This is a genomic window from Actinacidiphila sp. bgisy167 (assembly GCF_965342175.1).
In the GTDB taxonomy this organism is placed as follows: Bacteria; Actinomycetota; Actinomycetes; order Streptomycetales; family Streptomycetaceae; genus Actinacidiphila.
In genome coordinates, this window is record NZ_CBDRBL010000039.1 from 1 (window position 1) to 54,291 (window position 54,291).

Sequence of the window (54,291 nt, forward strand, 5' to 3'; positions counted from 1 at the left end):
CCGATAAGCAGGATTCGGCCGAGGTGGGCAGTGGGAACTCACGTAACGGTGTCCATGCCAAGACTGTGCTGACCGAAATCGGCCCGGTTGACCCCCCGATCGGCAAGGCAGCTTTGGGCCGCAGATCCAAGAAGCGCCAGCGGCGCCTGACCGGTTAGACGAAATGATCCTGCCCTTTCCGCTCGCGGCCTGAATCGCCCCGGGGCAGGTGGAGGTTCGATTCCATGTAGGGGTTGAAGTCATGGCACGACCTTCCCGTTACCCGCTTGGCCTCGATTCGTCATCGGAATTGGGTCGCTGATCTGGTCAGCGGTTCGCCCGTGATGTCCTCGAGCCGTACGAGGTGGCCGTCACGTGACGTCGTGGGTGCGCCGGGTTCCACGGGCCCGGAGTGCTGCCGTTTTCTCCTTCCTGGTCCTCGTCGGGGGCTTGTCCGGCTGTCAGGTGACGACCGGGAGGGCGGCCGGTCGTTGCCCGACCCGGTGGCCCTCAGCCTCGAGTGAGGCCGGAGCCGCGGTCACGCCGAGGTCGGCCACCCGCCGTGGGCGTTCCGTGCGGTGTACGAGGCCGCCGCCGCGGCGGCACTGCGCCGGGTCGCGCACGCGGGGGAGGAGGGCCCGCCGGCGTATGTCCGGGAGGCGCTCGTGCTGGGCGCCGACCGGATCGATCACGGCATCCGCAGCATGGAGGACCCGGAGTTGGTTGCCCGGCTGGTCCGCGACCAGGTGCCGCTGACCGTCTGCCCGCTGTCCAACGTGCGGCTGCGCTGCGTGGACACCTCGCCGGCCACACCCGCTGCCCGCCATGCTCGACGCGGGGCTGCTCGTCACCCTGAACTCCGACGACCCCGCCTGCTTCGGCAGCTACGCCGGCGGCACCTGCGACGCCGTGGCCGCGGCGCTACCGTTCGGCGAGGACGCCCTGCGCGGGCTCGCCCGCAACTCCTTCCTGGCCGCCTTCCTCGACGACGAGGAGGAACTGCGCGCCCGCTGTCTCGCCGAGGTGGACGCCCACGTGTTCTGAGTGGGGCGCGCCGCGCGTCCGAGTACGCGCACTCATGCGGGCCGTGGCGCGCGGGTGGAGCATGGGGGCATGGGAAGGCATCCGATACGCACCGCCGCGGCCGTGACGCTGGTCGTGGCCACACCCGTCGCCACCTGGGGTCTCATGGGCCGGCAGGACGCCACCGGCTTCGAGCCCGCCGAATTGGACTACCTGGTGCGGCCCTTCGCCGTCCCGGAAGAGGCGGAGACCGCGATCGGCGCGGTCGCGGCCGCGCTGGCCGCCGGCGCGGCGCTGGTGCTGGGCCGGGCGTCGCGTCCCGGGCAGCCGGACCGCCCCGACGGCCGGTGGTGGGCGGTGACCGGGCCGCTGGTCGCGGCCGGAGCGCTGACCGGCGCGATCTGGCGAACGGTGACGGCCGGGGTCGTCGGGGCCAACGTCGGCGCGGGGCTCGCGATCATGTTCGGCGGGCCCGTGGTCGCCGGGCTGGTGCTGTGGTCGCTCGTCCGGGGCCTGCGGTCGGCCCGCGCGCGCCGCCGCGGCCCCCGCCCCCCGCGCGGGGGGACGGGCGCCGCGGGAAGGCGGTCCGCCGCGGGTCAGGGCACGTAGTACATCGGGTTGGGGAGCTTGAACGACCTGTCGGCGTGACCGCCGCTCAGGTCGCTGTACTGGTCGCCGAAGTTGGCGACGATGTCGTACCCCTCCGCCTCGATGTGCGCCCGGGTGCCCGCCTTGAAGTCGACGGTGGAGCAGGTGTACGTCGGCGCGGAGCACGGCAGGTAGTCGGTCGCGACCTTGTTCTTCAGGAAGAAGTGGGCCGGGTCGGCGACGGAGGTGTAGCCGGCGGTCTTCAGGTTGCGGACGCTCGCGGCGCGCTGGGACTCGGGGCGGCCGGTGACCCAGAAGACCGTCACATCCTGCTTGGCGGCCCAGTTGGCCAGCGCGGGCATGCCGAAGACCGGGGCCATGTCCTTGTTCTGGATGTACGCGTCGTTGGAGGCGGGCGTGTAGTTGAAGCCGACCTCCAGCTCGTAGTTGTACGTCAGCAGGGACGTGTCGTCGACGTCCAGGACGATCGCCGGCTTGCCGTGGCGGTGGTGGGCGGACGTGGCGAGGGCGCCCCGCAGGTAGTCCTGGGCCTTCTTCTCCACGCCGGCGACCTGCTTGGCGTAGTTGCTGTCGGCGGAGGCCTGGTGCTCGCCGGAGGCGTCGACGGTGTCGCCGTAGTACGCCTTGATGTCGTCGACCACGTGGGTCAGGTTGGGGATCTGCTTGTCGCTGCGGGGCGCGGAGGTGTCCGCGGTCGCCGCGCCGACCCCGTACAGGGTGGCGGCCGCCGCCACGGCCGCGACGGCGGCGGCGATGGTGCGGCGGCGCCCGCGGGTGAACGCGGACGGTTTGGCTGCGGGCATGGGGTGGCTCCTTACGATCCGGCCGGAGGGCACGCGCGGCCGGGGCCCACGCGTTCCGGGCCGCCCGGCTCAGCGGGGCTCGTTGACGCGGTGACGCTAGGTGCCCCTGATCGCGCTGGTCAAGGGACGTCTACGCGCGATGATGCCCGGATCGCCGCTCGAAGGCTGATCAGCCCAGGTCGCCACGTGCGGAAAGGACGGGCAAAGCTTTGGCATGCCGCCGCGCGCGGCGGCCCGGCCGCACCGCGTCCGGCCGGCGTCCGCGGCGTCGCCGGCTCGGCGCCGAGCCCGTCCGTGGGAGGGGGAGCCGGGCCGCGTCGTCCACGGCCGGTCGCCGGATGTGGCCGCGCCTTTTCGGGGCAGGCTCCCCGACGTCCGCGGCTCCGCGGCCCCGTCCGTGTCGTCGCAGGGGGAACACGCCGGTCCCGGAACCCCCGTACCCGTACGATCAATCGGAATCAGACCCAGCCGGGAGGAGCGTGGGTGAAAGACCAGCCCGTCCTCGATCCGCTCGCGGGGTTGCGCGGGCCGGACGACCCGGAGACCGATGTGTACCTGACCGGCACGGTCTTCCTGGACATCATCTTCACCGGTCTCGACAGCGCGCCCGTGCGCGGCACCGAGTCCTGGGCGCGCGGCATGGGATCGTCTCCCGGCGGCGTGGCCAACATGGCCACCGCCCTCGCCCGGCTGGGCCTGCGCACCTCGCTCGCGGCCGCCTTCGGCGACGACGTCTACGGGGACTACTGCTGGGACGCCCTCGCCGACGGTGAGGGCATCGAACTGGCGCTGTCCCGCAAGATCCCCGGCTGGCACTCGCCGGTCACGGTCTCCATGGCGTACGAGGGCGAACGCACCATGGTCAGCCACGGCCACGAGGCACCGCCGCCCGAGGAGCCCGCGCCGGCCTGCCCGCCGCCGAGCCGGGCGTGCGTGGCGTCCCTGGTGCCCGGCGCCCCGCGGCAGGAGTGGATCGGCACCGCCGCCGAGCGGGGCTGCCGTATCTTCGCCGACGTCGGCTGGGACGACAGCGGCCGCTGGGACCTCGCCGACCTCGCCGACCTGGCGCACTGCGAGGCGTTCCTGCCGAACGCCGCCGAGGCCATGCGCTACACCCGCACCGAGTGCCCCCGGGCCGCCGCCCGCAAGCTGGCCGACCTCGTGCCCATGGCGGTGGTCACCCTCGGCGCGGAGGGCGCGTACGCGGTGGACTCCGGCAGCGGGCAGACCGCCGAGGTCCCCGGCCTCGCGGTGGAGGCCCTGGACCCCACGGGCGCCGGGGACGTCTTCGTCGCGGGCTTCCTGACCGGTTCCCTGGCCGCCTGGCCGCTCGCCGACCGGCTGGCCTTCGCCTGCCTCACCGCCGCACTGTCAGTGCAGGAGTTCGGCGGTTCGCTCTCGGCGCCCGGCTGGATCGAGATCGCGGCCTGGTGGCAGCACGCCAAGGCCTACGACGACCAGGACCGCACGGCGCTGCGCCGCTACGCCTTCCTGGACGACCTGCTCCCCACGGGCACCCGCCGCTGGCCGCTGCGCCGCGCGGTGCCGACGATCGGCTTCCGGCCCCCGCCGCTGGGCTGAGGCGCCCGCGTGAGCGGGGTCAGGCGATCACGTCCACAGGGCAGCGGACCGCCTTCGCGCGCTCGATCCGGGCGTCTCCCGTGACCAGCGCGCACCCCAGGTGTTCGGCGAGCGCCGCGTAGGAGGCGTCGTACGCGGACAGGTTGTCGCGCAGTTCCCAGACGCGGTCGAGCAGGGCGTATCCCGGCATGCGGTGGATCGGCAGGGCGGACAGAAGGGTGATCGCCGTCTGCGCCGCCGTCTGCTCGAGCTTGCCTCCGAGTGACAGGCCGCGGATCGCGCGGGCCGCCTCGAACTCGATGAGGGCCGGCGCGTGGAGGGTCTCGCCGGCCAGCCGTCTGCGCGCGAGTTCGCCCAGCGGACCGGCGTGGGTGAGGGCCAGGACGACTGCGGAAGCGTCGACGACGATCACTGGTGGCGCCCCTCATCGAGGTGTTCCAGCAGGTCCTCGACGGTGTAGTCGGCGGTGGCCGACTTCCGGGCTCCGGCCAGTATGTCGTCGACCGTCGGCGTTCTCGCCTGTTCGATCAGCCTCTGGCGCAGGTACTCGTTCAGGGACTGGTGGGCCTCGATCGCGCGGTGCTTGAGGGTGCGGTGCACGTCGTCGGGGACGTCCTTGATCTGGATGTTCGCCATGACGGCATGGTGGCATGCGTTTCGCATGTTTGCGTGCGAAACGCATGCTGTTGCGGTGGCCGGCGGCGCGTCGGCGGCACAGGTCGGGGCCCCAGGGGCGGATACCCGGCTCCCGCCGCGCCGAGCCCCGTCCTCGGCCGCTCCACCCGGGGTCCCAGGCGGTGCAAAACCTCTCGGCACCCCCGCCCCACCGACGTACTCTTGAACCCCAAGCCCTATGGCATGTCGAACAGCAGAAGGCGGGATGAGCAGGCCGTCGAGCCTGGCCCATGACTCAGACACCGACAACGCAGCAACCGCAGGCGAGCGCCCACTTCGTCGTACCGGCGAAGCACCCCATGGTGACCGTCCTGGGGTCCGGTGACTCGCTCCTGCGCGTGATAGAGCGAGCGTTCCCGGCCGTCGACATCCATGTAAGAGGCAATGAGATCAGCGCGAGCGGCGCCTCCGCCGACGTCGCGCTGGTCCAGCGCCTTTTCGACGAGATGATGCTGGTCCTGCGCACAGGCCAGCCGATGACGGAGGACGCAGTGGAGCGGTCGATCGCCATGCTCCGCCAGGACAGCGGAAGCGACGGCCTGGAGGAGACCCCCTCGCAGGTGCTCACCCAGAACATCCTGTCCAGCCGTGGGCGCACGATCCGCCCCAAGACCCTCAACCAGAAGCGCTACGTCGACGCGATCGACAAGCACACGATCGTCTTCGGCATCGGTCCGGCCGGCACGGGCAAGACCTACCTGGCCATGGCCAAGGCCGTCCAGGCCCTGCAGTCCAAGCAGGTCAACCGGATCATCCTGACCCGCCCCGCCGTCGAGGCGGGCGAGCGGCTCGGCTTCCTGCCGGGCACGCTCTACGAGAAGATCGACCCTTATCTGCGCCCGCTGTACGACGCGCTGCACGACATGGTCGACCCCGACTCGATCCCCCGCCTCATGGCGAGCGGCACGATCGAGGTCGCCCCGCTGGCGTACATGCGCGGACGGACGCTCAACGACGCGTTCATCATCCTCGACGAGGCGCAGAACACCAGCGCCGAGCAGATGAAGATGTTCCTCACCCGGCTGGGCTTCGACTCCAAGATCGTCATCACCGGCGACGTCACGCAGGTCGACCTCCCCGGCGGGACGAAGAGCGGGCTGCGCCAGGTCGTGGACATCCTCGAAGGTGTCGAGGACGTCCATTTCTCGCGGCTGACGAGCACGGATGTGGTACGCCATAAGCTGGTGGGGCGCATCGTGGACGCCTACGAGCGCTACGACGACCTCAACGGCAACCGAAAGTAGCCACCGAAGCACTATGGCGATCGACGTCAACAACGAATCCGGCTGGGACTTCGACGAGGCGGCGGTGCTGGACATCAGCCGCTACGCCCTGCAGCACATGCGCATCCACCCGCTGTCCGAGCTCTCGGTGATCGCGGTCGACGCCGACGCCATGGAGCAGCTGCACATCCAGTGGATGGACGAGCCCGGCCCCACCGACGTCATGTCCTTCCCGATGGACGAACTGCGTCCCGGGAAGGAGGACGAGGAGCCCCCGCAGGGCCTGCTGGGGGACATCGTGCTCTGCCCCGAGGTGGCCAAGAAGCAGGGCGACGCGGCCGTGACCAAGCACTCCATGGACGAGGAGCTGCAGCTGCTCACCGTCCACGGGGTGCTGCACCTGCTCGGTTACGACCACGAGGAGGCCGACGAGAAGGCCGAGATGTTCGGCCTGCAGAAGGCCATCCTCGACGGCTGGCGCGCCGAGCGCGGCATCCAGGGCCCGTCGCCGGCCCCGACGACCACCCACTGATCGCGATGGTGGTCTTCGCCGTCTCTCTGGTCGTCGTCGCGTGGCTGGCCGCCTGCGCCGAGGCCGGCATCGCCCGTACCTCCCGCTTCCGGGCGGAGGCCGCGGTCCGCGCCGGCCGGCGCGGCGCGGACAAGCTGCTGGCGGTCTCCTCGGACCCGACCCGCTACCTCAACGTCGCGCTCCTGGTCCGGGTGGCCTGCGAGACGGCGGCGGCGGTGCTGGTGGCCGTCGTGTGCGTCCGCCACTTCGAGCGCACCTGGCAGGCGGTCCTGGTGGCGGTCGCCGTGATGATCGTGGTCTCGTACGTCGCCGTCGGCGTCTCGCCCCGCACCATCGGCCGCCAGCACCCGCTGAACACCGCCACCGCGGCGGCGTACGTGCTGCTGCCGCTGGCCCGGGTCATGGGCCCGGTCCCGGCGCTGCTGATCCTGCTGGGCAACGCGCTCACTCCCGGCAAGGGCTTCCGCCAGGGCCCGTTCGCCTCCGAGGCGGAACTGCGCGCGCTGGTGGACCTCGCCGAGAGCGAGTCCCTCATCGAGGACGAGGAGCGCCGCATGGTGCACTCCGTCTTCGAGCTGGGCGACACCCTGGTGCGCGAGGTGATGGTGCCGCGCACCGAGCTGGTCTCCATCGAGCGCTTCAAGACGATCCGCCAGGCGATGACCCTCGCCCTGCGCAGCGGTTTCTCGCGCATCCCGGTCACGGGCGAGAGCGAGGACGACATCGTGGGCATCGTGTACCTCAAGGACCTCGCCCGCCGGGTGCACATCAACCGGGACGCCGAGACCGACCCGGTGTCCTCGCTGATGCGGCCGGCCTTCTTCGTCCCCGACACCAAGAACGCCGGCGACCTGCTGCGCGAGATGCAGCGCGAGCGCAACCACGTCGCCGTCGTCATCGACGAGTACGGCGGCACGGCCGGCATCGTCACCATCGAGGACATCCTGGAGGAGATCGTCGGCGAGATCACCGACGAGTACGACCGCGAGCTGCCGCCCGTCGTGGAGCTCGGCGAGGGCCGCTACCGCGTCACCTCCCGCCTCGACCTCGGCGACCTGGGGGAGCTCTACGGAGTGGACCTCGACGACGAGGACGTCGAGACCGTCGGCGGCCTGCTCGCCAAGACCCTCGGCCGGGTGCCCATCCCCGGCGCCTCCGCCGTCGTCGCGCTGCCCGAGACCACCTCGGCCCCGGACGCGCCGACCGCGCTGCGGCTCACCGCCGAGGCCCCGTCGGGCCGCCGCAACCGCATCGGCGCGGTCCTCGTGGAGCCGGTCGGGGCCGTCGTGGACGAGGACGCGGGTTCGGAACCGGACGGGGCCGTGCGGGGCGGGTAGGGCCGGCGGGTTCCTGGCCGTTCGGCGGGACGAGGCGGCACGTACCCCCGGGTGGCGGTCGCCCGCCCCGCTGTCGCCGGGGCAGCGCGGATCAGCCCTCGTCGACGAGTGGGATGCCGGGGCGAACTACTCCAGTGCGGCTGCGAGGCGTCGCCTGCCGTTGACCCGGCGAGACGCCAGGAGCAGGTCGTACGGCACGGGGACCAGCGCTCCGGCCGTGGCGCGCGCCATGGGCCCCCGTGCGGCGCCCCGCAGCGGCGGAGCCCCCTGGCGGCGGGCCGGCCCGATCCACAGGAGCCGTCGGCCGTGTGCGACGCGCTGCCGCCACAGCACCACGGCCGCGGTGTCCCCCATGGCACGTGTGCGGTGGTGGCCCGGTAGCGCAGCGGTGATCCGCCGAGAAGCACCCCGGCGCCGCTGATCCGCAGAGCCACCTTGCGGGTCAGTGACGCGCGGCCATGACCAGGCCGCCGCATCCGAAGCGCAGGACCCCCGCGATCCGCACCACGGGCGCGATCCCGGTGGCCGGTACGACCAGGACCGCGGTGAACAGCCCGGCCCCCGCCAGGACTGCGACGGTCCGGCGGTCGAAGCCGAAGCGCGCCTCGTGGACGACCTCCTGGTTCCCCCTCATACGAGCATCATGGCCATGCCCAGTCCCGGGAGGAACCCCCTCGACGGCTACGCTGACCGCATGAGCGACGCGCTGCACCCGGAAGACCGCAAGATCATCACTCTCGCCCGATCGACCCGGGCCCGCAACGGCGTTCCGGAGGGCGCGGCGGTCCGCGACAAGACGGGCCGCACCTATGTGGCGGGCACCGTCGCGCTGGAGTCGCTGTCGCTCAGCGCGCTGCAGACGGCTGTCGCCATGGCCGTGGCCAGTGGCGCCACGTCGCTGGAGGCGGCGGCCGTGGTGTCCGAGGCGGACGCGGTGGCGGAGGCGGACCGCGCGGCCGTGCGCGACCTGGGCGGCGCCGGCACCCCCGTGCTGCTGGCCGGACCCGACGGCGCCGTCAGGGCGACGGTCACCGCGGGCTGAGCCGCGCCGGCCGCGGCGTGTGCGCCGTGCCGGGCCGGGTGGCAGCCGGGGGTGCCGCGGCGCGAACCCCGCCCGGAACACGCAGGTCAGCGCCGAGGCCACGGCGCGGTCCGCCGACCTCGTCCGCCGCGGGCCGCCCCGCACCGGGCACGAAGAGCCCCGGCCGCCGTTCAGGCGTCAGCCGGGCTCGGCGGATCAGGGACAATGGTCGCCATGAGCGTTCGCACCGAGACCACCGCCCCCGCCCACCGGGCCGGCTTCGCCTGTTTCGTGGGCCGCCCCAACGCGGGGAAGTCCACCCTGACCAACGCTCTGGTCGGCACGAAGGTGGCCATCACCTCCAACCGGCCGCAGACCACCCGGCACACGGTGCGGGGCATCGTGCACCGCCCCGACGCGCAGCTCGTCCTCGTCGACACCCCCGGTCTGCACAAGCCCCGCACCCTGCTCGGCGAGCGGCTCAACGACGTCGTCCGCACCACCTGGGCCGAGGTCGACGTGATCGGCTTCTGCCTGCCCGCCGACCAGAAGCTCGGGCCCGGCGACCGCTACATCGCCAAGGAACTGGCCGAGGTCCGCAAGACCCCCAAGGTGGCCATCGTCACCAAGACCGACCTCGTGGACTCCAAGCAGCTCGCCGAGCAGCTGGTGGCCGTCGACCGGCTCGGCGCCGAACTGGGCATCGAGTGGGCCGAGATCATCCCCGTCTCCGCCGTCGGCGGCAAGCAGGTCTCCCTCCTGGCCGACCTCATCGTCCCGCTGCTGCCTGAGGGCCCGGCCCTCTACCCGGAGGGCGACCTGACCGACGAGCCGGAGCAGGTCATGGTCGCCGAGCTCATCCGCGAGGCCGCGCTGGAGGGCGTGCGGGACGAGCTGCCGCACTCCATCGCCGTCGTGGTGGAGGAGATGCTCCCGCGCGAGGACCGTCCTGCGGACAAGCCGCTGCTGGACGTGCACGCCAACATCTACATCGAGCGGCCCAGCCAGAAGGGCATCATCATCGGCCCCAAGGGCGCCCGGCTCAAGGAGGTCGGCACCAAGTCCCGCCGCCACATCGAGGCGCTGCTCGGCACGCCGGTCTTCCTCGACCTGCATGTGAAGGTCGCCAAGGACTGGCAGCGCGACCCCAAGCAGCTGCGCAAGCTCGGTTTCTGACCTCCGGTCGGGGCGGGTCTCCGGCAGGGGCGGCCCCGGCGGCCCCGCGGGATGCCGCACGGCGCCGCGTGCGGCCCGCCCCGCGCAGCGTGCCGCCGCCCGCCCTACGACCGGGCGCCCTCCTTCAGTACCAGCCGGACCAGTTCGCGCTGCTCCTCCGTCAGGCGCGGGTCGGCGCAGTGCACCGTGCGGCCGTCGACCGTGATCGCGTACCGGAAGCCGTCCGGTACGCCCGCAGCGGGCTCGTCCGGCTTCCCGGCCGCGGCCAGGACCTCGCGGGCCAGAGCCTCCAGGCGGAGGGCGTCGGGCCGGCCGGCGGTGTCCAGCACGGCCCGGCGCTCGATCCCCGCGAAACCGCCGGAGCGGATCACCTGTATGCGCATGGCGGACGCCTACCCCTGGGCGGAGGGCCGGGCGCCTTCCGCGACGGAAGACTGCCGGGGGACCTCCGTGCCGCCCGCGGAGAGCGGGACGCCGACCGCCGACCACGCCTCCACCACCGCGGCGTGCTCCTCGCCCTCGCCGAAGCGCGCCGCGGCCGCGGCGGCCGTCGCCTGCGCGAACTCGGCGAAGGTCGCCCGCGTCGACAGGGAGCCGCCGGTCAGCACGTCGTACCAGATGTGCCCGGCCCGTTCCCAGGCGTTGCCGCCCAGCGCGGCGGCCACCAGGTGGAACGCCCGGTTGGGGATGCCGGAGTTGATGTGCACGCCCCCGTTGTCACGCGAGGTGCGCACATAGGCGTCCATGTGGCCGGGCTGCGGGTCCGTGCCGAGGACGTCGTCGTCGTACGCCGTGCCGGGGGCCTTCATGGAGCGCAGCGCCACCCCTGTGACGCGCGGGGCGAGCAGGCCGGCGCCGATCAGCCAGTCGGCCTCGCCGGCGGTCTGGCCGAGCGCGTACTGCTTGATGAGGGAGCCGAAGACATCGGACACCGACTCGTTGAGGGCGCCGGACTGGCCGAAGTAGTCGAAGTTGGCGGTGTACTGGGTGACGCCGTGGGTGAGTTCGTGGCCGATGACGTCCACCGGGAGGGTGAAGTCGAGGAAGAGCTCCCCGTCGCCGTCCCCGAAGACCATCCGCTCGCCGTTCCAGAAGGCGTTGCTGTAGTCGCGGTCGTAGTGGACGGTGGCGTCCAGCGGCAGCCCGGCATCGTCGATGGAGTGGCGCCCGTACGCCGTGAGGAAGAGCTCGAAGGTGGCCCCCAGTCCGTCGTAGGCCCGGTTGACGGTGGCGTCGGCGAGGGCCTCGTCGCCCTCGTGCCGGACCGGCCGCCCCGGCAGGTCCGTGCGGTGCCGCGCGTCGCTGATCGTGCGGCGGGGCCGGTCCGGCGGCTGCGCCCCTGACACCGGCAGGGCGCCGATGACGGTGGTCAGCCGGCGGCGGGTGCGCTCCGCGGCGTCGCGTTCCAGGGTGCGGCGGGCGGGCGCGGCGAGCACGCGGTCCGCGTTGCGGGCGACCTTGTCGAGAATGTGCGGCGGCACGATCGTGCAGAAAACAGGTGTCTGCTCCATGCAGGGCAATGTGGCACGCCGCTCATGGCCTGTCACTATCTGTGAGAATGATCCACGAGAAGGAGGGAGATGTGTGCTTTTCCTGTCATAGCGGGCGGTCTTGCATACTGAGAAGAACGCCGCCAAGGCTGCAGGGCCCCCAACGGCTCGGTTAGGGTCGACAGCACGATGTTCTTCGGGCTGCTTCTTCTTAGCTGCCGCGGCGAGGGCCTGTAGTCCAGGTCGACTCCCTCCCCGCGGGGTTTGGCGTTGCACCAGCGCCGGTCGGCCGCCTCACAGCCGCAATCGAGGAGCACCCCCGCAGATGTCCACCCCGAACACCGTCGGCCGCCCCACGCCCATCACCGCCGCGACGGTGCGCCAGCGCCCGACCGCCATGCCGGTCCACAAGTACAAGCCGTACGAGGCCGTGGAGATCCCGGACCGCACCTGGCCCGACCGGCGCATCACCAAGGCCCCGCGCTGGCTGTCGACCGACCTGCGGGACGGCAACCAGGCGCTGATCGACCCCATGTCGCCGGCCCGCAAGCGCGCGATGTTCGACCTGCTGGTGAGGATGGGCTACAAGGAGATCGAAGTCGGCTTCCCCGCCTCGGGCGAGACGGACTACGCCTTCGTGCGCTCCATCATCGAGGAGGGCGCGATCCCCGATGACGTCACCATCTCCGTGCTGACACAGGCCCGCGAGGAGCTGATCGAGCGGACCGTGGAGTCCCTGCGCGGCGCGGCCCGCGCGACCGTGCACCTGTACAACGCGACCGCCCCGACCTTCCGCCGGGTCGTCTTCCGCGGTTCCAAGGAGCAGATCCGGCAGATCGCCGTGGACGGCACGCGGCTGGTCATGGAGTACGCGGACAAGATCCTGGACGACGAGACGGTCTTCGGCTACCAGTACAGCCCGGAGATCTTCACCGACACCGAGCTGGACTTCGCCCTGGAGGTCTGCGAGTCGGTCATGGACGTCTGGCAGCCCGAGGAGGGCCGCGAGATCATCCTGAACCTGCCGGCGACCGTGGAGCGCTCCACCCCCTCCACGCACGCGGACCGCTTCGAGTGGATGTCCCGCAACCTCAGTCGCCGTGAGTTCGTGTGCCTGTCCACCCACCCGCACAACGACCGCGGCACGGCGGTGGCCGCCGCCGAGCTGGCCGTGATGGCAGGCGCCGACCGCGTCGAGGGCTGCCTGTTCGGGCAGGGCGAGCGCACCGGCAACGTCGACCTGGTCACCCTGGGCATGAACCTGTTCAGCCAGGGCGTGGACCCGATGATCGACTTCTCGCAGATCGACGAGATCCGCCGTACCGCCGAGTACTGCAACCAGATGGAGGTCCACCCGCGCCATCCGTATGTGGGCGACCTGGTCTACACGTCCTTCTCCGGCTCCCACCAGGACGCCATCAAGAAGGGCTTCGACGCCATGGAGGCCGACGCGGCCGCCCAGGGGAAGACGGTCGACGAGATCGAGTGGGCGGTCCCGTACCTGCCGATCGACCCGAAGGACGTGGGGCGCTCCTACGAGGCCGTCATCCGTGTCAACTCGCAGTCCGGCAAGGGCGGCGTCGCGTACGTCCTGAAGAACGACCACAAGCTGGACCTGCCGCGCCGCATGCAGATCGAGTTCTCGAAGATCATCCAGGCGAAGACCGACGCCGAGGGCGGCGAGGTCACCCCGAAGGAGATCTGGTCGATCTTCGAGGACGAGTACCTGCCCACCCCGGACAACCCCTGGGGGCGCATCGCCCTGCGCTCGGCGCAGACCTCGACCAGCAGCGACGGTACGGACACCCTGACCCTCGAGGCGGTCGTGGACGGTGTCGAGACGGTCCTGACCGGCACTGGCAACGGCCCGATCTCGGCGTTCTTCGACGCGCTGGCCGCGATCGGGGTCGACGCCCGGCTGCTGGACTACACCGAGCACACCATGAGCGAGGGCGCCAGCGCCCAGGCCGCCTCCTACATCGAGTGCGCCATCGACGGCACGGTCCTGTGGGGCATCGGGATCGACGCCAACACCACCCGCGCCTCACTGAAGGCGGTCGTCTCCGCCGTCAACCGCGCGGCCCGTTAGTCACCGCGGACGGTGAACCGGCCACGGCCCCCGTCCGGGTGCCGTGGCCGGTTCATGGAATTCGGCCCTCTCGTGGTACTGACTGCGCGTCGCTGGTGTGGCTAACATCACGTCATTGCGGCGCCGTTGCCGGAGCGTTACCCGTGCCTACGGCCCGTAACGGGACGAACCGGTGTAAACGGGATGGCGGCCGGAGGGTGCGAAGTGCTCCAGATCAAGGGCTTGTGCCTCTTGGGCGTGCGGACGGTCTGGCACACCGAAGGTGACGGGGAGTTCTTCTGCGCCGGCTGCGGCGGTGACCGCGGCTACCGCCGGCGCACCGGCACCCGGCGGCTGACCGTGCTGGGCCTGCCCCTCCTGCCGCGCGGCTCGGCCGGCACGGTCGTGGAGTGCGCGGTGTGCCGCACGCGGCACCGCCCGGACGTCCTGGAGCAGCCCACCACCACCCTCTTCTCCGCCATGCTCCGCGACGCCGTCCACACCGTCGCCCTCGCTGTGCTCACCGCGGGCGGCGTGATGGGGCGCGGCGCCCGCGAGGCCGCCGTGGGCGCGGTCCGCTCGGCCGGGTTCACCGACTGCACCGAGGACCAGCTGCTCGGCCTGCTCGCCGCCATCGTCGCCGACGAGGGCCGCTTCCCCGGCGTCGTTCCCGACGCCCTGGCGGTGGACGGGCCCGCGGACGCCCCCGCCGGCTGCGGCAGCTGGCTGTCCATCGAGCTGCACGAGGCACTGGAACCCCTCGCCCGCCACCTCGCGCCCCAGGGGCGTGAGCACATCCTGCTCGAGGGCGCCCTCATCGCCCTCGCCGACGGCCCCTATCTGCCCGCCGAGCGCGAGGTGCTCGGCACCGTGGGCCGCTGCCTCGGTCTCGCCGGCGAGGACACCGAACGCGTCCTGGAGGCCGCGGCCCGCACACCGTCCTGAACGCCGTCCCCGCCGCCCCGGTCCCCGCCGCCGGGCGCACCCCGGGCAGTAACGCGGCCCGTCCCGCACCCCGGGCGGTAACGCGGCTTCACCCTCGGGCCCGACGGAACGCGGCTCCGCGGCCGGACGTCTGACGCGACCAGACCGCCGGCCCAGGGTGCTGCGCCTCCGGGAGGGGCCCGCCGCCGGGCGGACCGGCCCCGGAACGCCTCGCCGCGCTCTCCGGTCGGGAGCGGCAGGTGCTCGCGCTCGTCGCGAGGGGCCTGAACGACACCGAGGTCGCCGAGGCGCTGGGCCTCAGCCCGCTGACCGCCAAGGGCGGCGGCGAGGGACGCACGCCGACCGGATCATGGGCGGGCTCCGATGCCCGCGACCGCGCCCGGTTGGTGATCGCGCCCCACGAGTCGGGACTGGTCGCGCCCGGCGGGACGGCGGGGTCCGGCGGCTGACGGACCGGACGAGGACCGCGGCGGCGAGGTGAAGCAGGCAGGGTCCGCCCGCCGCCCCCTCGGCCCTACGGCATCAGTGGGCCGCCAGCACCAGGGCCAGGGCGACGAGCGCGGGCACGGTCTGCACGAGGAGGATGCGGCGGCTCGCGGTGGCGGCGCCGTAGAGGCCGGCGACGGCCACGCAGACGAGGAAGAACACCTTCGCCTGGAAGCCCACCGGGTCCGAGGCGACGGCGCCCCACACCAGCCCGGCGGCGAGGAAACCGTTGTAGAGCCCCTGGTTGGCCGCGAGCGCCTTGCTCTCCCGCGCGAGCTGCTCGGTGGTCCCGAAGGCCGCTCTGGCGCGGGGGGTGGTCCACAGGAACATCTCCAAAACCAGGATGTACGCGTGGAGGGCCGCTATGAGCAGCACGGCGACGGTAGCTGTGATCGACATGGGCTGTAGCGTACGGTCCCGGCCCGGACCGGTTCTCCCGTACAGGAGAATGGGCGCATGAGTCTGTTCCGCGACGACGGCATCGTGCTGCGCACCCAGAAGCTGGGCGAGGCGGACCGGATCATCACCCTGCTCACCCGCCGGCACGGCCGGGTGCGGGCGGTGGCCCGCGGCGTGCGGCGGACGAAGTCGAAGTTCGGGGCGCGGCTGGAGCCCTTCTCCCATGTGGACGTGCAGTTCTTCGCGCGCGGCGGAGAGCTTGTCGGCCGCGGCCTGCCGCTGTGCACCCAGGGCGAGACGATCGCCCCCTACGGCAGCCGCATCGTCACCGACTACGCCCGCTACACCGCGGGCACGGCGATGCTGGAGACCGCCGAGCGCTTCACCGACCACGAGGGCGAACCGGCGGTGCAGCAGTACCTGCTGCTGGTCGGCGGCCTGCGCACGCTCGCCGGCGGTGAGCGCGACCCGCGCCTGGTGCTCGACGCCTTCCTGCTGCGCTCCCTGGCGGTCAACGGCTACGCGCCCAGCTTCGGGGACTGCGCGAAGTGCGGGATGCCCGGTCCGAACCGGTTCTTTTCGGTCGCCGCGGGAGGAGTCGTGTGCGTGGAGTGCCGCCCGCCCGGAAGCGTCGTACCCTCACTGGAATCACTGGAACTCCTCGGCGCGTTGCTCGGAGGGGACTGGGAGACCGCCGACGCGTGCGAACCGCGCCACTGCCGGGAGGGCAGCGGACTGGTCGCCGCGTATCTGCAGTGGCACCTGGAGCGGGGCCTGCGCAGTCTGCGCTTCATCGAGAAGTAGCGGTATCCGGCAGCCCCGGCATCAGCAGGTGTGAGACACAGGAAGTGGAGAGCGAGCTCATGGCAGTACGCGGGATTCTCAGCCGCCCCCGGCGCGAGTACCGGGCCCCCGACCCGCACCCGTCGGGCGCGCAGCCCCCCAAGATCCCAGGCGAGCTGATCCCGCAGCACGTGGCCATCGTGATGGACGGCAACGGCCGCTGGGCCAAGGAGCGCGGGCTGCCCCGCACCGAGGGGCACAAGGTCGGCGAGGCGGTCGTGCTGGACGTCCTCAAGGGCTGCCTGGAGCTGGGGGTGAAGAACCTCTCCCTGTACGCCTTCTCGACCGAGAACTGGAAGCGCTCGCCCGACGAGGTCCGCTTCCTGATGAACTTCAACCGGGACGTCATCCACCGCCGCCGTGACGAGATGCACGAGATGGGCATCCGCGTCCGCTGGGCCGGCCGCATGCCCCGGCTGTGGAAGTCGGTCGTCAAGGAGCTGCAGGTCGCGGAGGAGATGACTCGCGACAACGACGCGATGACGCTGTACATGTGCGTCAACTACGGGGGCCGCGCCGAGATCGCCGACGCGGCGGCGCGCCTGGGCGAGGACATAAAGGCGGGTCGTCTCGACCCCTCCAAGGTCGACGAGAAGACCCTCGCCAAGTACATGTACCACCCGGACATGCCGGACGTTGACCTGTTCGTCCGTCCCTCCGGGGAGCAGCGCACCTCCAACTTCCTGATCTGGCAGTCCGCTTACGCCGAGATGGTGTTCCAGGACGTGCTCTGGCCGGACTTCGACCGCCGCGACCTGTGGCGCGCGTGCCTGGAGTACGCCTCCCGCGACCGCCGCTTCGGCGGCGCGATCCCCAACGAGCAGCAGCCGGCGGCGGAGAGCGGCGCGGACAGCGAGTAGGCCTCCAGCGGTTACCCACCGGGCGGCCGCGCCCACGGGGGAGGGGCAGATACGCAGGGCACGCACGACGGCGACGCGGCGTCCGGGACGCCGCCGCACCCGACTGCGGCGCGGCGGCGCTCTTCCCTTCGGCCCTGCTCGTGCAGTTGCCCGCCTTGGCGGACACGGCGGAGATGGAGTCGTTCCCCGGTCTGCGGGAGAACCGGGCGCGGTTCGCCGGGTCCCTGTGCGGCACGGCCCTGGCGGTCGCGGGCGTGTTCGGCCTCCTGGGGTGCCGGTCCCGGGCCGCCGCCGTGATGGCCGTGCGCGTCGCGGCGCTCGCGGCCTGGCGGCTGTTCCCCCTGGCGCCGGCGCTTCACTGCTGGTCGCACGACACGGTTCGCCCGGGACGGCGGCGGCTCGTACCGCCGCCTTGACCGCCGGTCCGGCTGAAGCGGTACGGGCACGGCGGCCGGCGCCCCGTTCAGCCGGCGGCCGAGCCCCCGCAGCCGGCGCAGTCGGCGCAGGTGCCGAAGATCTCCACGGTGTGGGCGACGTCGACGAAGCCGTGCTCCTCGGCGATGGTGTCGGCCCACTTCTCGACGGCGGGACCCTCGACCTCGACGGCCTTGCCGCAGACCCGGCAGACCAGGTGGTGGTGGTGACCGCTGCTGCAGCGCCGGTAGACGGACTCGCCGTCCCCGGTGCGCAGCACGTCGATCTCGCCGGCGTCGGCGAGGGACTGCAGCGTGCGGTAGACGGTGGTGAGGCCGACCGAGTCACCCCGGTGCTTCAGGAGGTCGTGCAGCTCCTGCGCGCTGCGGAACTCGTCGGCCTCGGCGAGGGCCGCGGCGACGGCGGCACGCTGCCGCGTCGATCGGCCGCGGACGGGGGGCTTGGCGGTCGTCACCGGTGGCCTCCTACTCGGTCGGGTGGTCGGTCATTCTGCCAGGCCGGGTGCTCATACCCGGACGTCGTCCTCGGTGGGACGCGCCGCGGGTACCTCCAGGGTGCACCGCGTCCCGTCCCCCTCGGCCCGCCGTGCGCGCTTTTTCGACAGAGGCGCGGCCAGCAGCGTCAGCACGACGAAGACGCCGATGGCGAGCAGCACGATGGTCGGCCCGCCGGGAACGTCGGCGTAGTACGAGGTCACCGTCCCGGAGAAGGAGACCGTCACGCCGATCACGACCGACAGCGCGAAGGCGCCGGCGAAGCTGCGGACGATCTGCTGCGAGGCGGCGACCGGAATCACCATCAGCGCGCTGACCAGAAGCAGCCCGACGACCCGCATCGCGACCGTGACCGTGACCGCCGCGGTGACGGCCACCAGCAGATTGAGCAGCCGCACCGGCAGGCCGGTCACCCTGGCGAACTCCTCGTCCTGGGAGACCGCGAACAGCTGCCGCCGCAGGCCCACGGTGACCAGCACCACGAAGCCGGCCAGCAGGCAGATCGCGGTGATGTCCTGCGGCGAGACGGTGGTGATGGAGCCGAACAGATAGGTGACCAGGTTGGCGTTGGAGCCGTTCGGCGCGAGCGAGGTGAACAGCACGCCCGCCGCCATGCCGCCGTAGAAGAGCATGGCGAGCGCGATGTCGCCGCGCGTCTTGCCGTACCAGCGGATGAGTTCCATGACGACCGCGCCCGCGACCGAGACGGCGGTCGCCATCCACACCGGGTTGGTGCTGAGCAGGAAGCCGAGGCCGACGCCGGTGAGGGCGACGTGACCGATGCCGTCGCCCATCAGGGACTGGCGGCGCTGGACGAGGTAGATGCCGATCGCGGGAGCGGTGATGCCGACGAGGACGGCGGCGATCAGCGCCCGCTGCATGAAGGCGTAGGAGAACAGCTCCATCACAAAAGCCCCGTCCGGATCGGCTCGGCCGTGCGGCCCGCGTGCGGGTGGACATGGTCGTGGCCGGGCAGCGCGTGCTGCCCCAGGGCCTTCGGCGGCGGGCCGTCATGGACGACGCAGCCGTCGCGCAGCACCACCGCGCGGTCGATCAGCGGCTCGAGCGGGCCGAGTTCGTGCAGGACCAGCAGCACGGTGGTGCCCAGCGAGACCTGTTCGCGCAAGGTCCCGGCGAGCACTTCCTGACTGGCGAGGTCGACGCCGGCCATCGGCTCGTCCATGATCAGCAGTTCGGGTTCGACGGACAGCGCGCGGGCGATGAGCACCCGCTGGTGCTGGCCGCCGGAGAGCGCCTCGACGGGGTCCCCGGCCCGGTCGGCCATCCCGACCAGTTCCAGGGCGCGCTCGACGGCCCGGCGGTCCGCTTTGCGGGGCAGCCCGAGCCTCGTACGCGCAAGCCGCCCGGCGGAGACGACCTCGCGCACGGTGGCGGGGACGCCGGACGCGGCTGTGGTGCGCTGCGGCACGTAGCCGATCCGGGCCCAGTCGCGGAAGCGGTTCAGCGGGGTGCCGAACAGCTCCAGTCCGCCAGAGGTGAGCGGCACCTGGCCGACCACCGCGCGGATCGCGGTGGACTTGCCCGAGCCGTTGGCGCCGAGCAGTGCGACGACCTCGCCGCGCCGCACGGTCAGGTCCACGCCGCGCAGCACCGGCCGTGAGCCGAGCGCGGCGGTCGCGTCCCGCATCGCTATGACCGTGTCCATTCCAGCCTCCGTACCGGGCTCCGTCATCGTTGCCTCACTTCGCCCCGAGCGCCGCGCGCAGGGCCTGAAGGTTGCTGTGCTGGACCTCGAGGTAGTCGCGGCCCGCGGACTTGTCGGTGATGCCCTCGATCGGGTCGAGCACCGCGGTCTTCAGGCCGAGGTCGCCGGCGAGGGTCCTGGCGGTCCGGTCGCTGGCCAGCGTCTCGAAGAATACGGTGCTGACCCCCTTGTCCTCGGCGAGGGTGTGGAGCTCCTTCATCCGGGCGGCGCTGGGCTCGGACTCCGGGTCGATGCCGCTGATCGCCTCCTCGACCAGCCCATAGCGCTCGGCGAGGTAGCCGAAGGCGGCGTGGGTGGTGATGAAGGTGTCCGAGGTGCGGTTCTTCAGCCCGTTCACGAAGTCGGAGTCGAGCGCGTCCAGCTTCTTCACCAGCGCGGTGGTGTTCTTCGCGTACGCGGCGGCGTGGTCCGGGTCCGCCTTGGCGAGCGCCTTGCCGACGCCTTCGGCGACCTTCGCGTAGCGGACCGGGTCGAGCCAGATGTGCGGGTCGGCGCCGGCGTCCTCCTCGTCCCCGTGGTCGCCTTCCCCTCCTTCGTCTCCCGAGTGGTTGTCCCCGGTGGTGTGGTGGTGGCCGTCGACCTCGGTGCCGTGGTCCTCGAGCGGGGTCAGCGCGGCCGCGTCGACGGTGTCGGCCACGCCGGACTGGGCTATGGCGTCGTCGACGGCGGGCTGCAGGCCCTTGAGGTAGACGATGACGTCGGACTCGCCCAACTCGCCGGTCTGGCGGGGGGTGAGCTCCAGGTCGTGCGGTTCGGTGCCCGGCTTGGTCAGGCCCGTCACGTCGACGTGCCCGCCGCCGATCTGCTCGGCCAGGTACTGCATCGGATAGAACGAGGCGGTGACCTTCAGCCTGCCGTCCCCGCCGCTCGCGTCCGCGGCGGAGCAGGCGGAGAGGGCGACCAGTCCGGTGACGGCGGTCAGGGAGAGCACTGCACGACCTATGTTCATGACACCCATTTTCAACAAATCTGGAAACGATTGTCAATTGGCCTTGCGCCCGACCCCTCCCGCGACGCCGGACCGCGGAACCGATTTGATACAGGCCCCGCACCCGCCGGTAATCTGAGGTATTCGCCGGACCGCACGCGACCCGGCGGACCTCACCGACCGCTTCGTCGTCTGAAGAGAGCACCGTGGCCGCCGACAAGATCGACACCATCGTCAGCCTGAGCAAGCGCCGTGGCTTCGTTTTCCCCTGCAGCGAGATCTACGGCGGTCAGCGCGCCGCCTGGGACTACGGGCCGCTGGGCGTCGAACTGAAGGAGAACATCAAGCGCCAGTGGTGGCGTGCGATGGTCACCTCCCGGGAGGACGTGGTCGGCCTCGACTCCTCGGTGATCCTGGCCCGCGAGGTCTGGGAGGCCTCGGGCCACGTGGCCACGTTCACCGACCCGCTCACCGAGTGCACCTCCTGCCACAAGCGTTACCGCGCGGACCACCTGGAAGAGGCGTACGAGGCCAAGCACGGCCACCTGCCGGCGGGCGGCCTGTCCGAGCTCAACTGCCCCAACTGCGGAAACAAGGGCACCTTCACCGAGCCCAAGCAGTTCTCGGGCCTGCTGTCCACCCACCTCGGGCCGACGCAGGACTCCGGCTCGGTGGCCTTCCTGCGCCCGGAGACCGCGCAGGGCATCTTCACCAACTTCGCCCAGGTGCAGACCACCTCGCGCCGCAAGCCGCCGTTCGGCATCGCCCAGACCGGCAAGTCCTTCCGCAACGAGATCACCCCCGGCAACTTCATCTTCCGGACCCGCGAGTTCGAGCAGATGGAGATGGAGTTCTTCGTCAAGCCGGGCGAGGACGAGACCTGGCACGAGTACTGGATGCAGCAGCGCTGGGACTGGTACCGCGACCTCGGCATGCGCGAGGAGAACATGCGCTGGTACGAGCACGCCAAGGAGAAGCTGTCCCACTACTCCAAGCGCACCGTCGACATCGAGTACCGCTTCAACTTCGGCGGCACGGAGTACTCCGAGCTCGAGGGCATCGCCAACCGCACCGACTACGACCTCAAGGCCCACAGCCAGGCCAGCGGCCAGGACCTGTCGTACTTCGACCAGGAGGCCGGCGAGCGGTACTTCCCGTACGTCATCGAGCCCGCGGCGGGTCTCAACCGCGCCATGCTCGCCTTCATGCTCGACGCGTACAACGAGGACGAGGCGCCCAACGCCAAGGGCGTGATGGAGAAGCGCACCGTCATGCGCCTCGACCCGCGTCTGGCGCCGGTCAAGGTCGCCGTCCTGCCGCTGTCGCGCAACCCGCAGCTCTCGCCGAAGGCCAAGGGCCTCGCGGCCGACCTGCGCCGCCACTGGAACATCGAGTTCGACGACGCCGGCGCCATCGGCCGCCGCTACCGCCGTCAGGACGAGATCGGCACCCCGTTCTGCGTGACCGTCGACTTCGACACCCTCGACGACAACGCGGTCACCGTCCGTGAGCGCGACACCATGAAGCAGGAGCGCGTCTCGCTGGACCAGGTCGAGGCCTACCTCGGCGGCCGGCTGCTCGGCTGCTAGGTCAGGACCCGGAGGTACGCCAGAGGCGCCCGGCCGCCCCCGCAAGGGGCGGCCGGGCGCCTTTCGCACGCGTTCAGCGCCCGGGTCAGGCCTCCAGGCCCCGCAGGACCAGGTCGCTGACCGCTCTGAAGGCGGCGTCGATGCCCGGGGCCGCCCACTCGGCGGCGTAGGCCGGGTCGTGGAAGCGGCAGGTGGCGTCCCACACGGCCTGCGCGGCCGCTTCGGGGTCGTCGGCGAAGAAGTCGCCGGCGGCCACGCCGTCCTTGATCATGCGGGTGAGGTGGGCGACCATGCCGGCGACGTGCTGGGCGACCACGGAGCTGTGCTCGTCGGTGAGCCACCAGATAGGTGGCGAACCATGTGTACGTCACCCGGCGCGACCTCGAGTCGCCGGCTCCGGACAGGTCTGGGCCCACGGGCGCGCCATGAGCGGGGACGCCTTCCGAGAACTCGCGGACGAGAGGTGCTGACAGGCCGAGGGGCGCCGTCGCGCGGAGCGCTGCCGGGCTCCGGACCCGCGTCGGCACCGCCTGGGTGAGGTGAGGGGGCGGCCCCGGTGGGTGGGCCGCCCCCTCACCGCTCAGGCCACGTGGCGCGGCAGCCGCAGGCTGGCCAGCGCCGTGACGGCCACGGCCGCCAGCTGCACCACCAGCACCACGACCAGCGCGTCGCGGGTGCCGTGCCCGGGGGCCAGGGAGAGGAAGAGGGTGCCGAGAGTGGCCACTCCCAGGGCCAGCGACGACTGCTGCGTGGTCACCATGACGCCGCTGCCCACCCCGGCTCGTTCGCCCGGCACGTCCGCGAGCACCATCCGGAACAGCACCGGCATCTGCAGCCCCTGCCCGAAGCCGGCGATCGCCATGCCCGGCAGCAGAGCCCAGACCGTCATCCCGGAATCCCACGTGCGGGCCACGGCCAGTGCCAGCACCACGATGCCGACACCTTGCAGGACGCCGCCCCCGGTGATCACGCGTCCTCCGTAGCGGCCCACGAGGCGCGGCCCGGCCAGCGAGGCGATGAAGAACGCCACCGCCATCGGCACCAGCGTGGCGCCCGCCTCCACCGGCCCGTACCTCAGGCCCTGCTGCAGGGCGACCGCGATCACGAACATGAAGCCGCCGAAGCCGATGGAGAACGGCACCAGCAGCGGCAGCGCCCGGCGCATACCGGAGAGCGCGAACAGGCTGGGCGGCACCAGAGGGATCCGCCCGGCGCGGTCGGCGCGCCGCTCGACCAGGAAGAACGCCAGGGCCGCGAAGGGGAAGACCCCGAGCGACAGCCAGGTCCACGCCGGCCAGCCGGCCGCCCGGCCCTCGGTCAGCGGCGCCAGCAAGGTCACCAGCGACACCGCCAGCAGCAGGGTGCCGGGCCGGTCGACCGGCGCGGGCCGGTCGGAACGGGTCTCCGGCACCGAGCGCAGCGCGAGCACCAGACCGACCGCCGCGACCGGCACGTTGACCAGGAACACCGAGCGCCATCCACTGCCGGCGATGTCGGCGGCGACCAGGACACCGCCGAGGATCTGGCCCGCGACCATCGACAGGCCCGCGGTCGCGCCGTACAGGCTCAGCGCCTTGGCCCTGCGGTGGCCGGCCGTCGAGGAGTGGATGGTGGCCAGCACCTGCGGCAGCATCAGCGCGGCCGCCGCGCCCTGCGCCACGCGGGCGCCCACCAGCAGCCACGGGTTCGGCGCCAGCCCGCAGGCGAGCGAGGTCAGGCCGAAGGCCGCCATGCCGGCGAGGAAGAGGCGGCGGCGGCCGAAGGAGTCGCCGAGCCGGCCCCCGAGCACCAGCAGCACCGCGTACGCCACGCCGTAGCCCGCCACGACCAGCTCCAGCAGGGCGGGCCCGGCGTGCAGGTCGGTGTCGATGGCGGGCAGGGCGACATTGACGATGAAGAAGTCGATGAGCGGGAGCGCCGCGCCGACCAGGACGGTGAACAGGCCCAGCGCACTGAGCACCGGCGGGGCCTGCCCTGGCGGCGCCTGGGCGGCTGGTGCCGCGGCTCTCACGGCAGGTTCGGGGCCCGCGCCGCCGACCCGGATGACGCGTGGCCGCACCTCGGCGCGGGAGCGGATGTCGGCGGAGAGCGGGGCTTCCATGGGATCGGTCACGTATGTCACAGTGCTTCAAGCCCCAAGGGGGTACCAGACAGCGTTTATCCGGGTACCACAACCACCTGGCAAGGGTGTGGGGCCTCGGGCACCCTGGAGACATGACGTCTCCCAGCGCCGCCGCGCGCAGCGAGCTCGCTTCCTTCCTCCGCAGCCGACGCGAGCGGATCTCGCCGGAGCAGGTGGGACTCCCGCTCGGCCGCCGACGCCGCACCCCGGGACTGCGCCGCGAGGAGGTGGCCCAGCTGGCCGCGGTCGGGGTCACCTGGTACACGTGGCTCGAGCAGGCGCGGGAGATCCAGATCTCCGCGCAGGTGGCCGACTCCATCGCCCGGGCCCTGATGCTCGACCCGAACGAGCGCAGCCACCTCTTCCTGCTCGCCGGGGTGCAGGACCCCAACCCGCGTGCCCACTGCCCCGGGATGTCCGACCAGATCCGGGAGATGCTGGCGAAGCTTGAGCCGCTGCCGGCCGCGGTGCTCAACAGCCGCACCGACGTCATCGCGCACAACCGGACCTACGCCCGGCTGGTCGACGACCTCGACCGCCTCCCCTTCGAGGACCGCAACATCATGTGGCTGGTCTTCACCGACCCCGCCTGGCGCGAGGGCCTGCCCGACTGGCACGAGACCAGCCGGCAGATGGTCGCCAAGTACCGTGCGGCGATGGCTGAGCACCTCGCGGAACCGGCGTGGAAGTCCCTGGTGCGGCGGCTGGAGCAGGTCTCCCCGGAGTTCCGCGAATTGTGGGAGCGGCACGAGGTGCAGGAGCCGGAGAACCGCACCAAGCGCTTCCTCAACCCGTGGGTCGGCCTGCTGACCTTCCACTTCACCCACCTGTGGCTCGGCCCCGGCCCGGGCCCGCGGCTGGTCACCTACTCCCCGGCCGACGCGACCACCCGCGAGCGGCTGGACCGGCTCTACGAGACGGCCAGGTCCGCGCCGAGCGTCATGCCGCTCCCGGTGTGAGGAGCCGCCGGCGTGCTGCGGCCGCAGGGCCGGCGCGCCGTCCGCGGCCGAACAGGTGGGCGGGAGAAAACACTTTCAGTGCTGTCAGTGGCCTCTGTTAGCTTCGTGCGGCTCGTGTGATCCACGAGCGCGAGGACGCACAAGCGCACACAAGAGCGCACAGGGGAGGGTCACTTGACGGTGTTCGGAAGACCTGGCAGGCGCAGATCGTTGGCGGTGGGGATCTGTGCGGCGGCGCTGCTGGCCACGACCGCCGGCACGGCGCAAGCGGTGGACGACGCGCCGCCACACCAGCCGCTGGTGCACGACCTTCAGTCGGAGAGCAAGGCCTGCGCGACCGGCGACGACACGCCGTACGTCGCGCAGCCGCCCAGGCTCAGTGCCGTGCTGTACGACGACAACCGGCCCAACGAAGCCAAACCGCTCGGCGGCGAGTTCGAGGCGTGGTGGACGGACGCGGCAGGAGCGGAGCAGCGCCGAAGCTACATAACTATCACCTTGTCGTCGGGGTCGCGTTTCTACTGGACGATGCCGACCGACATCCCGGCGGACACGGTCGTCTCCTGGCACGTCCGCGCGAACGACGGCAAGGCGACCTCCGCGTGGAGCGATGAGGGCGACGGCTCGGTCTGCTCGTTCGTGTACGACGACGTGAACCCCGAGAAGGCGACGATCAGCTCTCCCGAATACCCCAACCCCGACGAGGTCTTCTGGGTGGACGGGGTGGGCGTCTACGGCCACTTCACCATGGACTCGCCTTCCGACGACGTGGTGTCGTACACGTATGGCTTCCTGGGCGGCCCTTACGGGACCGTCTCCGCGGAGCGGCCGGGCGCGGCTGTCACGGTCCGGTATCTGCCGCTCACTTCAGGGCCCAACTGGCTGACGGTCCGCGCCGTCGACAGGGCGGGCCGGAGCAGCGCGGAGTCGCGGTACGAGTTCAACGTCGCGTCCGGGCGCGCCCCTGTCGCCCGCTGGAGGCTGGACGACCCGGCCGGCTCCCGTTCGGCCGCCGCCGAGACGGGCACCGCCGCACGGGCCGGCATCGGCGTGACGTTCGGCGGCGCGGCACCCACCGGCACCGAAAGCACCGCCACGGTCGCCCTCGACGGCGGCGGCCACGGCTTCCTGACCACGGACGCCCCCGCCACCGACCTCAGCAGGACCTTCGCCGTCAGCGCCTGGGTGCGGCCCGCCGAGACGGGCCGGAACATGACCGTCGCCAGCCAGGACGCGGACGGGAAGCCCGGCTTCAGCCTCGGGCTGCGCAGCGGGGACGGCGGCGCGGCCTGGTCGTTCGCGACGGGTGGCGCGCGGGTGTCCGGTGGCGCGCCGGAGATCGGCGAGTGGGCACATCTGCTGGGGCTGTACGACGCGGAGACAGGTCGCGCGCGGTTGTACGTCAACGGCCATGAGGTCGGCACCGCGGCGGAGGCGGCTCCCGCCGCGACGAGCGGTGCGTTCCAGATCGGACGAGCCCGCGGGGTCAACGGCTACCGTGACCGGTGGCACGGCGACATCGGTGACGTGCAGGTCCACGACCGGGTCGTGGTGCCCGGTGAGGCGGCCGGACTGGGACGGCGCAAGCCGCAGCTGATCGGCCACTGGTCGCTGGAGAACGTGACGGACGGCGCGAGCCCCGAGCACGCGGACGGCGCGCCGCTGCGGCTCGGCACAGGAGCCTCCATCTACCGGGAGCCTTCGTGTATCCCGGACGTCGACCCCGACTGCCCCTACATGCCGCCGCCCCTCGCCGGTGAGGGGCATCTGCGCCTGGACGGCGAGACCGGGTACGCCGTTGCCGACGGGCCCGTCGTGGACACCGGGGACAGCTTCACCATCGGCGTCGTCGTCCGCCTCGCGGACGTCGCGCCGGCCCACCCGATGACCGTGCTCTCACAGGCGGGCGAGCACACCGATGCGTTCAAGGTGCGCTACGAGCCGTCCACGCACACCTGGCAACTGGTGATGCCGGAGAAGGACGAGGCCGGAGCTCCTGAGAGGGTGGTCTCACAGATCGCCGGAGCGGACGGCGGAGAGGGCCAGGGGCGCAGGCTCGCCGTGGTCTACGACGACGCGACCGACACGATCAAGCTCTATCTGGACGGATACACGCACGCTGGGGCGACCGCGATCCTTCCCAACGGTTGGCACAGCGGTGGCGCCCTTCAGATCGGCCGGGCGAAAGCCGGTGACGGTTGGGGCGAGTACCTCCACGGCGACGTGGACGAGGTGCAGGCCTACGCGGGTGCGCTGCGGGACGACGACGTGCTGCGCCTGGGCTCGGTGGCGGATCCCTGTCTCTGCTGATGCGGCCGAGCCGGAGCGGATAGAGAAGTCGACAGGACATCCTGACGACCCGCCGGAACCCGAGTTCCGGCGGGTCGCCGACGCGAACACTCGCGAGCGGCTGGACCGGCTCTACGAGACGGCCAGGTCCGCGCCGAGCGTCATGCCGCTGCCGGTGTGAGGAGCCGCCGGCGCGTCTCCATGAGGGCGAAGCCCAGCAGGTTCAGGCCGCGCCACCGCGCGGGGTCGGCGGCGGCCTCGTCTTCGGCGGTCAGGCCGATGCCCCATATGCGGTCCACCGGGCTGGCCTCGACCAGCACGCGCGAGCCGGTGCCCAGCAGGTAGGCGCGTAGGGCCGCGTCCTGGCCGAACTTGGCGACGTTGCCCTCGACGACCAGCTCCTCGCGGTGCCGTTCCCATGTCGCGCCGTCGAAGCCGCGCACCTCGCGCCCCAGCTTCTTGGCGGCGTGCGGATGCGGGGCGGCGAGGATCGCGGCGAGGGCCCGGTCGTCGCCGAAGAGGCGGGCTTTGCCGGCCATCATCCAGTGCTCCGCCGTGGCGTATCGGACGCCGTCGACGGTGAACTCCGCGGGCCACCACTGGCTGAGGCAGCCCGCGCCCACGCCGCCGTCGCGCTGCGGCTGGTGGCCCCAGAAGAACAGGTACTTCGGCCGTACGCCGCGCGCGGTCAGCTCCGTCAGCGCCGCCCTGGAGCGGGCGTCGCAAGGCTCGGTGATCTGCGTCGTCATGTCTGCGACGGTAGCGCCGGGCACCGACAGCGGCCCCCCGTTTTCCCCGCTCACCCGGGACCCGGTCCCAGCAGCTTGGCCACCACCCGGTCCAGCTGCGCGAGTTCCGCCGGGTCCAGCCCCACCAGGCCTGGCGGGGGAGTACCGAGGATGCGTTCGGCCTCCTGCGCCGCCGCGGCCCCGGCCGGTGTCACGCTCACGAGCTTGCGGCGCCGGTCGCGCGGGTGCGGCGTGCGTTCCACCAGCCCCCGGCGGGCGAGGTCGTCGACGACCAGCGTGGCGTACGGGCGGTCGGTCAGCAGGTCGGCGGCGAGGTCGCCGGGGGTCACGGGGCTCGCCGCGATCCGGCGCAGCGCCTTGACCCGGAAGAAGCTCATGCCGAGGGCCTCGGCGACCTCGCGGCGGCGTTCGTTGCGCTCGAGGACGAGTGTGCGGAGGTTGCGCCACACGCGGGTGGCCGTGGGCTCGTTCACCGGGCGCCCACCGGCTCGCGGGCGGCCTCCTCGCTGAACTGCGCGGCGGCGCGTGCCGCGGTGCCCGCGGCCCAGGGACCCGAGGTCAGCCACCCCAGCGCGAGGATCGCCACCCCGCAGCCGGTGACGATCCACCAGGCGGTGAGGTCGAGTCCGGCGGCGAGCGCCGCGCCCAGGACGGCCACGCCCAGGGACTGTCCGACCTGCCGGCTGGTCGAGGCCACCGCCGCCGCGACCCCCGCCTGGCTGCGCGGCATGCCGGAGACGGCGGTGTTGGTGATCGGCGCGTTGACGAAGCCGAAGCCGAAGCCGAACAGCACGTAGGCGGTGAACAGCTTCGCGTCCGAGGCGGTCGCGTCCAGCGCGGCGAACAGCACGCCGCTCGCCGTGAAGCCGAGCCCCGCCAGCAGCAGCGGCAGCCGCGGCCCGCGGCTGCCGACCAGGCGTCCGGAGAGCGGGGCGCAGACCAGGGCCATGACCGCCATCGGCAGCAGATGCAGACCCGCGTCCAGGGCCGACAGCCCGCGGACGTCCTGGAGGTACAGGGTGTTCAGGAAGAGGAAGCCGGCGAGGGCGGCGAAGGCGCTCACCGCTATCACCGTCGCCCCGCTGAAGGGCGCGCTGCGGAAGAAGCGCGGGTCGATGAGGGGTTCCCTGCGCCGCCGCTCGTAGCCGACCAGGGCCACCGCGGAGCACACGGCGAGGGCGAGGCAGCCGACGATGGCGGGGGAGCCCCAGCCCGCCGCGGGCGCCTCGATGATGGCGTACGTCAGCGAGCCGAGCACCGCGACGACCAGCAGCTGGCCGACCGGGTCGATCCGGCGCGGCCGGGGCGCGCGGGACTCGGGGACGTACAGCGTGGTCAGCACCAGGGCGAGCAGCCCGATCGGCAGGTTGATCCAGAACACCGAGCGCCAGCCGACCGTCTCCACGAGCGCGCCGCCGATGATGGGCCCGGCGGCCATGCTGATGCCGACGACGCCGCCCCACGCCCCGATCGCCCGCGCGCGCTCGCGCGGATCGGTGAAGACGTTGGTGATGATCGACATCGCGACGGGGTTGAGCATCGACCCGCCGACCGCCTGCAGCATGCGGAAGACCACCAGCCACTCCAGGCTGGGGGCGATGCTGCACAGACCGGACGCGACCGTGAAGATCACCAGGCCGGTTCGGAAGATCCGCCGCCGGCCGATCCGGTCGGCCGTCGAGCCGGAGAGCATGAGCAGCGAGGCCAGCACGAGGGTGTAGGCGTCGATGGTCCACTGCAGTCCGGACACGGAGGTGTGCAGGTCCCGGCGCATGGAGGGCAGCGCGACATTGAGGATGGTGTTGTCGAGGCTGACGATCAGCAGACTCATGCAGCAGATCGCCAGTACCAGAAGGCGTCTGCGCCGGCTCAGCTCGGGCATCGGGCTCCTTGTTCCGCACGCACTGGTTGTATGCGTGTAATCATTTCACGTTACACCCAATGCCGCCCGGGCGATACGGGAGAATGGTCCGCATGACTGCTGACGCCGCCGCACCCGCACTCCGCATCGGCCCGCACACCGTGTGGCCGCCGGTGGTGCTGGCACCGATGGCCGGGATCACCAACGCGCCGTTCCGCACGCTGTGCCGCGAGTTCTCCGGCGGCAAGGGGCTCTTCGTCTCGGAGATGATCACCACCCGGGCCCTCGTCGAGCGCAACGACAAGACGATGCACTTGATCCGCTTCGACGGCAGCGAGAAGCCGCGCTCGATCCAGCTGTACGGGGTCGACCCCGTCACCGTCGGCAAGGCGGTGCGGATGATCGTGGACGAGGACCTCGCCGACCACATCGACCTGAACTTCGGCTGCCCGGTCCCCAAGGTGACCCGCCGCGGCGGCGGCTCGGCCCTGCCCTACAAGCGCAACCTGCTCCGCTCGATCCTGCGCGAGGCGGTCGGCAACGCGGGCGACCTGCCGGTCACGATCAAGATGCGCAAGGGCATCGACGACGACCACACCACCTACCTGGACGCCGGCCGGATCGCCGTCGAGGAGGGCGTCACCGCCGTCGCGCTGCACGGCAGGACCGCTGCCCAGCACTACGGCGGCACGGCCGACTGGGAGGCGATCGCCCGTCTCAAGGAGCACGTCCCGGAGATCCCCGTGCTGGGCAACGGCGACATCTGGAGCGCCGCGGACGCGGTCCGGATGATGCGCGAGACCGGCTGCGACGGCGTCGTGGTCGGCCGGGGCTGCCTCGGCCGCCCCTGGCTGTTCGGCGACCTGGTGGCGGCCTTCGAGGGAGGCGGCGCCCCGGCCGCCCCGTCGCTGCGCGAGGTCGCCGCCGTCATGCGGCGCCACGCCGAGCTGCTGGGGGAGTGGCTGGGCGACGAGGAGCGCGGCGTCATCGACTTCCGCAAGCACGTCGCCTGGTACACCAAGGGCTTCTCGGTGGGCTCGGAGATGCGCCGCAAGCTGGCGATGACCTCGTCGCTGGCCGAGCTGGACGCCCACCTCGCCGACCTCGACCTGGACCAGGAATGGCCGGACGGCGCCGAGGGGCCGCGCGGCCGGACGGCAGGGAGCAAGCGCGTGGTGCTCCCGGACGGGTGGCTGGAGGACCCGTACGACTGCTCGGTGGTCGTCGGCGCCGACGCCGAGCTGGACACCTCGGGCGGCTGAGGACGTTCGCGGATGTTCCGGCCCGCCGCCGAGCCCGGCCGCCCGGCCGCCGAGACGTTCCCGGCGTGCGGTGAAGGGCCCGTGCCGCGAGTGATTCTCGCCACGTCTGATAGTGGCATTGCTCAGATGAGCGCGAGGAGTGTCGTGACACCTCTCCAATGAGTGGCACTGGGTGCCAGGGCTCTCGTCGACAGTTGGTCAAGTGATCCGTCACGCAGCGTCTCGGTTCCCGGGTGCGTCGGCCACGTTAGGAGAGCGTGTGTTCGACCCTTGAACGTGCCCCTCGTTCACCCGGAGGGACGCCCTGACTTTCGATCTCTCGGCGGATGGGTGGTTACAACCGTGTGACCTGGTGATTGACGTACTGCAGCGCCTTAGAGATGGGTACGCTCCCCGCCGTCAGGGCATCCCGGCCGCGAGGAGCGAGTCCCGTGTCGGAAGAACAAGTAATCCAGAAGTTCGTCTACGACTTCACCGAGGGCAACAAGGACCGCAAGGACCTGCTCGGCGGCAAGGGCGCGAACCTCGCCGAGATGACCAACCTCGAACTGCCCGTGCCCCCGGGCTTCACGATCACTACCGAGGCCTGCAAGGTCTACCTGGAGTCGGGCGCCGAACCCCCGGCGCTGCGCGACGAGGTGAGTGCGCACCTCGAAGCGCTCGAGAAGGGGATGGGCAAGAAGCTCGGGCAGGCGGACGACCCGCTGCTCGTCTCCGTCCGCTCGGGGGCGAAGTTCAGCATGCCGGGCATGATGGACACCGTTTTGAACATCGGCCTGTCCGACGCCTCGGTCGCGGGCCTCGCCGCGCAGGCCGGCAACGAGCGCTTCGCGTGGGACTCCTACCGGCGCCTGATCCAGATGTTCGGAAAGACCGTGCTGGGCGTCGACGGCGACCTCTTCGAGGACGCGCTGGAGCAGGCCAAACGGGCCAAGGGCGTCCACGACGACGTCGACCTGGACGCCGGCGACCTGCAGGCGCTGGTCGACCGGTTCAAGGCGGTCGTCGCCAAGGAGACCGGGCGGGACTTCCCGCAGGACCCGCGCGAGCAGATGGACATGGCCGTGCGCGCCGTCTTCGACTCGTGGAACGGCGAGCGCGCCAAGCTCTACCGCCGCCAGGAGCGCATCCCCGGCGACCTGGGCACGGCCGTCAACATCTGCTCGATGGTCTTCGGGAACCTGGGCTCCGACTCCGGCACCGGTGTCGCCTTCACCCGCGACCCGGCCACCGGCCACCAGGGCGTCTACGGGGACTACCTGTGCAACGCCCAGGGCGAGGACGTCGTGGCGGGCATCCGCAACACCGTGCCGCTCGCCGAGCTGGAGCAGCTGGACAAGACGTCCTACGACCAGCTGCTGCAGATCATGGAGACCCTCGAGACGCACTACAAGGACCTGTGCGACATCGAGTTCACCATCGAGCGCGGCAAACTGTGGATGCTGCAGACCCGCGTGGGCAAGCGCACCGCCGCCGCGGCCTTCCGCATCGCCACCCAGCTGGTCGACCAGGGCCTGATCGACGAGGCCGAGGCCCTGCAGCGGGTCAGCGGCGCGCAGCTGGCCCAGCTGATGTTCCCCCGCTTCGACGAGAAGGCCAAGGCCCAGCGGATCGGCTGGGGCATCGCCGCCTCGCCGGGCGCGGCGGTCGGCAAGGCCGTCTTCGACTCCTACACCGCCGTGAAGTGGTCGCGCTCCGGTGAGCAGGTCATCCTCATCCGCCGCGAGACCAACCCCGACGACCTCAACGGGATGATCGCCGCCGAGGGCATCCTCACCTCACGCGGCGGCAAGACCTCGCACGCCGCCGTCGTCGCCCGCGGCATGGGCAAGACCTGTGTGTGCGGCGCCGAGGAGCTCGAGGTCGACACCAAGCGCCGCCGGATGACGGCGCCCGGCGGGGTCGTGGTCGAGGAGGGCGACCTCGTCTCCATCGACGGCTCCTCCGGCAAGGTCTACCTCGGCCGGGTGCCGGTCGTCCCCTCACCGGTCGTGGAGTACTTCGAGGGCCGCATGCACGCCGGCGCCGACGACGCCGACGAGCTGGTCAAGGCCGTGCACCGGATCATGGCGTACGCGGACCGGGTCCGCCGGCTGCGGGTGCGCGCCAACGCCGACAACGCCGAGGACGCCGCGCGCGCCCGCCGTTTCGGCGCCCAGGGCATCGGTCTGTGCCGCACCGAGCACATGTTCCTCGGTGAGCGCCGGGAACTGGTGGAGCGGCTGATCCTCGCTGACACCGACTCCGAGCGCGACGAGGCGCTCGCCGCCCTGCTGCCGCTGCAGCGGGCCGACTTCGTCGAGCTCTTCGAGGCGATGGACGGGCTGCCGGTGACGGTGCGCCTGCTGGACCCGCCGCTGCACGAGTTCCTGCCCGACATCACCGAACTGTCGGTGCGCGTCGCGCTCGCCGAGGCGCGCAAGGACGCCAACGAGAACGACCTGCGCCTGCTGCAGGCCGTCCACAAGCTGCACGAGCAGAACCCGATGCTGGGCCTGCGCGGCGTGCGCCTCGGGCTGGTCATCCCCGGCCTGTTCGCCATGCAGGTGCGGGCGATCGCCGAGGCGGCGGCCGAACGCCGCAAGGCCAAGGGCGACCCGCGGGTCGAGATCATGATCCCGCTGGTGGGAACCGTCCAGGAGCTGGAGATCGTCCGCGAGGAGGCAGAGTCCGTCATCGCCGAGGCCGAGGCCGCCACGGGCACCAAGCTCGACCTCGCCCTCGGCACGATGATCGAGCTGCCCCGCGCGGCCCTGACCGCCGCCCAGATCGCCGAGGCCGCCGAGTTCTTCTCCTTCGGCACCAACGACCTGACCCAGACGGTCTGGGGATTCAGCCGCGACGACGTCGAGGCGAGCTTCTTCACCGCCTACCTGGAGAAGGGCATCTTCGGCGTCTCCCCGTTCGAGACCATCGACAAGGACGGCGTCGGCTCCCTCGTCCGCTCCGCCGCCGAGGCCGGCCGCGCCACCCGCCCCGACCTCAAGCTCGGCGTGTGCGGCGAGCACGGCGGCGACCCCGAGTCCGTCCACTTCTTCCACGAGGTGGGCCTGGACTACGTCTCCTGCTCCCCGTTCCGCATCCCCGTCGCCCGCCTGGAGGCGGGCCGGGCCGCCGCTCAGGACCACAGCAGCGGCAGCCGGTAACCACCGGCCCCGAAGACCATCTCCCACCCTCACCGGGGGCGGCGCCTTTGTGTGAAGGCGCCGCCCCCGCTTTCCGTTCCGCCCGCGTCAGGCCCGGAACGGGCCGCGCACCTCGTAGGTGATGCCGCCCGACGAGCTGCCGCTCGTGCCGCGCTGGGAGGAGAAGTACAGCCGGGTGCCGTCGGGGGAGAAGGCGGGACCGGTGATCTCGGAGGCGGACTGGCCGTTGACACGCAGGAACGGCGCGACGACGTCGTCCGGGGTGATCAGGCAGATCTCCATGCTGCCGCCGTCCTCGGCGACGTAGAGGTCGCCGGAGGAACTGCCGGTGATGTTGTCCACCCCCGTCAGCGGGGCGCTGCCGGAGACGACGAGGGAGTCGTCGTACGCCAGCGCGTAGGTACCGGCGGCCAGGTCGAGCCGCCAGACGCGGTTGTCGCCCTTGGTGGTGAACCAGACGGCGTCGTCGGCGTAGTGGCAGCCCTCGCCGCCGTTGAACCTCTTCGCGCCGGAGACCTGGCTGCGTGTCGCGGTCGGGGAGCCGTCAGGGTCGGGCACGTTCGCCCAGCTGAAGGTGCCCGAGGTCGCGGTGCCGGCGACCAGCACCTGCAGCGTCCCGGCGGAGAGGTCGCCCCACACGGCCGGGATGAACCGGTAGAAGCAGCCGTTGGTCTCGTCCTCGGTCAGGTAGACCACCTTGCGCACGGGGTCGGCGGCAGCCGCCTCGTGCTTGAACCTGCCCATGGCGGCGCGGCGGACGGCTGCCTGCACGCCGCGTGGGTCGGTCTCGTAGACGTAGCCGAGGCTGACCTCCTCGCAGGACAGCCAGCTGTTCCAGGGCGTCCTGCCGCCGGCGCAGTTCTGACGGGTGCCGGAGAGGATCCGATAGGCGCCGGTGACGGTGCCGGCGGCGTCGAACCGGACCGCGCTCGCGCCTCCGTTGGGGTCGATCTCGGAGTTGGAGACGTAGATCCAGCCGGTGCCGTCGGCGAAGCACGCGCCGCCGTCGGGCGCGTTGTGCCAGGTGTACGAGGTGCCCGGCACTGCCTGGCCGGACCGGGCGACGACCCGGCTGGTGAAACCGCTCGGCAGGGCGATGCCGTTGGCGTCGGGCGCCCGCAGCGCGCCGTAGGGGCCGGTGCCGGGCTGGGCGGGTGCGGCGTAGACCGCCCCGCGCATGAGGGTGCCGCCGAATGCGGCAGCCGAGCCGCCGACCACGGCTCCGCGCAGGAAGGTTCGACGTTCCACGATCACTCCAGGGACGACGGATGGCCCGCCCGGACCCAACGCCGCGGGCGGGTCGCGCACCGGAAGGCTAGGACGGGCGCCGCGGCCCCCGAGCCAACGTGGAGTGAACAGTCCGCTACTTTCCGCCTCGTTCACCGTCCTGGCGCAGACGTGCCGGGAGGCAGCGGATCGAGCCACCGCGGGCAGGTCGCCGGGGTGGGGTTCTCCCCCGCTCTCCCGGCCCTCCCCGCTTTCGGCCGAATACCCCACTTCCCGCTCCGGTCGGTGAGGGGCAGTGAGGTATGCCCGGGCCGCCCCCGCCGCTGACTCATGCCGAAACCGGCCGTCGCCCCGCCGAGCGGTGAACGGCCGGGGGCGACATGGGCGACCGGGGCCATTCGGACCCGCCTCACCCGCTGGTCCGCGGTTCCGTCAGGTGGCCGACGGCCGGTGCTGTTCAGAGCTCACTCCCGGCACCCTCGGACCGCCCGGGCAGGCCGTAGCGGACACCGGTGAGCCGCTCGGAAGCCGCCCACAGCATCTCGCCGGCGCGGTCGTCACGGGTCCACGGGGCACGCCACGAGGGGGCGGGGGAGCCGCGCCATCCCAGGAAGCGCGGGCCGGTGAAGGAGTCGGGGAGCACACCGGGAGCCGTGGCGGCGTACAGCACCGGGAGCGCGCCGGCGTCCGCGGACTGGGCGAGCACCCGGTTGCCCAGCTCGACCAGGCGTTCCACGGTCCGGCGGTGCTCCATGCGGGCGGCGCGGGTCTGCAGGTCGGTGTTCGCGTAGCCGGGATGGGCCGCCGCCGCGACGGTGTCCGCGCCCGCGGCCGCCAGCCGCCGCGACAACTCGTGGACGAAGAGCAGGTTGGCGCTCTTGGAGCGGGCGTAGGCGATCCACCGCCGGTAGCCGCGCTCGCTGCCCAGGTCACGGGGGTCGACCGTGGAGACCGCGTGCATGACGCTGGAGACGCAGACGACCCTTGCGCCGGGGGTGGCCAGCAGCCGTGGCAGCAGCAGCCCGGTCAGGGCGAAGTGGCCGAGGTGGTTCACGCCCATCTGCGTCTCGAAACCGTCGGCGGTGGTGCCGTACGGCAGGGCCATCACACCGGCGTTGTCGACCAGCAGGTCCAGCCCGGTGGCGTCGAACCCGGCGGCGAAGGCGCGCACCGAGGCCAGGTCGCCGAGATCCAGGTGGCGGTACCCGGCGCGGGCGTCGGGCACCTCGGCCTTGAGGCGCTCGACCGCCTCCTTGCCGCGGGTCTCGCTGCGGCAGGCGAGCAGCACCCTCGCGCCCCTGCGGGCGAGCTCGCGGGCGGTGCAGTAGCCGATGCCGCTGTTCGCTCCGGTGACGACGGCCGTGCGGCCGCTCTGGTCGGGGATGTCGTTCGCGGTCCACACCATGCGCGCCAGCGTAGGGCCGCCGCGCGCCCTTCACACGGGTGCGCGGCGGCCCTTCGGCGTCAGGAGTGCGGGGGACGGTCCTCGCCGGTGCTGCCGGAGCCGAACTCGTCGCCCAGCTTGTCCTGGGCGGTGTCGACCTGGCGCTGGTACTTTCCGCCGGTCTTCTCGTCCAGCATGTCGCCGCCCTTGTCGATGCCCCTCTGGGACTGGCTCTCGTGGCCCTTCAGCTTCGCCTTGATCTTGTCGAACATGGACATCGCTGTCCTCCTCGCCGTAAGTGGCACTGCTCTCAGCATCACCGCCCTGCCGAAGATCCGCATCCGGAACGCACGGTGGACCGAAACCGCAGGTCACAGGCTTGCGCGGCCCCCCACCGCGGTATGCGCGCGCCGTCACCGGTCTGCCGTGCGCCGCTCCGGTGTCCTCCTGCTCGCCTCCTGCGCGGTCTTCGCCCTCTGCCCCTTCATCAACGCGGCCGCGGAGTACCCGGATCGGAAGTGCCCGATCCACCAAGTCGTACTGCGGCACCGCGAGTGGTTCCACCACGTCCTGGAGGACACTTTCGCGACCATGGGCGTCGCGGACCCCCGGCGGTCCGCCGACATGGTGGTCGCCCTGCGCGACGGAGCGATGGTCGCGGGCTACCTCGGCGACTCCGGGTCCGCGGCGCGCACCCTGGTGCAGGGCGTCGGCCTGGTCGTCGCGGCGGGCTGAACACGAGAAACGGGCCCCGGCAGCGACTTCCGTCACTGCCGGGGCCCGTCTCGCCGGTACCTCCGAGCGGCGGGAGGGTGGGGGACGCCCGTGCGGGCGCACCGGACCCGCACACGACGACACACCGCAAGCACGGACCCCGAATCACCCCAGGGCGCGCTGGACGCCCCGCTCGCGAGGGCCGAGGAAGCGCGGATCCGGCGTGAACGCCGCGTCGAAGGCCGCCTTCACGGCTCCGGCGACCTCGCGGGCGCCGCCGTAGTACCAGGTCGCGTCGTGCGGCTCGTCGCCACCGATCCCGTACGCCTCGATCCCGGCCGCGCCGCACAGCGCCAGCGCCCGCCGTATGTGGAAGCCCTGGCTCACCAGCAGCGCCCGGTCGACGCCGAAGACCCGCCGGGCCCGTGCGCACGAGTCCCATGTGTCGAAGCCGGCGTAGTCGAGGACGACCTTGTCACGGGGCACGCCGTGCGCCGCCAGGTAGTCGCGCATCGCGGTCGGCTCGTCGTAGTCGGTGCGGCTGTTGTCCCCCGTGACGAGGACCGCCCGCACCCTGCCCGCCCTCCACAGCTCGGCGGCCGCGTCGAGGCGGTGGGCCAGGTAGGGGGAGGGCTCGCCGTTCCACAGGCCCGCGCCGAAGACGACGGCGACGGGCTCCGCGGGGGCGTCGGCCACCGCGCGGACCCGGTCGTCCGTGGTGACCCGGAGCCATGTCGCGGGCAGCAGGGCCAGCACGCCCAGCGCCACGGCGGCCCACAGCAGGCGCCGCCGGCCCCGCCTGGACCGCGGCAGCCGCGTGAGCCGCCGCAGCCGCGCGCGCCGCGGCCCCGGCCGTCGCGCGGGGACGGCCCTGACAGACGCCCCCCGTGTCCTCCCGTTCCCGCTTCCTTCCGCCACGTCCGAGTCGACGTTCCGCGCGTCCCTGCGGTTCCATGAGGGTGATGCCTGACGACGACTCCCGCCTCCCGTTCTTCGTCTACGGGACGCTGCGGCCCGGCGAGATCAACCACTCCTGGCTGCTGCGTGGCCGGACGACGTCCGAGACCCCCGCCGTGCTGCACGGCGCGTTGCTGTTCGAGGGCCCCGGCTACCCCTATGCCGTGGCCGACGAGCGCGGCCGTGTCCACGGCGACGTGATCCATCCGGTCGAGGACCTGTACCAGGAGGTGCTCGCGGACCTCGACCGTCTTGAGGAGTACAGCCCCGACGCGCCCGGGAACCTGTACGTGCGCGTCGTCCGCGACGTGCGCACCTATGCCGGGCAGACGCTGCCCGCCTGGGTGTACCTGGCGGTCGGCGACCGCGAGCGGAAGCTGCGCGCCGAGGGCCGCCCCATCGCCGGCGGCGACTGGAAGCGCCGCTGAGACGCCGCGCGCGGGGCCCTCACACCGGTGCGCGCGGCCTGTGACGCGGCGGAGGGGCGTCATCCGGCTGCAACGGCTCCGCAACCCCCGGTCGCGACACTCGGGTGCATGACGGCCGAGGAGCCGCACGGCGCGCCAGGACCGGACCGCTTCGACAGCACGGCACAGCTCCTTCTCCCGCGTCTCCGCGCGGCTCGGCAGCGGGTTGCCCCGGGTGCCGCCGCGCAGGCCGCCACGGTGTAGCCGCCGCTGCCCGGTCGCGCCCGCTACCGTCGCGGTATGGACGCGAACCACCCCGCGGCGGCCGACCACGCCCCCTACAGCGAAGCCGACACCGAGCGCTATGTGCCCGAGCCTGACAAGAGGCCGGGCCGCACGTCGTTCCAGCGGGACCGGGCCCGCATGCTGCACTCCGCGGGACTGCGCAGGCTGGCCGGGAAGACCCAGGTGGTGGACCCGGTCGACGACGCCCGGGCGATGGGCGTCAGCCCGCGGACACGGCTGACGCACAGCCTGGAGTGCGCGCAGGTCGGCCGGGAGCTCGGGGCGGCCCTGGGCTGCGACCCGGACCTCGTCGAGACGGCGTGCCTGGCCCACGACCTCGGCCATCCGCCCTTCGGCCACAACGGCGAGATGGTGCTCTCCGAAGTCGCCGCCGGCTGCGGCGGCTTCGAGGGCAACGCCCAGAGCCTGCGCATCCTGACCCGGCTGGAGCCCAAGCGCTTCGCCCACGCCGACGACGGCGCCCTCGTCAGCGTCGGCCTCAACCTGACCCGGGCGGCGCTGGACGCCGCGACGAAGTACCCGTGGCCGCGCGGCGGACACCCCACCGACCCCCACAGCCCGAAGTTCGGCGTGTACGAGGACGACCTGCCCGTCTTCGAGTGGCTGCGCCGCACGGCCCCCGCCGGCCGCCCGCATCTGCAGTGCTTCGAGGCACAGGTCATGGACTGGTCCGACGACGTGGCGTACTCCGTCCACGACGTCGAGGACGGGCTGCACGCGGGCCATCTGGACCCGGCGGTGCTGCGCGCCCAGCCCGAGCGCCGTGAGATCTTCGCCGTCGCCGCCGCCCGCTACGCCCCCGGGGCGGCCGAGGACGAGCTCGCCGAGGCCCTGGACCGCCTGCTGGGGATGGAGTGGTGGCCGCACGGCTACGACGGCTCCGCCATCGCCCAGGCCCGGCTGAAGGACGCCGCCTCGCAGCTGATCGGCCGCTTCTGCCTGGCCGCCGAGCGCGCCACCCGCGACGCCTACGGCACGGGCCGGCTCACCCGCTACCGCGCCCAACTGGTCGTCCCGCGCGACCAGCGCCTGGAGTGCGCCGTGCTGAAGGCGGTCGCCGACCGGTACGTCATGCAGCGCGCGGCGCAGGAGCGGCGGCGCGCCCAGCAGCGCGTGGTCATCGGGGAGCTCGCCGAGGCCCTGATGGCGCGGGCGCCGGAGGGACTGGACCCGCAGTTCCGCGGGATCTTCGACGCGGCGAAGGACGACCGGGCCCGGAAGCGGGCCGTCGTCGACCAGATCGCCTCGCTCACCGACGCCGCCGCGACGGCCCTCCACGCCCGGCTCACCGCCCCCCGGTGAGCTCCCGGGTGTGCCCGAGGTGAGCCCCCGGTGGACCCCCGCCCGCCCCCGCGAGCCGCTCGGCCCCGGCTCCCGGTCGGCGCGGCACTCTTCACGTCGGCCCCGCCGTGCGGGACGCTCACATGACTGGCATGTGCCAGAGGGAGGGGCCACAGGGCACCCGAGGACACCAGGAGGCGCACAGTGGTGGACGCAGACCACACATTCGTCATCGTCGGGGCGGGGCTCGCCGGGGCGAAGGCGGCGGAGACGCTGCGCTCCGAGGGCTTCACCGGCCGCGTGATACTGATCGGGGACGAACGCGACCACCCCTACGAGCGGCCCGCGCTCTCCAAGGGCTTCCTGCTGGGCAACGAGGACCGCGACTCGCTCTTCGTCCACCCCGCCGCCTGGTACGCCGAGCACGACGTCGAACTCCATCTCGGGCAGCCTGTCACCGGCCTGGACAGGGCCGCCAAGCGGATCATCCTCGGCGACGGCACGGTGCTCCCGTACGACAGACTGCTGCTGGCCACCGGCGCCGAGCCGCGCCGGCTGGACATCCCCGGCACCGATCTGGCGGGGGTGCACCACCTGCGCCGCCTGGCGCACGCCGAGCGGTTGAAGTACGTGCTGACCTCCCTCGGGCGCGAGAACGGCCATCTGGTCATCGCCGGGGCGGGGTGGATCGGCCTGGAGGTCGCGGCGGCCGCCCGCACCTACGGCGTCGAGGTGACGGTCGTGGAGCCGCAGCCCTGCCCGCTGTTCTCGGTGCTCGGCCCCGAACTGGGGGAGGTCTTCGCCGACCTGCACCGCGAGCACGGGGTGCGGTTCCACTTCGGCGCACGGCTCACCGAGATCACCGGCCAGGACGGCATGGTGCTGTCGGTGCTCACCGACGACGGCGAGGAGCACCCCGCCCACGGCGTGCTCGCCGCGATCGGGGCGGCTCCGCGCACGGCCCTCGCCGAGGCCTCCGGACTCGCCCTCGCCGACGACGCGGCGGGCGGGGGCATCGCGGTGGACGCGTCCCTGCGCACCTCGGACCCCGACATCTTCGCCGCCGGTGACGTGGCGAACGCCGAACACCCCCTGATGGGCGGCCGGTTGCGGGTCGAGCACTGGGCGAACGCGCTGAACGGCGGCCCGGCGGCGGCACGCGCCATGCTCGGCCGGGACGTCGTCCACGACCGGGTCCCGTACTTCTTCACCGACCAGTACGACCTGGGCATGGAGTTCTCCGGGCACGCCGCCCCCGGCACCTACGACCAGGTACTGGCCCGGGGCGACATGGGCAAGCGGCAGTTCATCGCCTTCTGGCTGCGCGAAGGCCGGGTGCTGGCCGGGATGAACGTCAACGTCTGGGACGTCACCGACACCGTCCAGAAACTGATCCGCTCCGGCCGCCGGGTCGACACCGACGCGCTGGCCGACCCGACGGTGCCGCTGGCCTCCCTGCTGGAGTGAGCGCCGGGGCGACCGCCTAGCATGACTGCCATGAAGCCCAGGACCGCCGTCGTACCCGTCGAGGAGATCTTCGATCTGCGGTGGAGGGTGCTGCGGCCGGGGCTCCCGCGGGAGTCGGCGATCTTCCTGGAGGACGGCCACCCGCTCGCCTTCCACATGGCGGCCTACGGTGGCGGCGACGAGGTCGTGGCGTGCGTCACCCTCTTCCCCGAGCAGCTGCCCGGCGATGCCGCGATCGCCTACCGGATCCGCGGCATGGCCAGCGCACCCGAGGTGCGCGGCCGCGGCTACGGCTCGGCGCTGCTGCACGCAGCCCTGGAGCAGGCCCGGCAGCGCGGGGCCGAGCTGGTGTGGTGCAACGGCCGCACCTCGGCGCGCGGCTTCTGGGAGGGGCAGGGCTTCACGGCGGTGGGCGAGGAGTTCGTGCTGGAGCCGGCCGGGCCGCACTACCTCTTCGTCGCCAAGCCGGTCTGACCCTCCGCGGCCCGCGCCGTAGAATCCTTCCGTGGCTGGGCGGATCAGGGACGAGGACGTCAAGGCGGTGCGGGACGCGGTCCCGATCGACGCCGTCGTCTCCGAGTACCTGCAGCTCAGGAGCGCGGGCGGCGGCAATCTGAAGGGGCTGTGCCCCTTCCACGACGAGAAGTCCCCGTCCTTCCACGTGAGCCCGAGCAAGGGGCTCTACCACTGCTTCGGCTGCCAGGAGGGCGGCGACACCCTCGACTTCGTGATGAAGGTCGACCACCTGTCCTTCTCCGAGGCCGTCGAGCGGCTGGCCGCCGTGGCGGGCATCACCCTGCGCTACGAGGAGGGCGGCTACACCCCGGGCCGCCAGCAGGGCGAGCGGATCCGGCTGGTCGAGGCGCACAAGGCGGCCGCGCAGTTCTACGTCGAGCAGCTCGGCGGCGCCGAGGCCGAGATCGGCCGGAAGTTCCTCGCCGAGCGCGGCTTCGACCAGGCCGCCGCCGAGCACTTCGGCGTCGGCTACGCCCCGGCGGGCTGGGACCACCTCGTCCGCTTCCTGCGGGGCAGGGGCTTCACCGACCGCGAGCTGATCGTCTCCGGGCTGGCCAGCGAGAGCCGCCGGGGCGGCGCCATCGACCGCTTCCGCGGCCGGCTCATCTGGCCCATCCGCGACATCACCGGCGAAGTGATCGGCTTCGGCGCGCGCAAGCTGCGCGAGGACGACCAGGGACCGAAGTACCTCAACACCCCCGAAACGCCGATCTACAAGAAGTCCCAGGTCCTGTACGGCATCGACCTGGCCAAGAAGGAGATCGCCCGCACCAGCCGCGCTGTGGTCGTCGAGGGCTACACCGACGTCATGGCCTGCCACCTCGCGGGCGTCACCACCGCCATCGCCACCTGCGGCACCGCTTTCGGCGGCGATCACATCAAGATCCTCCGCCGTCTGCTGATGGACAACGCGGCCGCCGAGGTCGTCTTCACCTTCGACGGTGACGAGGCCGGCCAGAAGGCCGCCCTGCGCGCCTTCGAGGACGACCAGAAGTTCGCCGCCGAGACCTCCATCGCCATCACTCCCGGCGGCATGGACCCCTGCGAACTGCGCCTGGCGGAGGGCGACGCGGCCGTGCAGCGGCTGATGGACACCCGCACTCCGCTGTTCGCCTTCGCGCTGCGGTCGGCCGTCGCGCGCTACAACCTGGACACCGCCGAGGGCCGCGCCTCCGCGCTGGAGGCCGGCGCGCCCATCGTCGCGGGCATCAAGAACGCCGCCATCCAGCACGAGTACGCGGTGCAGCTCGCCGGCATGCTCGGCATCCTCGACTCGCAGTTCGTGGTGCGCCGGGTCGCCCAGCTCGCCCGCTGGCAACGCGAACGCCGCCAGTCCGGCGGCCCGACGGGCCCCGCCGCCCCGGTCGGCCGCGGCGGTCCGCCGCAGGCCCGGCCGGAGGCCCCCGCCGGACCCGCGGCGCCGCGCGGCCCCCGGCTGGACCTGCGCAGCCCGGCACACCGCGTCGAGCGCGAGCTGCTCAAGCTGGCCCTGCAGCACCCCGGGCTGGTCTCCCCGGCCTTCGACGCCTACGGGGAGGACGAGTTCACCGCCCCGCCCTACACCGCCGTGCGCCGTGCCATCGCCGACGCGGGCGGCGCCGAGTCCGCGGACGAGGGCTACCTGGCCCGGGTGCGGGACGTCGCGCCGGACGACACGGTCCGCAGCATGGTGACCGAACTCGCCGTCGAGGCCGTGATGCACAAGGCCCCCGACATCTACGCGGGCGAGGTCCTGGTCCGGGTCCGCCTGCTCGCGGTCGACCGCCGCATCGCCGAGGTCCGGGCCTCCCTCGCCCGGCTCGGCCCCCACGCGGACGAGGCGCAGCTCTCCGCCGTCCAGGGCGAGCTGTGGGCGCTCCAGCAGTACGGCCAGCGCCTGCGTGAACAGGGCGCCGCCGCCCTCTGAGCCGGCCCGCGCGGGGCGGCCGTCGACGGGAGGGTGACCAGAAGGCCGCCCTCGGTCACAGAAAAGCCGCGCACGCCCCTCGTGGGCGCGGTGTGCCGTACGCCACACTGGGGGCGGTGCAAGAGTCCTCGGAGCGCGGGCTGCGGAGCGGTGTCGACGGTGACGCCACCGGGGTACCGCTGACGGCGAACTCCCGGACGGGCCGCGGCGAGGGCGCCGCGACCGTTCCGTCGGCGCGCGTCTCCGAATCCGTGGCCGTGCTCACCGTGGAGGTCGCTCCCGTGCACATCCGGACCCTGACGTCCCCGGCGACCCCGGCGACCCCGGCCGACGACCTGCTGGAGCGCGTGCCGGCGCAGAACCACGCGGCTGTGCACCCCGAGGCGGCGCCCGAGCCCGACATCGAGGCCGAAGCCGAGCCCGACATCGAGCCCGACATCGAGGCCGAAGCCGAGCCCGACATCGAGCCCGACATCGAGGCCGAAGCCGAGGCGCTCTCCGGCCCCGTGCCCGCTCCCGACCCGGACGCCGATCCCGACGTGTCGGATCCCGGCCCGGGCCCCTTGCGGCGGCAGCCCGGCGGTGAGGTCACCGGCCCGTCCGCCGACCTGTTCCGCCAGTACCTGCGCGAGATCGGCCGGATACCCCTGCTCACCGCCGAGGAGGAGGTCGAGCTCGCCCGCCGGGTCGAGGCCGGCCTCTTCGCCGAGGAGAAGCTGAACAGCGCCGCCGACCCCGACTCCGAACTGGCCGTCGACCTCGACCGGCTGGTCGTCCTCGGCCGGATGGCCAAGCGCCGCCTGATCGAGGCCAATCTCCGCCTGGTCGTCTCCGTCGCCAAGCGCTACGTGGGCCGCGGCCTGACCATGCTCGACCTGGTCCAGGAGGGCAACCTCGGGCTGATCCGCGCCGTGGAGAAGTTCGACTACGCCCGTGGCTTCAAGTTCTCCACGTACGCGACCTGGTGGATCCGCCAGGCCATGAGCCGCGCCCTGGCCGACCAGGCCCGCACCATCCGGGTCCCGGTCCACGTCGTGGAGCTGATCAACCGCGTCGTCCGCGTCCAGCGCCGCCTGCTGCAGGAACGCGGGTACGAGCCCACCGCCGAGGAGGTCGGCGCCCACCTGGAGATCTCCCCGGAGCGGGTGACCGAGGTGCTGCGCCTGGCGCAGGAGCCGGTGAGCCTGCACGCCCCGGTGGGCGAGGAGGACGACGTCGCCCTCGGCGACCTCATCGAGGACGGCGACGCCGCCTCGCCCATGGAGACCGCCTCCTTCCTGCTGCTGCGCGAGCACCTGGAGGCGGTGCTGTCCACCCTCGGCGAACGCGAGGGCAAGGTCGTCCAGCTGCGCTACGGCCTGGTCGACGGGCGGCCGCGCACCCTGGAGGAGATCGGCCGGATCTTCGGCGTCACCCGCGAGCGCATCCGGCAGATCGAGTCCAAGACCCTCGGCAAGCTGCGCGACCACGCCTTCGCCGACCAGCTGCGCGGCTACCTGGACTGAGCACGCGAGCCCCCGCCGGCCGGGCCGGCGGGGGCTCGCGTCGTGGCCGGGCGGGCGGTCAGTCGACCTCCGCGACCGCCTGGGCGAACTGCGCCGCGTACAGCCGGGCGTAGGCACCGCCCTTGGCCAGCAGCTCCTCGTGCGCGCCCTGCTCGACGATGGCGCCGCTCTCCATCACCAGGATGACGTCGGCGTCGCGGATCGTGGACAGGCGGTGCGCGATGACGAAACTGGTCCGGCCGTGGCTGAGCTGCGCCATGGCCCGCTGGATCAGTACCTCGGTGCGGGTGTCGACCGAGCTGGTGGCCTCGTCGAGGACGAGGATCACCGGGTCCGACAGGAACGCCCGCGCGATGGTGATCAGCTGCTTCTCGCCGGCGCTGACACCTGTGCCCTCGTCGTCGATGACGGTGTCGTAGCCGTCCGGCAGGGTGCGGATGAAGCGGTCCGCGTGCGCGGCGCGCGCGGCCTCCTCGATCTGCTCGCGGGTGGCCCCCTCCGTTCCGTACGCGATGTTCTCCGCGATCGTGCCGCCGAACAGCCAGGTGTCCTGCAGCACCATGCCGATACCGGAGCGCAGTTCCTCCCGCGGCATGGCCGCGATGTCGGTGCCGTCGAGGGTGATCCGCCCGCCGGTGACCTCGTAGAAGCGCATGAGCAGGTTGACCAGGGTGGTCTTGCCCGCGCCCGTGGGGCCGACGATGGCCACGGTGTGGCCCGGTTCGACGGCCAGCGACAGGTCCTCGATGAGCGGCTTGTCCGGCTCGTAGCGGAACGCCACGTCCTCGAAGCGGACCTCGCCGCGCCGCTCCCCGCGCGGGCCGAGGGACTTCGGCTCCGGGCTCTGCTCCTGCGCGTCGAGCAGTTCGAAGACGCGCTCGGCGGAGGCGACCCCGGACTGCACCAGGTTCGACATGCTCGCCACCTGGGTCAGCGGCTGGCTGAACTGCCGGCTGTACTGGATGAAGGCCTGGACGTCGCCGATGGACAGCGCGCCGCTCGCCACCCGCAGCCCGCCCACCACGGCGACCAGGATGTAGTTGACGTTTCCGATGAACATCATCGCGGGCTGGATGACGCCCGAGATGAACTGCGCCCGGAAGCCCGACTGGTAGAGCGCCTCGTTCTGCTCGCGGAACGCCTGCGCGGACTCCTCCTGGCGGCCGAAGACCTTCACCAGGGTGTGCCCGGTGTACATCTCCTCGATGTGGGCGTTGAGCCTGCCCGTCGTCGCCCATTGCCGCACGAACTGCGGCTGGGCGCGCTTGCCCACCGCGGTGGCGACGAACACCGACAGCGGCACGGTGACCAGCGCCACCAGCGCCAGCAGCCAGGAGATCGAGAACATCATCACCAGCACGCCCACGATCGACAGCAGCGCGAAGATGATCTGCCCCATCGTCTGCTGCAGCGTCTGGCCTATGTTGTCGATGTCGTTGGTGGCCCGGCTCAGCACCTCGCCGCGCGGCTGCCGGTCGAAGTACGACAGCGGCAGCCGGGCCAGCTTCTCCTCGACGTCCTGGCGCAGCCGGAACACGGTGCGCTGGATGACCGTCGTCGCGAGCCGGCCCTGGACGATCGCGAAGACCGCCGCGGCCACGTAGATCGCGAGGGCGGTCAGCAGCACGTGGGCCACGGCGTCGAAGTCGATCCCGGCGCCCGGGGTGAAGTCGGCGGACTGCAGCAGGTCGGCGAGGGTGCCGCTGCCCTGCTGCCGCAGGTGCTCGATCGCCTGGGCCTTGTCGGTGCCGGCGGGCAGCGAGCGACCGAGGACCCCGGCGAAGATCAGGTCGGTGGCCTTGCCGAGCACCTTCGGCCCGATGACGTTGAGGGCGACGCCCACCGTCGTGCAGGCCAGCATGGCGACGACCAGGGCGCCTTCGGGACGCATCAGCCCCAGCAGCCGCTTGCCGGAGCCCTTGAAGTCCATGGACCGCTCGGTGGGCTGGCCGTTCATGAAACGCATCGGACCCGCCGCGGGTCCTGGCCCCCTCCGGGGCGCGGGGACGCTCATGCCGCCTCCTGCTCGGTGAGCTGGGAGAGCACGATCTCCCGGTACGTGGGACTGCTGTCCATCAGTTCGAGGTGGGTGCCGGTGCCCACCACACGGCCCTCGTCGAGGACCACGATCCGGTCGGCGTCGCGGATGGTGCTGACCCGCTGCGCGACGATCACGACCGTCGCGTCCGCCGTCTCCCGGGCCAGCGCCCGGCGCAGCGCGGCGTCGGTGGCGTAGTCCAGCGCGGAGAAGGAGTCGTCGAAGAGGTAGATCGAGGGCCTGCGCACCAGGGCCCGCGCGATGGCGAGGCGCTGGCGCTGGCCGCCGGAGACGTTGGTGCCGCCCTGGGCGATCGGGGCGTCCAGTCCGGAGCCGCCGCCCTCCTCGGCGAGCCGCTCCACGAAGTCCCGGGCCTGCGCGATCTCCAGGGCGTGCCAGAGGTCCTCGTCGGTGGCCTCGGGGTTGCCGTAGCGCAGGTTGGAGGCGACCGTCCCGGAGAACAGGTACGGCTTCTGCGGGACCAGGGCGACCGTCTCGGCGAGGTGCACCGGGTCCAGTTCGCGGACGTCGGTGCCGTCGATCAGCACCTGGCCCCCGGTGGCGTCGAACAGGCGCGGCACCAGGCCCAGCAGGGTCGTCTTGCCGCTGCCGGTCGAGCCGATCACCGCCGTGGTCTCACCGGGCCGGGCGAGCAGGTCGACGCCGCGCAGCACTTCCGCCTCGGCTCCCGGGTAGGCGAAGTCCGCGGCGCGCAGTTCCAGCTCGCCGCGCCGCGCCGGCAGCCGTACCGGCGCGGTGGGCGGGGTGACGCTGGGGTCGGTGCCCAGCACCTCCTCGATGCGCTCGGCGCAGACCTCGGCGCGCGGCACCATCATCACCATGAAGGTGGCCATCATGATCGACATCAGGATCTGCATCAGATAGCTGATGAAGGCGGTCAGCGCGCCGATCTGCATGCCGCCGCTGTCGATGCGGTGGGCGCCGAACCACAGCACGGCCACGCTCGTGATGTTCACCACGGCCATCGCGACCGGGAACAGCAGCGTCATCGTCCGCCCGGCGCGCAGCGCGACGTCCGTCAGGTCGTCGTTGGCCCGGCGGAAGCGTTCCTGCTCGAAGTCGTCCTTGACGAAGGCACGGATGACCCTGATGCCGGTGATCTGCTCGCGCAGCACCCGGTTCACCGCGTCCAGCTTCGTCTGCATGGAACGGAAGAGCGGACGCAGCCTGCGCACCAGCAGCAGCACCAGCACGCCCAGCACCGGCACCACCGCGAGCAGCAGCGAGGACAGCGGCACGTCCTGGCCGAGCGCCATGATGATCCCGCCGAAGCACATGATCGGCGCCGAGACCATCAGCGTGAAGGTCATCAGCACCAGCATCTGCACCTGCTGGACGTCGTTGGTCGTCCGGGTGATCAGCGAGGGCGCGCCGAACTGTCCGACCTCGCGTGTGGAGAAGCGCTGCACCCGGTCGAAGACGGAGGCGCGGATGTCCCGGCCGACGGCCATCGAGGTGCGGGCCCCGTGGTAGACGGCGCCCACCGAGCAGGCGAGCTGGACCAGGGTCACGGCGAGCATGATGCCGCCGGTCCGGAAGATGTAGCCGGTGTCCCCCTTCACCACCCCCTCGTCGATGATGTCGGCGTTCAGGGTGGGCAGGTAGAGCATGGCGAGGGTGGCCACGAGCTGCAGCACGACGAGCGCGTACACGGCGCGCCGGTAGGGCAGCAGATGGGGGCGGAGCAGACGGATCAGCACAACGGGCGAGCATATAGTCCGATGGTTGCCCCAGGCATATGATTTACCGGCTCATGGCCGACCCCAGGCTCAACCTGGGAAAGCCGCCGGATGCGTCTGCTCACGCACCGCGATGTACTGCTGCCGCACCGAGTGCCCGATCGGCCCGTCGTCCGGCCCGGGATCGACGACGGTGAAGTCCGCGGGATGCCACTGCGGCGGCTGGTCAGGCCCGGCCGTGCCGTTCACCACACCCAGCGACCACGCAGCCTGCCGCGCCGCGCCAAGCGCCGCGTACTCGCCCGGCGGCGGCACCACGATCCTGGCGCCCAGCAGGGCCGGGGCCATGGCCCGTACGGCGGGCAGATCACCCGCGGGGCCCAGCAGGAAGATCCGGCGCACCTCCACCCCGCGCCCCCGCAGCACGTCCAGCGCGTCCGCCAGCCCGCACAGCATCCCCTCGAACGCCGCTCGCGCCAGGTGCTCGGGCTTCATGCTCTCGCGCCGCAGCCCGTGCAGCGTCCCCGCGGTGTGCGGGAGGTCCGGCGTGCGCTCGCCCTCCAGGTACGGCAGCAGCACCAGGCCGTACGAACCCGGCGTGGAGCGCATCGCCAGCTCCGACAGGCCGGCCAGGTCGGTGCCGAGCAGCTCGGCGGTGCCGCGCAGCACCCGCACGGCGTTGCGGGTGTGCACCACCGGCAGATGGCGGCCGGTCGCGTCGGCGAAGGAGGTGATGGTGCCGGTCGGGTCGCTCAGCGCGTGGTGGTGCACCGCGAAGACCGTCCCGGCCGTGCCCAGCGACACCACCGCGTCGCCGGGCCCCACGCCCAGACCGAGCGCGGCCGCCATGTTGTCCCCGGTGCCGGCCGAGATCAGCAGCCCCTCCGGGGTCCGGCCGGCCGCCTCGGCGGGGGCCAGCACCTCGGGCAGCTGCACCGGGTGGCCGAGGGCCAGCTCCACGATGTCCGTGCGCCACCGGCCCGCCGCCGCCGACCAGTAGCCCGTGCCCGAGGCGTCGCCGCGGTCCGTCGTACGCCGTGACGGGCGGCCCATCAGCTGCCAGACCAGCCAGTCGTGCGGCAGCAGCACCTGGGCGGTGCGCTGCGCCGAGGCCGGTTCGTGCCGGGCGAGCCAGCGCAGCTTCGCCACCGGGTACGCGGCCTGCGGCACCGCCCCGACCGCCTCCGCCCAGGCGCCGGGCCCGCCCAGCTCCGCGGTCAGGTCGGCGGCCTGGATCTGCGCCCGCTTGTCGTTCCACAGCAGTGCGGGCCGCACCAGCGCCCCGCCGGCGTCCAGCGCCAGCACCCCGTGCTGCTGCCCTGAGACACCGATGGCCTCCACGCCCTCGAGCATCCCGCCCTTGGCCGCCTCCCCCAGCGACAGCAGCCACGCCTCGGGGTCGATCTCGGTCGGCAGGGCGCCGCCCTCACCGCCCGGCAGGGGGTGCGGGGCATGCGTCTGACGGAGCACGGCTCCGCTGCCGGTGTCGCACACGACCACCGTCGTGCCGGTGCCCGAGCTGTCGATGCCCGCCACAATCGCCATGCGGGCATCATGCCGCACCCGGCGCGGAGGGCGGAAAACCGGGCGTCCGCACCGAAGCCCGCCCGCGCCGGACCGGGGCCGGATCGAGGTCAGGTGTTGCTGGTGCCCCAGTCGTCCTCGACGGCCGAGCCGTTGCCGCGCACCCGGCGCAGCCGCTCCGTGACCGCGTGTGGCAGCCGGTCCCCGACCTTGGCGGTCACCGCGTCCACGGCCTTGACGGCCGCCCCGCGCCCCGCCTGCCCCGCGGACTCCACGGAGTTCCGCACCGCCGGGTTCTGCGCGAGGCGCTGGGCGCTCTTGCGCAGCTGCTCGTACCGGTCGCGGCCGGCCCGCGCCCCGAGCACGTAACCGACGGCGACCCCGCTGATGAACGTCAGCCGGTAGCGCATGGCTCCACCCTCTCCTCGTCTCGGGGCTGTGCTCCGCGCCTACCCGTGGTGGCCTGCGGACAACCACGCAGATACCGGTTGGCGGAGCACCCCCCACCTTGCGCTAATGTATGTGTCGCAGCGAGCGCACGCCGTCCGGGATGCCGGAAACGGGTGCATTCGGTGCAAGCGGAGCGATCCCCTGTAGCTCAATTGGCAGAGCAGCCGGCTGTTAACCGGCAGGTTACTGGTTCGAGTCCAGTCGGGGGAGCTCGCGCTCCTCTATCCCCTGTAGCTCAATTGGCAGAGCAGCCGGCTGTTAACCGGCAGGTTACTGGTTCGAGTCCAGTCGGGGGAGCAGCGGTCAAGGGCCCCCGCGGGGGCCCTTTTTCGTACCCCGGGGAACCGATCGCGTGGCGCGCGGCGTCCACCGGGTGGTGCGAATGCCACCCGCGAGGGCGACAGATCGTATGAGCAGCTATGCTGCGGCAGACGGCGTGCACGAGATGGTGACGGCACGCCGTACGGGGCGGTAGCTCAGCCGGTTAGAGCAGCGGACTCATAATCCGTCGGTCGTGGGTTCGAGTCCCACCCGCCCCACCGGAGCACGACGAGGTCGCCGCCCTCGGATCCGGGACGATCGGCCACCGGCGTCCCGAGGATCCGGGGCCGCCTCCCCGAGGGCGGCCTGCTCACCCGGCGTGGCGGCGCGATGCGCCGGAGCGTGGCCTGACGGCCCGCACGGCGGCCGCACACCATCAAGACACCGCCGACTCGCGTCCGCCGCTCCCGGGGCGGTTGTCGCCGGACACGTACCCCGGTGCGCAACCGTCCCCCTCCCCGCCGACTGCCGGCCCTACGGGTGCCCGGTCCGAACCGTCGGTCAGTTCGCCGTGCGGAGCGCCCGGATGGCGTCCGAGCCGTCCGCGCGCACGCACAGCGCGTGAACCGGCCGCAAGCGGCCGGCTCGGCGTCGCGCCCGGCCAGGCGGTGGCCGGTTGTCGCTCGCCCGGATCGGCACACAACTCCCGCCGCGAATATGAGAGTTCAGTGGCGAACGGAATGCGCCGGGAGGGTGTTGGGAGTCGTGTCCACGCGTGTTCCGGGCGGACCTGGCGGCAAACGGCGCACATCAGCGGTGGTTGTTCTCGCGGAGACCGCAAAACCGGTCCGGGGTTCAGTGAGAACGGTGGAGCGGCCCCCGGTTGCGGCGCCTGCGATGAGGGCGCGGTCGCTTGCGGCGGGGCAGGTTTGCGGACGAAGCCGCGGGCAGGACGGACCGGGCTGCGTCCCTGCTCGCGGGGCCGTTCGCGGCAGCACCTGTGTGCGGTTCGCGGAGTCGGAGTGAAGTGCCGCGTCGACGCACGCCGTTCGCGACGCGTGTGGGGCGATATCCGAATTTTGGAACACATCTGGCACTGTTGCGGAACTGTAAATTCTCGGCGTGATCACATCGGGCGCTTCCCCGCACTTCCCCCCTTTCGGCACGCCCGGCGCCGTCCATTTACGCCGTAGGGGCGCTGTTTCCCGAACGCCCAACTTGTGCTGCCTGTAAAGAACTCCGCCTTCTGTTGCACAGTGGTCGAACTCTCAGCACCGACAACGTGAACAGGAAGCCCATGTCCTTCGACCACATACGCGGGAAGGGGCGCGTGGTCCGAGTCGCCCTCGCGGCGGGCCTGGTGGCCGCGCTGACGACGACCGGAATCTCGGCCTCCAGCGCATTCGCCGACACCGCCGGCGACCCGGCGGACGCGGCGGTGAAGACCGCTCACGACAAGCTCGGAGCGGCCGACGCCAGACTGCTCGCCGAGGCCAAGGCCGGCGGCGACAAGACCGTCACCTTCATGATCGCCACCGAGAAGGGCTCCACCGAGCAGATCTCGGACGCGCTCGACGCCCTCAAGGGCGCGTCGGTGGACCGGACCTACGACAGCCTCGGCTACGTCCGCGCCACGGTCCCCATCGGCACGGCGGACGCGGCGATCGCGGCGGCGCAGAAGCTGACGTCGGTGCAGGCGATCGACCTCAAGCAGGAGATCGTCCTCGACGACCCGTCCCCGGCGCCCGGCGGCGGCAAGGGCTCCCCGGCGGGCCCGGGTCACGGTCCGGGTCACGGCCCCGGCCAGGGCCCCGGCCACGGCTCCACCACGTACCCCGGTCCCGATGCGAAGACCCCGGCGAAGAACCCCTACCAGCCCGCCTTCGAGACGGGCGCGGTGGACTTCGTCAAGGACCACCCGAAGGCCGACGGCCGCGGCATCACCATCGGCGTCCTCGACTCGGGCGTCGACCTCGGCCACCCGGCGCTTCAGAAGACCAGCACCGGCGAGCGCAAGATCGTCGACTGGGTCACCAGC

The 54,291-nt window shown here is 72.3% G+C and carries 49 protein-coding genes, 3 tRNA genes and 4 pseudogenes; 31 read left to right on the plus strand and 25 right to left on the minus strand.

All coding sequences use genetic code 11. From position 1 onward, the window contains the following. From ACRWND_RS16670 to ACRWND_RS16680, 3 genes and pseudogenes are all read left to right on the plus strand, one after another. Positions 1–192 (plus strand): annotated as a pseudogene (locus tag ACRWND_RS16670) (transposase); the annotation flags it as partial. A 329-nt stretch (positions 193–521) separates the two neighbouring features. Further along, positions 522–1,023, plus strand: a pseudogene (locus ACRWND_RS16675) (adenosine deaminase family protein); the annotation flags it as partial. Positions 1,024–1,092: 69 nt separating this feature from the next. Next, positions 1,093–1,611, plus strand: coding sequence for a hypothetical protein (locus tag ACRWND_RS16680; protein ID WP_431950012.1), 519 nt, complete (start codon positions 1,093–1,095; stop codon positions 1,609–1,611). On the opposite strand, the gene ACRWND_RS16685 is transcribed toward ACRWND_RS16680, so the two are convergent. Then, on the minus strand, positions 1,599–2,414 hold the full coding sequence (locus ACRWND_RS16685; protein WP_431950014.1) for an HAD family acid phosphatase: 816 nt from the start codon (positions 2,412–2,414) through the stop codon (positions 1,599–1,601). The two genes, ACRWND_RS16680 and ACRWND_RS16685, sit on opposite strands and share 13 nt — an antisense overlap. A 483-nt stretch (positions 2,415–2,897) precedes the next feature. Here ACRWND_RS16685 and ACRWND_RS16690 point away from each other — a divergent pair, with 483 nt between their 5' ends. After that, positions 2,898–3,995, plus strand: coding sequence for a carbohydrate kinase family protein (locus tag ACRWND_RS16690; RefSeq protein WP_431950016.1), 1,098 nt, complete (start codon positions 2,898–2,900; stop codon positions 3,993–3,995). A gap of 19 nt (positions 3,996–4,014) precedes the next feature. Here the strand turns inward: ACRWND_RS16690 and ACRWND_RS16695 are convergent, their stop codons facing one another. Together ACRWND_RS16695 and ACRWND_RS16700 are read right to left on the minus strand one after the other, a co-directional pair. Continuing rightward, positions 4,015–4,407, minus strand: coding sequence for a type II toxin-antitoxin system VapC family toxin (locus ACRWND_RS16695; protein ID WP_431950018.1), 393 nt, complete (start codon positions 4,405–4,407; stop codon positions 4,015–4,017). After that, complete coding sequence (locus ACRWND_RS16700; protein ID WP_431950020.1) at positions 4,404–4,631, minus strand: FitA-like ribbon-helix-helix domain-containing protein; 228 nt, start codon at positions 4,629–4,631, stop codon at positions 4,404–4,406. The genes ACRWND_RS16695 and ACRWND_RS16700 overlap by 4 nt, the downstream gene beginning before the upstream one ends. A 269-nt stretch (positions 4,632–4,900) precedes the next feature. Between ACRWND_RS16700 and ACRWND_RS16705 the strand changes: the two genes are divergently transcribed. The 3 genes from ACRWND_RS16705 to ACRWND_RS16715 are packed head-to-tail and all read left to right on the plus strand — an operon-like array spanning position 4,901 to position 7,762. Further along, positions 4,901–5,914: a PhoH family protein gene (locus ACRWND_RS16705; protein ID WP_431950022.1), complete on the plus strand. Its 1,014-nt coding sequence runs from the start codon at positions 4,901–4,903 to the stop codon at positions 5,912–5,914. 13 nt (positions 5,915–5,927) lie between these two features. Continuing rightward, entirely contained in the window at positions 5,928–6,425 is a 498-nt protein-coding gene (ybeY, locus tag ACRWND_RS16710; RefSeq protein WP_431950024.1) for an rRNA maturation RNase YbeY, read from the plus strand. Positions 6,426–6,430: 5 nt separating this feature from the next. Beyond that, the gene (locus ACRWND_RS16715; protein WP_431950026.1) at positions 6,431–7,762 is read left to right on the plus strand and encodes a hemolysin family protein; all 1,332 of its coding nucleotides are present in this window, start codon (positions 6,431–6,433) and stop codon (positions 7,760–7,762) included. Between the two features lie 126 nt (positions 7,763–7,888). On the opposite strand, the gene ACRWND_RS16720 is transcribed toward ACRWND_RS16715, so the two are convergent. Together ACRWND_RS16720 and ACRWND_RS16725 are read right to left on the minus strand one after the other, a co-directional pair. Further along, positions 7,889–8,116, minus strand: a complete 228-nt coding sequence (locus ACRWND_RS16720) for a hypothetical protein (protein WP_431950028.1) — start codon at positions 8,114–8,116, stop codon at positions 7,889–7,891. 88 nt (positions 8,117–8,204) lie between these two features. Further along, positions 8,205–8,396, minus strand: coding sequence for a hypothetical protein (locus ACRWND_RS16725; RefSeq protein ID WP_431950030.1), 192 nt, complete (start codon positions 8,394–8,396; stop codon positions 8,205–8,207). A gap of 60 nt (positions 8,397–8,456) precedes the next feature. Between ACRWND_RS16725 and ACRWND_RS16730 the strand changes: the two genes are divergently transcribed. After that, entirely contained in the window at positions 8,457–8,804 is a 348-nt protein-coding gene (locus ACRWND_RS16730; RefSeq protein WP_431950032.1) for a cytidine deaminase, read from the plus strand. Between the two features lie 204 nt (positions 8,805–9,008). Continuing rightward, a complete protein-coding gene (gene era, locus ACRWND_RS16735; protein ID WP_431950034.1) occupies positions 9,009–9,959 on the plus strand; it encodes a GTPase Era in 951 nt (316 codons plus the stop codon). Between the two features lie 104 nt (positions 9,960–10,063). Here era and ACRWND_RS16740 read toward each other — a convergent pair whose 3' ends face one another. Both ACRWND_RS16740 and ACRWND_RS16745 read right to left on the minus strand, forming a co-directional pair. Further along, positions 10,064–10,342: a protealysin inhibitor emfourin gene (locus tag ACRWND_RS16740; RefSeq protein WP_431950036.1), complete on the minus strand. Its 279-nt coding sequence runs from the start codon at positions 10,340–10,342 to the stop codon at positions 10,064–10,066. A gap of 9 nt (positions 10,343–10,351) precedes the next feature. After that, complete coding sequence (locus ACRWND_RS16745) at positions 10,352–11,470, minus strand: M4 family metallopeptidase (protein WP_431950038.1); 1,119 nt, start codon at positions 11,468–11,470, stop codon at positions 10,352–10,354. A 304-nt stretch (positions 11,471–11,774) separates the two neighbouring features. On the opposite strand from ACRWND_RS16745, the gene leuA reads away from it, so the two are divergent. The 3 genes and pseudogenes from leuA to ACRWND_RS16760 all read left to right on the plus strand — a co-directional run. Further along, positions 11,775–13,538, plus strand: coding sequence for a 2-isopropylmalate synthase (gene leuA / locus ACRWND_RS16750; RefSeq protein WP_431950040.1), 1,764 nt, complete (start codon positions 11,775–11,777; stop codon positions 13,536–13,538). A gap of 183 nt (positions 13,539–13,721) precedes the next feature. Then, on the plus strand, positions 13,722–14,462 hold the full coding sequence (locus tag ACRWND_RS16755) for a TerB family tellurite resistance protein (protein ID WP_431950042.1): 741 nt from the start codon (positions 13,722–13,724) through the stop codon (positions 14,460–14,462). A 179-nt stretch (positions 14,463–14,641) separates the two neighbouring features. Continuing rightward, positions 14,642–14,911, plus strand: a pseudogene (locus ACRWND_RS16760) (helix-turn-helix domain-containing protein); the annotation flags it as partial. Positions 14,912–14,984: 73 nt separating this feature from the next. On the opposite strand, the gene ACRWND_RS16765 reads toward ACRWND_RS16760, so the two are convergent. After that, on the minus strand, positions 14,985–15,347 hold the full coding sequence (locus ACRWND_RS16765; protein ID WP_431950044.1) for a DUF1304 domain-containing protein: 363 nt from the start codon (positions 15,345–15,347) through the stop codon (positions 14,985–14,987). A gap of 57 nt (positions 15,348–15,404) precedes the next feature. Between ACRWND_RS16765 and recO the strand changes: the two genes are divergently transcribed. The 3 genes from recO (at position 15,405) to ACRWND_RS16780 (ending at position 17,466) form a co-directional block, all read left to right on the plus strand. Further along, positions 15,405–16,151 (plus strand): DNA repair protein RecO, encoded by a 747-nt coding sequence (recO, locus tag ACRWND_RS16770; protein ID WP_431950046.1) that lies wholly within the window; start codon positions 15,405–15,407, stop codon positions 16,149–16,151. Between the two features lie 59 nt (positions 16,152–16,210). Further along, the gene (locus tag ACRWND_RS16775; protein ID WP_431950048.1) at positions 16,211–17,050 is read left to right on the plus strand and encodes an isoprenyl transferase; all 840 of its coding nucleotides are present in this window, start codon (positions 16,211–16,213) and stop codon (positions 17,048–17,050) included. A 155-nt stretch (positions 17,051–17,205) separates the two neighbouring features. Then, positions 17,206–17,466: a hypothetical protein gene (locus ACRWND_RS16780; protein ID WP_431950050.1), complete on the plus strand. Its 261-nt coding sequence runs from the start codon at positions 17,206–17,208 to the stop codon at positions 17,464–17,466. A gap of 47 nt (positions 17,467–17,513) precedes the next feature. Here ACRWND_RS16780 and ACRWND_RS16785 read toward each other — a convergent pair whose 3' ends face one another. From ACRWND_RS16785 to ACRWND_RS16800, 4 genes are read right to left on the minus strand one after another with little or no spacing between them, the layout of a single operon-like run. Then, complete coding sequence (locus ACRWND_RS16785) at positions 17,514–17,939, minus strand: Fur family transcriptional regulator (protein WP_431950052.1); 426 nt, start codon at positions 17,937–17,939, stop codon at positions 17,514–17,516. A gap of 51 nt (positions 17,940–17,990) precedes the next feature. Next, positions 17,991–18,884, minus strand: a complete 894-nt coding sequence (locus ACRWND_RS16790; RefSeq protein ID WP_431950054.1) for a metal ABC transporter permease — start codon at positions 18,882–18,884, stop codon at positions 17,991–17,993. Continuing rightward, a complete protein-coding gene (locus tag ACRWND_RS16795; protein ID WP_431950056.1) occupies positions 18,884–19,645 on the minus strand; it encodes a metal ABC transporter ATP-binding protein in 762 nt (253 codons plus the stop codon). Before ACRWND_RS16795 ends, ACRWND_RS16790 begins: the two co-directional genes overlap by 1 nt. Positions 19,646–19,679: 34 nt before the next feature. Further along, the gene (locus ACRWND_RS16800) at positions 19,680–20,654 is read right to left on the minus strand and encodes a metal ABC transporter substrate-binding protein (RefSeq protein ID WP_431950058.1); all 975 of its coding nucleotides are present in this window, start codon (positions 20,652–20,654) and stop codon (positions 19,680–19,682) included. 185 nt (positions 20,655–20,839) lie between these two features. Between ACRWND_RS16800 and ACRWND_RS16805 the strand changes: the two genes are divergently transcribed. Then, positions 20,840–22,222: a glycine--tRNA ligase gene (locus ACRWND_RS16805; RefSeq protein WP_431950060.1), complete on the plus strand. Its 1,383-nt coding sequence runs from the start codon at positions 20,840–20,842 to the stop codon at positions 22,220–22,222. Positions 22,223–22,307: 85 nt separating this feature from the next. Here ACRWND_RS16805 and ACRWND_RS16810 read toward each other — a convergent pair whose 3' ends face one another. Both ACRWND_RS16810 and ACRWND_RS16815 read right to left on the minus strand, forming a co-directional pair. Next, positions 22,308–22,538, minus strand: a complete 231-nt coding sequence (locus ACRWND_RS16810; RefSeq protein WP_431950062.1) for a hypothetical protein — start codon at positions 22,536–22,538, stop codon at positions 22,308–22,310. A 264-nt stretch (positions 22,539–22,802) separates the two neighbouring features. Further along, a complete protein-coding gene (locus ACRWND_RS16815; protein ID WP_431950104.1) occupies positions 22,803–24,323 on the minus strand; it encodes an MFS transporter in 1,521 nt (506 codons plus the stop codon). Positions 24,324–24,436: 113 nt separating this feature from the next. On the opposite strand from ACRWND_RS16815, the gene ACRWND_RS16820 reads away from it, so the two are divergent. Beyond that, positions 24,437–25,303, plus strand: coding sequence for a helix-turn-helix transcriptional regulator (locus ACRWND_RS16820; protein ID WP_431950064.1), 867 nt, complete (start codon positions 24,437–24,439; stop codon positions 25,301–25,303). A 216-nt stretch (positions 25,304–25,519) separates the two neighbouring features. Then, positions 25,520–27,613: a LamG-like jellyroll fold domain-containing protein gene (locus ACRWND_RS16825; protein ID WP_431950066.1), complete on the plus strand. Its 2,094-nt coding sequence runs from the start codon at positions 25,520–25,522 to the stop codon at positions 27,611–27,613. A gap of 140 nt (positions 27,614–27,753) precedes the next feature. Here the strand turns inward: ACRWND_RS16825 and ACRWND_RS16830 are convergent, their stop codons facing one another. From ACRWND_RS16830 to ACRWND_RS16840, 3 genes are read right to left on the minus strand one after another with little or no spacing between them, the layout of a single operon-like run. Further along, entirely contained in the window at positions 27,754–28,341 is a 588-nt protein-coding gene (locus ACRWND_RS16830; RefSeq protein WP_431950068.1) for an NADAR family protein, read from the minus strand. A gap of 50 nt (positions 28,342–28,391) precedes the next feature. After that, complete coding sequence (locus tag ACRWND_RS16835; RefSeq protein WP_431950070.1) at positions 28,392–28,814, minus strand: MarR family winged helix-turn-helix transcriptional regulator; 423 nt, start codon at positions 28,812–28,814, stop codon at positions 28,392–28,394. Further along, entirely contained in the window at positions 28,811–30,223 is a 1,413-nt protein-coding gene (locus ACRWND_RS16840) for an MFS transporter (RefSeq protein WP_431950072.1), read from the minus strand. Before ACRWND_RS16840 ends, ACRWND_RS16835 begins: the two co-directional genes overlap by 4 nt. A gap of 92 nt (positions 30,224–30,315) precedes the next feature. Between ACRWND_RS16840 and dusB the strand changes: the two genes are divergently transcribed. Both dusB and ppdK read left to right on the plus strand, forming a co-directional pair. Further along, on the plus strand, positions 30,316–31,464 hold the full coding sequence (gene dusB / locus ACRWND_RS16845) for a tRNA dihydrouridine synthase DusB (protein ID WP_431950074.1): 1,149 nt from the start codon (positions 30,316–30,318) through the stop codon (positions 31,462–31,464). Between the two features lie 449 nt (positions 31,465–31,913). Further along, a complete protein-coding gene (ppdK, locus tag ACRWND_RS16850) occupies positions 31,914–34,610 on the plus strand; it encodes a pyruvate, phosphate dikinase (protein WP_431950106.1) in 2,697 nt (898 codons plus the stop codon). A gap of 87 nt (positions 34,611–34,697) precedes the next feature. Here ppdK and ACRWND_RS16855 read toward each other — a convergent pair whose 3' ends face one another. The 3 genes from ACRWND_RS16855 to ACRWND_RS16865 form a co-directional block, all read right to left on the minus strand. Further along, positions 34,698–35,858: an alkaline phosphatase PhoX gene (locus ACRWND_RS16855; protein ID WP_431950076.1), complete on the minus strand. Its 1,161-nt coding sequence runs from the start codon at positions 35,856–35,858 to the stop codon at positions 34,698–34,700. 436 nt (positions 35,859–36,294) lie between these two features. After that, on the minus strand, positions 36,295–37,242 hold the full coding sequence (locus ACRWND_RS16860) for an oxidoreductase (RefSeq protein WP_431950078.1): 948 nt from the start codon (positions 37,240–37,242) through the stop codon (positions 36,295–36,297). A gap of 59 nt (positions 37,243–37,301) precedes the next feature. Then, a complete protein-coding gene (locus ACRWND_RS16865; protein WP_431950080.1) occupies positions 37,302–37,499 on the minus strand; it encodes an antitoxin in 198 nt (65 codons plus the stop codon). A gap of 148 nt (positions 37,500–37,647) precedes the next feature. Between ACRWND_RS16865 and ACRWND_RS16870 the strand changes: the two genes are divergently transcribed. Further along, entirely contained in the window at positions 37,648–37,956 is a 309-nt protein-coding gene (locus ACRWND_RS16870) for a hypothetical protein (protein WP_431950082.1), read from the plus strand. 144 nt (positions 37,957–38,100) lie between these two features. On the opposite strand, the gene ACRWND_RS16875 is transcribed toward ACRWND_RS16870, so the two are convergent. Further along, complete coding sequence (locus ACRWND_RS16875; protein ID WP_431950108.1) at positions 38,101–38,766, minus strand: SanA/YdcF family protein; 666 nt, start codon at positions 38,764–38,766, stop codon at positions 38,101–38,103. Between the two features lie 131 nt (positions 38,767–38,897). Between ACRWND_RS16875 and ACRWND_RS16880 the strand changes: the two genes are divergently transcribed. The 6 genes from ACRWND_RS16880 to ACRWND_RS16905 all read left to right on the plus strand — a co-directional run bounded on the left by ACRWND_RS16880 (position 38,898) and on the right by ACRWND_RS16905 (position 46,280). Then, positions 38,898–39,320 carry a gamma-glutamylcyclotransferase family protein gene (locus ACRWND_RS16880; RefSeq protein ID WP_431950084.1) on the plus strand — a complete coding sequence of 141 codons (423 nt, stop codon included), beginning with the start codon at positions 38,898–38,900 and terminating at the stop codon, positions 39,318–39,320. A 279-nt stretch (positions 39,321–39,599) separates the two neighbouring features. Beyond that, the gene (locus ACRWND_RS16885; protein WP_431950086.1) at positions 39,600–40,907 is read left to right on the plus strand and encodes a deoxyguanosinetriphosphate triphosphohydrolase; all 1,308 of its coding nucleotides are present in this window, start codon (positions 39,600–39,602) and stop codon (positions 40,905–40,907) included. A 183-nt stretch (positions 40,908–41,090) separates the two neighbouring features. Continuing rightward, positions 41,091–42,353 carry an NAD(P)/FAD-dependent oxidoreductase gene (locus ACRWND_RS16890; protein WP_431950088.1) on the plus strand — a complete coding sequence of 421 codons (1,263 nt, stop codon included), beginning with the start codon at positions 41,091–41,093 and terminating at the stop codon, positions 42,351–42,353. A gap of 30 nt (positions 42,354–42,383) precedes the next feature. After that, a complete protein-coding gene (locus ACRWND_RS16895) occupies positions 42,384–42,827 on the plus strand; it encodes a GNAT family N-acetyltransferase (protein WP_431950090.1) in 444 nt (147 codons plus the stop codon). 31 nt (positions 42,828–42,858) lie between these two features. Beyond that, entirely contained in the window at positions 42,859–44,775 is a 1,917-nt protein-coding gene (dnaG, locus tag ACRWND_RS16900) for a DNA primase (RefSeq protein WP_431950092.1), read from the plus strand. 116 nt (positions 44,776–44,891) lie between these two features. Then, positions 44,892–46,280 carry an RNA polymerase sigma factor gene (locus ACRWND_RS16905; RefSeq protein WP_431950094.1) on the plus strand — a complete coding sequence of 463 codons (1,389 nt, stop codon included), beginning with the start codon at positions 44,892–44,894 and terminating at the stop codon, positions 46,278–46,280. 58 nt (positions 46,281–46,338) lie between these two features. On the opposite strand, the gene ACRWND_RS16910 is transcribed toward ACRWND_RS16905, so the two are convergent. From ACRWND_RS16910 to ACRWND_RS16925, 4 genes are all read right to left on the minus strand, one after another. Beyond that, positions 46,339–48,237, minus strand: coding sequence for an ABC transporter ATP-binding protein (locus ACRWND_RS16910; protein WP_431950096.1), 1,899 nt, complete (start codon positions 48,235–48,237; stop codon positions 46,339–46,341). A gap of 53 nt (positions 48,238–48,290) precedes the next feature. Beyond that, positions 48,291–50,039 (minus strand): ABC transporter ATP-binding protein, encoded by a 1,749-nt coding sequence (locus tag ACRWND_RS16915; RefSeq protein WP_431950098.1) that lies wholly within the window; start codon positions 50,037–50,039, stop codon positions 48,291–48,293. A 69-nt stretch (positions 50,040–50,108) separates the two neighbouring features. Continuing rightward, positions 50,109–51,563, minus strand: a complete 1,455-nt coding sequence (locus tag ACRWND_RS16920; RefSeq protein ID WP_431950100.1) for an FGGY family carbohydrate kinase — start codon at positions 51,561–51,563, stop codon at positions 50,109–50,111. A gap of 89 nt (positions 51,564–51,652) precedes the next feature. Further along, the gene (locus ACRWND_RS16925; protein WP_431950102.1) at positions 51,653–51,952 is read right to left on the minus strand and encodes a YtxH domain-containing protein; all 300 of its coding nucleotides are present in this window, start codon (positions 51,950–51,952) and stop codon (positions 51,653–51,655) included. Between the two features lie 177 nt (positions 51,953–52,129). On the opposite strand from ACRWND_RS16925, the gene ACRWND_RS16930 reads away from it, so the two are divergent. The 4 genes and pseudogenes from ACRWND_RS16930 to ACRWND_RS16945 form a co-directional block, all read left to right on the plus strand. Further along, a tRNA-Asn gene (locus ACRWND_RS16930) sits at positions 52,130–52,202 on the plus strand. 14 nt (positions 52,203–52,216) lie between these two features. Further along, positions 52,217–52,289, plus strand: a tRNA-Asn gene (locus tag ACRWND_RS16935). Between the two features lie 168 nt (positions 52,290–52,457). Further along, positions 52,458–52,531, plus strand: a tRNA-Ile gene (locus tag ACRWND_RS16940). Positions 52,532–53,550: 1,019 nt separating this feature from the next. Continuing rightward, positions 53,551–54,291, plus strand: a pseudogene (locus ACRWND_RS16945) (S8 family serine peptidase); the annotation flags it as partial.

Coding starts and splice junctions, on each gene's coding strand:
- ACRWND_RS16680 (WP_431950012.1), top strand. CDS start 1,093: ATGGGAAGGCATCCGATACGCACCGCCGCGGCCGTGACGCTGGTCGTG.
- ACRWND_RS16685 (WP_431950014.1), bottom strand. CDS start 2,414: ATGCCCGCAGCCAAACCGTCCGCGTTCACCCGCGGGCGCCGCCGCACC.
- ACRWND_RS16700 (WP_431950020.1), bottom strand. CDS start 4,631: ATGGCGAACATCCAGATCAAGGACGTCCCCGACGACGTGCACCGCACC.
- ACRWND_RS16705 (WP_431950022.1), top strand. CDS start 4,901: ATGACTCAGACACCGACAACGCAGCAACCGCAGGCGAGCGCCCACTTC.
- ybeY (WP_431950024.1), top strand. CDS start 5,928: ATGGCGATCGACGTCAACAACGAATCCGGCTGGGACTTCGACGAGGCG.
- ACRWND_RS16715 (WP_431950026.1), top strand. CDS start 6,431: ATGGTGGTCTTCGCCGTCTCTCTGGTCGTCGTCGCGTGGCTGGCCGCC.
- ACRWND_RS16720 (WP_431950028.1), bottom strand. CDS start 8,116: ATGGGGGACACCGCGGCCGTGGTGCTGTGGCGGCAGCGCGTCGCACAC.
- ACRWND_RS16725 (WP_431950030.1), bottom strand. CDS start 8,396: ATGAGGGGGAACCAGGAGGTCGTCCACGAGGCGCGCTTCGGCTTCGAC.
- ACRWND_RS16730 (WP_431950032.1), top strand. CDS start 8,457: ATGAGCGACGCGCTGCACCCGGAAGACCGCAAGATCATCACTCTCGCC.
- era (WP_431950034.1), top strand. CDS start 9,009: ATGGTCGCCATGAGCGTTCGCACCGAGACCACCGCCCCCGCCCACCGG.
- ACRWND_RS16740 (WP_431950036.1), bottom strand. CDS start 10,342: ATGCGCATACAGGTGATCCGCTCCGGCGGTTTCGCGGGGATCGAGCGC.
- ACRWND_RS16745 (WP_431950038.1), bottom strand. CDS start 11,470: ATGGAGCAGACACCTGTTTTCTGCACGATCGTGCCGCCGCACATTCTC.
- leuA (WP_431950040.1), top strand. CDS start 11,775: ATGTCCACCCCGAACACCGTCGGCCGCCCCACGCCCATCACCGCCGCG.
- ACRWND_RS16755 (WP_431950042.1), top strand. CDS start 13,722: ATGGCGGCCGGAGGGTGCGAAGTGCTCCAGATCAAGGGCTTGTGCCTC.
- ACRWND_RS16765 (WP_431950044.1), bottom strand. CDS start 15,347: ATGTCGATCACAGCTACCGTCGCCGTGCTGCTCATAGCGGCCCTCCAC.
- recO (WP_431950046.1), top strand. CDS start 15,405: ATGAGTCTGTTCCGCGACGACGGCATCGTGCTGCGCACCCAGAAGCTG.
- ACRWND_RS16775 (WP_431950048.1), top strand. CDS start 16,211: ATGGCAGTACGCGGGATTCTCAGCCGCCCCCGGCGCGAGTACCGGGCC.
- ACRWND_RS16790 (WP_431950054.1), bottom strand. CDS start 18,884: ATGGAGCTGTTCTCCTACGCCTTCATGCAGCGGGCGCTGATCGCCGCC.
- ACRWND_RS16795 (WP_431950056.1), bottom strand. CDS start 19,645: ATGGACACGGTCATAGCGATGCGGGACGCGACCGCCGCGCTCGGCTCA.
- ACRWND_RS16800 (WP_431950058.1), bottom strand. CDS start 20,654: ATGAACATAGGTCGTGCAGTGCTCTCCCTGACCGCCGTCACCGGACTG.
- ACRWND_RS16815 (WP_431950104.1), bottom strand. CDS start 24,323: ATGGAAGCCCCGCTCTCCGCCGACATCCGCTCCCGCGCCGAGGTGCGG.
- ACRWND_RS16820 (WP_431950064.1), top strand. CDS start 24,437: ATGACGTCTCCCAGCGCCGCCGCGCGCAGCGAGCTCGCTTCCTTCCTC.
- ACRWND_RS16830 (WP_431950068.1), bottom strand. CDS start 28,341: ATGACGACGCAGATCACCGAGCCTTGCGACGCCCGCTCCAGGGCGGCG.
- ACRWND_RS16840 (WP_431950072.1), bottom strand. CDS start 30,223: ATGCCCGAGCTGAGCCGGCGCAGACGCCTTCTGGTACTGGCGATCTGC.
- dusB (WP_431950074.1), top strand. CDS start 30,316: ATGACTGCTGACGCCGCCGCACCCGCACTCCGCATCGGCCCGCACACC.
- ACRWND_RS16860 (WP_431950078.1), bottom strand. CDS start 37,242: ATGGTGTGGACCGCGAACGACATCCCCGACCAGAGCGGCCGCACGGCC.
- ACRWND_RS16865 (WP_431950080.1), bottom strand. CDS start 37,499: ATGTCCATGTTCGACAAGATCAAGGCGAAGCTGAAGGGCCACGAGAGC.
- ACRWND_RS16880 (WP_431950084.1), top strand. CDS start 38,898: ATGCCTGACGACGACTCCCGCCTCCCGTTCTTCGTCTACGGGACGCTG.
- ACRWND_RS16885 (WP_431950086.1), top strand. CDS start 39,600: ATGGACGCGAACCACCCCGCGGCGGCCGACCACGCCCCCTACAGCGAA.
- ACRWND_RS16895 (WP_431950090.1), top strand. CDS start 42,384: ATGAAGCCCAGGACCGCCGTCGTACCCGTCGAGGAGATCTTCGATCTG.
- ACRWND_RS16910 (WP_431950096.1), bottom strand. CDS start 48,237: ATGAACGGCCAGCCCACCGAGCGGTCCATGGACTTCAAGGGCTCCGGC.
- ACRWND_RS16920 (WP_431950100.1), bottom strand. CDS start 51,563: ATGGCGATTGTGGCGGGCATCGACAGCTCGGGCACCGGCACGACGGTG.
- ACRWND_RS16925 (WP_431950102.1), bottom strand. CDS start 51,952: ATGCGCTACCGGCTGACGTTCATCAGCGGGGTCGCCGTCGGTTACGTG.